We start from the raw sequence: 57,671 nt of genomic DNA, 5'->3' as shown, positions 1-57,671 counted from the left end.
AACGTTTTCTTTACAAAGCAAGCAGTCCGGGTAAAAACTTTGCTGCATTTTTCTGGCTGAGGCAATTTCTTTTGGATCTTTTTCTGGCTTTGATAGATTGATTGTAATTTCAAGATCACCATAATCAGTCGATGTATCCCATTGTTCATTTTTGGCAATTCGATCCGTGCGAATATAATGAACGGCCTTTGAAAACTGGTAAAAGTCCTTTGTGGCTTTTTCAGCACCATCTGATGAATATATCTCATTGAATCCCCGGATAACTTCAGATGGTCTTGCAGTGAGACATCCCATTATTTTCGTATCCAATAGGTCACGGTATGTAACATTGTTTTCTATCAGTCTATTATTTGCTGCAGACCAGTCGAGAATTTGCTGCAAAATATCTACCGGAAAATCAAGGTTTTCCCTATCAGCATCCGTGGGTCTTGCTTCTGGCAGTTCAAGAACTTCAAGTATCCGGTTTCGGGTATAGTCCATATCCCAGACCGTAATTAAGCCTTTCTCCAGGCCATATCGCAACAGCCGTTCAATTTGATAATAAATGTCGATTTCCATTTCTTTCCCCTCCTTTTTCTATAAAGTATATTAAACGTTCGATGTGGAAATTTCCCGAGCTCCATCGCCGACTTTTACCACATAAAAATCAGCGTTTAAACCTGTTACTTTATAATACTTTTCACCTACATTTGCTATCATAGAATCAATCTGTTCATTTTTCACAATGCTGATCGTGCAACCGCCAAATCCGGCACCGGTCATACGTGAACCGATCACACCATCTTCTTCCCATGCTGCTTCAACAAGGGCATCGAGTTCTTTTCCTGTTACTTCATAATCATCTCTTAGTGAGCGGTGCGATTCATTCATTAGTATCCCGAAGCCATCCAGGTCGCCTGCTTTTAGGTTTTTGGCCGCTTCTATCGTTCGGATATTTTCATAAACGGCATGCCTTGCGCGCTTACGGTCTGTTGGATTTGTTATATAGTTCTTATACTGTTCAAACGTTTCGGCTGATAATTCACCCAATGATTGTATGCTGAGATGCTTTTGCAGTTGGTTCAATGCCCGCTCGCATTCCGTTCGGCGCTCATTGTATTTTGAATCTGCGAGTCCTCTGCGTTTGTTTGTGTTTGCGATGACAAGGGATGATTGATCAAGCTCAAGCGGGCTGTAGCTATAGTTAAGAGTATTGCAGTCTAGCAACACGGCTGCATTCTCTTTCCCCATACCGATTGCAAACTGATCCATGATGCCGCAGTTTACCCCGATAAACTGATTCTCTGCCTTTTGGCTCAACTTCACCATATCTATCATATCTATATGGAGCTTAAACATTTCATTTAAGAAAACTGCTGTTGCCATTTCAATGGAAGCCGAAGAGGAAAGGCCAGATCCGTTTGGAATATTTCCATAGAATAACACTTCAAAGCCTTGATTTATGGTATGACCGGCATTATTAAATGCCCATAGAACCCCTTTAGGATAATTAGCCCAGTCATGTGATTCATCATAATTAATATCTTTCAAGTCAAACTGAATTACACCATGAGACTCGAAGTTTTTTGAAAAAGCACGAATCGTTGTGTCATTCCTTTTACGAACAATTGCATACGTTCCAATATCTAACGAACATGGGAATACGTGTCCGCCGTTATAATCGGTATGCTCCCCAATTAAATTGACCCGTCCCGGTGCAAAAAAGCTTCTTGTTTCCTCCTGCCCTCCAAAAACTCTGGCAAAATCAGCCTTCAATTGCTTAATCACATTAGTCTCCCCTTTTGATAAAAATTATTTGATATGACTTCAATCACCATAAAGTCTATCTTTGAAGTATATCCGGCCGTTTCATTACTTTTCCGTCCACTTCTACTTCCTGGTAAACCCACTCATTTGTGTGGGTCATAAAGTCGATCCCCTCATCTGTTACCAGGATCGTATCCTCAGACTTCACACCTGGTAGAGAAGGGTTCCATGCATACGCCTGGTTCTCCTTAATCACATAGGGTGTTTCTGCGTTTGCAAGAAACTCTCTGGAGGCAAAGCCGGTCAATCCCCCCTGATGAAGAAGTTTCCAATCATCAGGAAAACCTGCTGTTTCGTATTGTTTAATCCCAGCTTTTATAACTTCTCCAGCAGTCTTTCCTGGTTTGGTACTACAATTCATCACCGCATCAATTTTAGCTGCCTTTTTCTTGTTTCCGATAAGTTCCGGGGACATTTCACCAAAATGGACGAGCCTTGTTACATTAGCCACCAGGCCCCCTTTTTCTGCACATAATACGATCATTGCCTGTTTATCAAGCTTCTTAGAAGTGGAAATAGGATGCCGGTATTTGTAAATTCGTTCATCCGTTGCAACAAGGAGAACTTGAATATTTAAGCCCTGTGAAAGTACCTTAGAAGCTAGCAAAGCCTCTATTTCATGCTCTGTCTGCCCCACTGTTATTTCACGGCATGTCTGTTCTACAGCTTTTGCAGCACTTTGACATAACTCTCGATACTTTTTAATTTCTCTTTCATTCAAAACAGATCGTATTAAACCGAGATCCTGATCTACATTTTCCCAATCCCGGTAAGGCGAGTCTGTCGCCATTTTCTTCCCATTTGCCACATCATCTATAAGCGTCTCTGTTCCCACAAACCAGTCATTGGACACTACTTCCACTTCAAATGGAAGATCCTTGAGTTCTTCTTCCACGATTCTTCTTTCTTCCATTTTAGAAGTGATCAAATAAGCTGTATCCTTGAATATCATAAAATCAGCTACGCCTTCTTCTACAGTCTGAACAATATGATTATCGCTTCCATCTGTTAGCCATGAAAAATTATTTCTCTTGCGCAGCAGGATACCATCAAAGTTACTATTGACTAAAAAATCCCTTACTTTCTCTATCCCCATGTTACTCACCTACCCTTTTGTCTTCATAACCGACCGGATGAGTACTATGCCATTCCCAGGCATGACTAACGATATTTTCTAAATCAAGATACATCGGTTCCCAATCTAACTCTTCTTTTGCTTTCTTAGATGACGCTATCAAAATTGCTGGATCTCCCTCACGGCGCGGTCCAACTTTAGAAGAAAGTTCTTTCCCAGTTACTTTCCTGCATGTTTCAATCACCTCTTTAACGGAAAAACCTTTGCCGTTCCCCAAATTATAGATGCCGCTTTCTTTTTTACTTTTTAACCTTTTTAGTGCAAGGTAGTGTGCCTGGGCCAGATCTAAGACATGGATATAGTCTCTTATACAGGTACCATCATCTGTTGGATAATCATTTCCAAAGATAGAAACTGTTTGTCTATGTCCAAGCGCCACCTGAAGAACAATTGGAATCAGATGGGTCTCGGGTTCATGGTCTTCCCCAATCCGTCCACTGGGATCTGCACCGGCTGCATTGAAGTATCGAAGACAGATTGATTTCAATCCGTAAGCATCATCACACCATCTAAGCATTTTTTCAATTGCAAGTTTTGTTTCCCCATATGGATTTGTTGGGTTTGTGGGATTGCTCTCTAAAATCGGTAACTGTTCTGGATTTCCATAAGTAGCTGCTGTGGAAGAAAAAACGATATTTTTTATTCCATATTCCACCATTTTGCTAATGAGATGATATGTACCTACTACATTATTTCGATAATAAAGAAGTGGGTTTTCCACACTTTCGCCTACTAATGAACTGGCAGCAAAGTGTATAACAGAATCGATTTCATTTTCTTGAAAAATCCGATCCAATAATGTGTTGTCATGAAGCGATCCCTTATAGAATGTAACATTTTGGATAGCATCCTGGTGTCCGGTTTTCAAGTTGTCGAGCACGACAACGTTCTCGCCTTTTTCCTGCAGGTACAAAACGGTATGACTTCCAATATAACCCGCTCCACCTGTAACTAAAATAGCCATCGTCATTATTCCCACTTTCCATTTAGAATTTGATAAAAAGGTTAAAGATTAAGTCGAACAATCTCTTATTTCCCGGAAAATAATAAAATTTCGTCAAAATCTTCCTCTTTTAGTAGCATTAACAAGTTTGTTAATTAATTTAATTAACTCATTATTTTTTATGGTATTATAGTAATATTAATTATTCAATCCCTTTTTCCCTTCTATTACAAAATTTCAAAAGATATATATACTAAAAAAATAAAAAGTGTGGAGGTATGTACTTTGGTAGTTAGAGGAAGTTTCCAGTTGATGAAGTCGCTCAACAGATCAATCATATTAAATAAAATTCGTACAGACGGACCGATTTCCAGGGCTGATATCGCAAAGGCAACCACGTTAACTCCCCCAACGGTAAGCAGTATCGTCAAAGAACTTATCGATAGTGGGCTTATAGCAGAAAGCTCCCAGGGAGAATCCAGTGGCGGACGAAAGCCTACTAACCTTATCATTAATGGAAGAAATTCATATGTAATCGGGTTAGATGTTGGTCCTAAACACGTTAACGCGATTTTAACCGATTTAAACGGAGAAATTCTGGAAGAAAATCAGATTTTAATCAATCCTGCTACTTCTAACGATGAATTATTAAATCTTTTACAGCAAACAATCAAAAGGCTTATAAAGCCATATAAAGGACAGGAAGATAAAATTATTGGTATCGGTGTTGGTATGCATGGAGTTGTTGACGTAAAGAAAGGGTTGTCTTTATTTGCCCCAATCTTACAATTAAGAAATATTCCGATCAAAGAATACCTGGAAAAGGAGTTCGGTATTTTAGTAAAGGTAGAAAATGATGCAAGGGCCCTTGCACTAGGTGAGTCATGGTTTGGAAACGGGGATGGTGTTGAGAATTCGGTTACGATAAATGTTGGCAGTGGTATAGGCGCAGGCATAGTAATTAACGGTAAACTTTTTCATGGGGAAAACGATATCGGTGGAGAAATTGGCCACATGTCCATCGACATTAACGGACCAGAATGCAGCTGTGGAAATAACGGGTGCCTTCAAACCCTGGCAGCAGGACCAGCCCTGGCAGAAAAGGCAAGAAGAGAAATTTCAAAAGGAAAGAAAAGTATTCTTAAAGAGATGGTTAAAGATAACTTAGAAGAAATTGATGGAAAACTAATATATGAAGCTGCGTTAAAAGGAGACCAGCTAAGTATCGATATCTTCAAGGAAGCAGGCGAGTACTTGGGTATCGGACTGACAAACCTTATTCATACGATTAATCCTCAGAAAATCATTATCGGAGGAGGAGTCTCAAAAGCCGGAGATTTGTTATTAGATAGCGTCAAAGAGACTGTCAAAAAACGCGGGATCACGGAGTCAGCTAAACAAACAGAAATCGTTTTATCACACCTTGGTGATAACGGGACAGCGATAGGAGCAGTCACTCTAATTTTAGTTGAGTTATTTTCGCACAACTCTTTAGGTTAGTAGCAAAAAGAGAACACCTGACTTAAACAAACGTTTGATTGATTTTTTTCTGATTTACATGGAAAGGGGCTGACTCAAAAGAAAAGTGTCCGCCCCTTTAATATCCGTTTTTTTATTTTTAAGTATGCGAAACAACAAGGTGCGCTTTTCCTTCTAATGAAAATCCACTAATAGTAGAAGGAAGAATGAAAAGATCTCCTTTTTTTATGTTATAGGACTGATCACCAGTGATAAGCTCTGCTTCCCCTTCAAGAACACTCGCTAACAGATACTTTTCCTCCGATTCCATTGAAACCTTCCCGTCCAATTCCCATTTATAAACGGTAAAGTATTCTTGAGTGATCAGTTTTTCACTTGTTAACCCTTGCTTTTCTTCCCGTGTAGGATCAAAATGAGGATCAACATGCGGTATGATAGATACTTCGATAGAGGCTTCAATATGGAGCTCTCTCGTATTCCCTTCAGCATCCCTTCGATTATAATCATAAACACGATAGGTTATATCGGAGCTTTGCTGGGTTTCCAGTATCATGGTTCCAGCACCGATAGCATGAATCGTCCCGCTTGGAACATAGTAAAACTCACCAGGAGAGATCGGAATGCGGCGCAGCAATTTGTCCCATTCCCCTTCCTCAACCATCTTCTCAAATTCATCTCTGGTCTGTGCATGGTGTCCGAAAATCAGCTCTGCGCCTTCTTCACAGTCGATGATGTACCAGCATTCCGTCTTACCGTATGGCTCTCCTTCAACTTCCCTTGCATACTTATCATCAGGATGCACCTGCACAGATAGGTCTTTTTTTGCATCAAGAATTTTTATAAGGAGAGGAAATTCATCGCCAGGCTCATTTGCAAACAGCTCTCTATGATTTCCCCATGCAAATTCTAGTGTTTTCCCCTCTAAAGGTCCGTTCTTTATTTTCGATGGCCCGTTCGGATGAGCTGATATTCCCCAGCATTCTCCCGTAGTGTCACTCGGAATATCATAACCAAACTCTTCACGCAGCTTCGTTCCTCCCCATATTCGTTCCTTGAAAACAGGCTCCAGGAAAATTGGTTCCTTCTCATACATAGTCTCTCACACTCCATTATTATGTAATTCCAATAGTTGTCTCTAAACTTATAAGTTATCCACAGTTTTAGAGGGGTCAGACCCCAGCAATGAAGCCCCTATTAAACCTGCTTTTGTTCCTAATTTTGCCGGTTGTAGGTTAATAGTTTCTTGAAGTCCGGGATACAGAAAGTCTTTTACCTTTGTCCTAAGAGGATTCAGGATTTGACCTTTTGCTTGCATGACTCCCCCGCCCAGTACAAAAATAGACGGATTGACGATGTGGGCAATGTTGGCTATCCCCATTGCTAGATAAGTTACCGTTTCGTCTATGATTATTTGAGCAACAGGATTTCCTCCGGCTGCCATTTCAAAAACTTCCTCTGCACCACCTTGAATGCCAAGACGCTCTTTTCCTTCACGGCCTATAGCTGTACCCGATGCCAACGCTTCGAAAGAGCCAGCGTTTAGATTAGACCAGCTCGGACCTCCCGGCTGCAAAATCATATTACCGATTTCACCGGCATAACCCTGTGCTCCCTGGACAATCTTGTTATCTAAAACATAACCACCGCCTATTCCAGTACTCACTGTTATAAAGAAAACAGATGAAAACTTGTTCCCCGAACCAAAACTTGCCTCTGCCAGTGCAGCGGCATTGGCATCATTATCTAAATATACAGGTATATCAAAAGCCTGTTTAAGCTTTTCAGTTAGCGGCACACTTACCCATCCTGGTAGATTAGGCGGGCTTAGCACTAGCCCTTTATATGGATCAAGAGGGCCTGGAGAACCGATACCGATCGATGTAACCTCATGATTTTCTTTTACCTTCTTAATCAAAGCAATCATATTCCTAATGACATGATCCGGTCCTTTTTCGGCTTCCGTAGAAATACTTTCCTCACAAATAATCGTTCCTGTTTCATCCACGATGCCTGCACGCAAATTTGTTCCACCTAAATCAACACCTATTCTTTTCGTTTTCATCATTATCCTTTACATCCCTTTCAGCTATCACAAACCTGTTCTACATTCTTATAGTACCATTATTATAGAAACTATTGGAAATCTCCTCCCAGAATAAACTTATTCATCTAGGTAGAAACCATTGCTTTCATAAAACGCCGCATATGTTTGCAGGAAAAAAAGAGAAGGAATAAAATAAACTCATCAACCAAATATATTGGGGGGAAGATCGTGGACAAGCTCAAAATACATCATATCGCCATCATATGTTCAAGTTATGAAAGATCTAAACACTTCTATACTACTATTCTAGGGTTTCAGATGATCAATGAAACTTACCGTGAAGAAAGACGTTCTTATAAACTAGATTTATCTATGGGCAATCACACCCGAATTGAACTCTTCTCTTTTCCAGAACCTCCTAGGAGACAGAGCTATCCTGAAGCAACTGGTTTACGCCACCTTGCTTTTCAAGTAAACAACATCGAGGAATGGGTTACATATCTAGAATCTAAAAACATTAAAGTTGAGGAAATCAGGATAGATCCTCTTACGGAAAAAAGATTCACCTTTTTTTCAGATCCCGATGATTTACCAATCGAGCTTTACGAAGCATAATAACAGTTATCTTTTTGAAGCTATCATCTCTGCTGTTAAATTTGCTAAACAAACGTTTGATCGATTTTACATCCGCTTTTTTAACATCTACAACAAAAAGAAACGCCCTTACCATAAAGGTCGTTTCCATTTGCTTATATTAAGTATTTAACACAATTAAAATTGCCAGCCTTTGTGTAGGCCAGCAATTTTCCATTCACCAGTTATTCAGTTAAAGATGAATGTCATAATGGAATATCCCTGTTTCGAATCGTTACCTTAACCTCTTCCTCGCAATATTGAAGTAGTTCCACTAAGTTTCCCACTAACTCTTTATGATACACTTCCCCATTTTCTTTGGTGGAGACTGTCGGGTCCCCAACTACTCTATTTCAGGATAAACCCGGATATAATTATTCGTTTCCATCTGATCAATGTACACCGCTTCTTCTCTATCCTTTACAGCCAACTGTACAGTCATCCCAGTGTGTCTCCTTAGTTCTGACATTTCTTGTCGAGCAAGCTCTCTAAGATCAATCTGACCAATGACCATGCTTGCTTTTTCAAGAAATCTAAAGCCCAATGAGAAAAATACTTCCCGGTTTACTATTTCTCTTATAATATATCCGAATCTCTCCAAAGAACATAACATCCTGTAAACCGTTGATCGTGGGAATCCAGAGACTCTCGTCAGTTCCTCTAAGGTATATCTCGAATGTTCGTTTGTAAAACAATCAATAATCGAAAGGGCTTTTTCTACACTCCCGCTTTTGCTCAGCTTCGTCACATCCCTTCTCTTATAACTCCTTTTAGTATAGTCAAAACGCGTAAGGAGTGAAAAGGATTTTTTGGCAAATCAGTAGGTGAAAATTTGAAATATTCTTACAGTAGTTGTAGAATACAACATATTAACAATTTTATGAAAATTTAGATAAGGAGTGGTCTCAATTAAACTTTTAGACAAACTGCAGGAGCTCTATCCTCAACTGGTAGAGCTTAGAAGGGACTTTCACATGTATCCAGAAGTCTCAAACAACGAAGTGGAAACACCGAAGAAGATTTCAAAATATCTAACAGATCTTGGGTTGGAGGTGAAAACCGGGGTTGGCGGTAACGGCGTTGTTGGTTACTTACGAGGAAAAAGGCCTGGCAAAACGATTGCTTTGCGCGCCGACTTTGATGCATTGCCTCTTCAAGATGAGAAAGATGTACCTTACAAATCTAAAGTGCCCGGTGCAATGCATGCCTGTGGACATGACCTGCATACTGCAGCCCTCCTCGGAGTAGCCAATGTACTGAGCCAGTTAAAGGATGAAATCGAAGGAACCGTAGTATTTATTCATCAATTTGCAGAAGAAGTTGCCCCCGGTGGAGCGGAAGCGATGATTAAAGATGGATGCCTTGAGGGCGTGGATGAAGTATACGGTGCTCATGTGTGGGCGAATGATCCCATTGGCCAGGTTTCCTTCAATGAAGGATATACAATGGCAGCCGCTGACACTTTTGAGATAACCATAACCGGAAACGGTGGGCACGGAGCTATGCCGCATGAGACTGTTGACCCGGTAGTAATTGCGAGTCAACTCGTGCTCAACCTCCAGCAAATCGCCAGCCGAAAGACAGACCCACTAAAATCTGTTGTCGTTACAATCGGGGCCCTAAAGAGCGGAGAAGCACTTAACGTCATTCCAGATACAGCTTACATCGGCGGAACGGTACGATCGTTTGATGAGGATGTTCGGAATGAAACGGAGAATCTCATACGGCACATCTCCGCTTCGACCTGTCATGTCTTTGGAGCAAAGGCAGAAATCAACTATAAGCGAGGACATGCCGCCCTATATAACCATCCCGCTGAAACAAAAAAACTTAAGGCATTAGCCACAAATGTCCTGGGTGAAGACAAGGTTTTTGATAAAGAACCGATAATGGGCGCTGAAGATTTTTCTTATTATCTAAGAGAAGTGCCTGGCACCTTTTTCTTTGCAGGGGGAAGAAACCCTGAAATCAATGCAATTTATCCGCATCACCACCCCCGTTTTGATGTGGATGAGCGATCCATCCTTACGATTGGGCAAGTTTTCTTATCATTAATTTCTGAAGAATTGATAGACAAACAAAACTCAGTTGCAATGCAGCCTATGAGTCTACAAAACTTCGGAGGTGCTCCTGTTGAATAAAAAACTTCTGTCACTTTTCTTATCATCAATTCTACTGTTTGGTCTCGTTGCTTGCTCATCTAACAGCAGTACAGACGGTGCAACATCTGAGACACAGGATACATTAGTATACGGACGAGGTGGAGATTCCATTTCACTCGATCCCGCAACCGTCACGGACGGAGAATCATATAAAGTCGCCGACAACATTTATGACACACTTGTTAAATTTGGTGATATGGACACAAAAATCCACCCATCCCTTGCATCTGATTGGAAAGTATCCGATGATGGCCTAACCTATACATTTACACTCCGCGAAGGTATCAAATTCCATGACGGGACGGCGTTCAACGCTGATGCTGTTGTTTATAACTTTAAGAGGTGGATGGAGCCTGAAGAAGGCCAGGAAGGTAAGTTTGCAATGTATCGGTCTATGTTTGGCGGTTTTAAAGGAGATGAAGGCCACGTTATCAAAGAAGTAAAAGCACTGGACGAAAGCACTGTTCAATTTACGTTAAACCGCCCACAGGCACCATTTTTGAAGAACTTAACAATGACTCCCTTTGCAATTGCAAGCCCTGAAGCTATTGAAAAATACGGCGATAAATATAATGAAAATCCTGTCGGAACAGGACCATTCGTTTTTAGTGAATGGCAGAGGAACGACAAAATTGTTTTAAAGAAAAACGAAGATTATTGGATGGATGGTTACCCAAAATTAGAAACGGTTATCTTCAGATCTATTCCTGAAAACTCTGCCCGTTTAAATGCATTAAAGACCGGTGAGATCGACATGATGGACGGCGTATCGCCAAGCGATGTGGCGGGAATAGAAGAAACACCGGATTTAAAAACATTTACAAGACCGTCCATGAATATCGGATATCTTGGTCTAAACGTCACAAGGGGCCCATTGAAAAATAAGGATGTTAGAAAAGCTTTAAATCATGCGGTCGATAAGCAAGCGATCATCGATGCCTTTTATGAGGGGCAAGCTGAACCTGCTAAAAACCCAATTCCTCCTTCCATTCAGGGATATAATGATGAAATCGAAGCATATCCATTCGATTTAGAAAAAGCAAAAAGTTTACTGGAAAAATCTGGATATCCTGATGGTTTTGATATGGAGCTATGGGCGATGCCTGTTTCCCGACCGTATATGCCTAATGGACAGAAAGTAGCTGAAGCCATCCAATCTACTTTTAAGGAGATCGGTGTTAACGCAACGATTAAATCATACGAATGGGCGACGTACGTCGAAAAAGTCATCGGCGGAGAAGCAGATTCGTTCTTGTTAGGCTGGACAGTACAAAATGGTGACGCTGACAATCTGCTGTACACACTATTAGACAAAACAAACATCGGAAGCAGCAACTCTGCCCGCTATGAGAGTGAAGAATTCCACAAACTACTTGTTGAGGCGAAATCCACTGTAGACCCTGAGAAAAGAAATGAGCTTTATAACCAGGCACTAAAAGTATTCCATGAAGATGTACCATGGATTCCTCTTGTTCATGCAACACCAGTAGTAGCAGGGAAAAAGAACATCGAAGGATTCAACCCACACCCAAACTCAAGTGTTCTATTGGCGAAGGTGGAGTTTAAATAAAAGACGTGCCATAGAAGACGTGCCAGGCACCGCTTGTGGACAAATGTCCACGAATGGTGCCTGGCACTATTTTAAAGAAGGAAATTGGTAAAATTGGAAGAAGTAATGAGAAAAAACCACAATGAAAGGGACTATCAAATGCTTCTCCTGTTAATTGCTTTTTATATCTTGCCAATCATTCTTTATGTTCTACAAAGAAGAAGCCGGGTTAAGTATCTCGCCATTATCGTAATCGTTTTAAACTACTTTTCTTTTATTGTATTGATTGATGTTTTGTGGGCTGGAGATATTCACCCTTTAAGTACTTTATCTACTGTACTGATTATCTTTTCGATGTTTTTTCTTATCCATTCACTTGTCACATTTTTTCGTTATAGAAGTCTCCATCATTAGTAAAGACCTTCCAAAAGACGTGCCAGGCACCGCTCGTGGACAAATGTCCACGAATGGTGCCTGGCACTATTTTAATAGCACTATTTTAGCTATCCTATATTCCTCAAAAAGGAATGCAGCCTATCGTTATCATGCTGGTCTGAAAATACTTTTTCAGGTGAATCGTCCATGACGATATAGCCGTTGTCCATAAAGCATACCCGGTCGGCCACTTCTCTCGCAAAGCCCATTTCATGCGTTACGACCACCATTGTCATTCCGTCCTTCGCCAGTTTTTTCATAACTTGCAGGACTTCACCGATAAGTTCTGGATCTAGTGCAGATGTTGGTTCATCAAATAACATCACTTTCGGGTTCATTGCAAGGGCCCTGGCAATCGCCACCCTTTGTTGCTGCCCTCCTGACAGCATCAAAGGATATTGATCTTTCTTTTCACTCATTCCTACCATTTCTAGCAGCTCTAGTGCTTTTTGTTTCACTTCGTCTTTTGGCCTTCCTGCAACAGAAACGGGAGAAACCATAATGTTTTCCAACACTGTCATATGGGGAAATAAGTTGAACTGTTGGAATACCATTCCAAGTTCTTGCCTTACTTTGTTAATGTTTGTCTCCTCAGTGTTCACCTGTTTATCTTCGAGGAAGATTTTTCCCCCGGTCGGCGTTTCAAGCTGGTTTAAGCAACGGAGCAAGGTACTTTTTCCTGAACCACTTGAACCGATGATAACGACCACTTCTCCAGGATAAATATCCAGATTAATCTCTTTGAGAACCTCCAGATCACCAAACTTCTTATTCAGGTTTTCCACTTTAATTATCGGCTGTTTTACTGTTTCGACCATTATAGACTCCTTCTCTCGCCAACTGAAAGTTTTCTTTCCATTAGATTAACGAGCTTAGAAATTGTAAATGTCATAACGAAGTAGATGACTGATGCAACCAATAAGAACTCAAGAAATGCGAAGTTGACACTCGCGAACCTGGACGTACTATGCATTAATTCATTTGCCGTAATAACGGAACAAAGAGATGAATTTTTCAAAGTAATAATAAATTGGTTTCCGAGTGGAGGAAGGCTATGCCTTAATGCTTGAGGCAGAATCACTTTTTCCATCGCTTTAAAATAACTCATCCCAAGGGAACGGGCTGCTTCCATCTGGCCAAACGGAATTGCCTGGATGCTTCCCCTGAAAATTTCTGCTACATAAGACGCTGCATAAAAACCAAGCCCTAATACAGAGGCTGTGAATGCGTCAAACTCGATTCCAATCTGCGGGAGCCCGAAATAAATAACATAAAGCTGCACAAGCAAGGGGACTCCCCGAATCATTTCAATATAAAAATCTGATATCTTCTGGAGAATACGAAATTTTGATATTTTAAAAAATGCGATAATAAGTCCGACTATTATTGAAACCAATATAGCTAAAATGGAGATCTCTATTGTTAACAATGCTGCTTCCAGCAAAAATGGTATGTATTCGAATACGATTGTTATATCAAACTGCATGATTTTCCCTCCTTATAAAACAAAAGCAGTGCGAAGCCTATCGCACTGCATAGATAAACCAACGCTGAATTTTCATTATCTGATATCTTCTCCGAATGTTTTCTCGCTGATTTTGGCATAGGTTCCATCTTCCATCATGTTATCCATGATTTTTTGGATTTCTTCTTTAAGTTCTTTGTCATCTTTTCGAACTGCAATTCCCATTTTCTCTTCGTATAGCAATTTGTCCAGAGTATGGAAAGGATATCCTTTTTCTTGAATAGCAAAGGTTGAAAGAAGCTTGTCCGAAATTACTGCATCTACTCTACCGTTCATCATATCTGTAAATGCATCGGTACTTGAACTGTATGTTTTCACATCTGCTCCAAGCTCTCTCGCCTTCTCTTCATAGGTTGTCCCTAAGCCTACTCCAACGGTCCTTCCCTTTAATTCATCAGCGCTTTTTATGTCCGATCCTTCTGGTAAAATGACGGCTGCGCCTGAAGTATAATAGTGAACAAAATCAACTTTTTTCTGGCGCTCATCTGTAATTGCCATACTGCCCAGGATGATGTCAAACTTTCCACCGTTTAAACCTGCAATGATCGAATCCCATTCAGTAGATACGATTTTCTCTTCCACGCCAAGGCGTTTCGCAAGTTCTTTTGTAATATCAACATCAAACCCATCGAGTTCATTCTCTTTGTTCATATAGTTAAACGGCGGGTATCTTCCACCCATTGCAACAACGATTTCATCTTCTGCTTTAATCTTTTCAAGCGTCGACTTAGCCTCAGAACCTGATTCTTTTGATGAACAAGCTCCCAGCATTACACTTACCAAAACCGTTAGCAAAACAAGAAGTGTTTTCTTCAATGTACTATTCCCCCTTAAAGTTTTCCCTTTGTTAATGTTCTATGTAAATTATAAAAAATTCTGAAATTTAAACATATAAACAATTTCTAAAAAATACAGGGGTTTTTTTATACAATTGGATAATGATTAGAATAAAGAATGAGTATTATTCCATTCTGCCTGTTTGTAAATAGTGTTTAATCTCTTCCCTCGAAAGGTTTTCAATTCCCATCTCTTCCAACTTGCGCCCGGCCACTAAATAATTTTCTTGTTTTAAAGCCGAGCTCAAATGAACTAGCGATTCCATCAAGTCTACCTTAATATTTGCTTTTCGTGCTAATGCAATCCATGGAACCAATCCGAATGGAACATCTTCGGTAAGATATCGGTGATCAAGGTCGTTTGGTCCCTTCGCAGATAAATGTGGACTTGTAGAGATCATGTCATACCATGTATCGTTCGTTTTCACATAGCCCGTTTCTATAACTCTCTCAAGATAAGGAATCACATCAATGCCATAATGGCGGCCCACCTTCATTCTTTCCTCATCTATTTGCTCCAACACCCTTGCGACAGATGGAGTGACGCCCTCTTGAAAGTGATAATATTCTCCGTGTGCGTGTTCGATTCTCCCTGCATTAAACACAACAGGTGCTACGTTTAATACGGGATTTCCATTGTTAAATCCAGTCGCAAGAACGTCTTCTGTTAAGACAGCATTCGGATAAATTTGTTTAAAAGCACTATAAAATTCTTCATTTTTACTGGCAGGGAATGCGGAAACAAGAAATTTCTCCACATAAAGCTTCATCAAGACAGCAGATTCACCGGCTATTTTTCGGCATGCATAAGGCAATGTGTTCGTCTCCGCAAGTATGTAAGAAGCCCGGACTCCTTGCTGTTTAAAAACCTTTTCAAAAACAAGAGCCCCACCAGTGTATCCAGGAACCAGAACCACCGATTGCCCATCCTTTATATGCGGAGCAATCAAACTTGCTATTTGTATATGGGAAGATGCATGTGTCATTACTAACACCGAGTCAGCTTCTTCCATCGCATCCTCAATCGTATTCTTAATATCGGGAATAGGACTAATAAAGTTCCTCTCTCCTATTACTTTTATTTTTCCAGCTTTAATCATAGTAAACAGGTTCTGCTGAAATTCTGGCAATTCATAGACGGAAACGTCAAAGCCCTGTGACAGCAAATCAGCTGCAGCTGTAACTCCGCCTGCACCTGCTCCAATAATCAGTATTTTCATCATTATTCACCTCTAACAAAGATCTATTTACACTCTAAAATCTTTTATCCATTTGGATAATCCAGTAATTACATGGTATCATAATTATAGAATTTTCTGAAAAGGATTTGGTACATATGGCCATTACCATTAAAGAAATGTTGTCTCTTCCAACATTTAATAAAGCAAAATTAGTTGCAGGGGACAAAGGACAAAGCAGGTCGATTAGATGGGTTACAATCTTCGAAGTTCTTGAAGATTTAGATCAATTAGAAAGCGGCGAATTGTTAATGACAACTGCATTTGACCTGGTTTCTAATGAATTTCTAAAAGACACGCTCATTCCTAATTTAGTACGGCAAGGATTATCAGGCATCGTCATACAGACCGGTTATTATTTAGAAGAAATTCCAGAAGCTTTAATCCAATATGGAAACGACTACAACTTTCCAGTTATCGAAATATCCAAGGAAGTCACTTTTTCTGAAATAACAAAAGTTATACATAAATACATCATGAACAAGCAATTTGAGAAAATCCATTTCTCTGAGCGGCTATACAAACAGCTCACGGATATAGCCCTAAAAGGCCAGGGGATACAATTGATCACAAGCACGATAAGCGAATTGATCGGCCAGCAGCTAAAAGTGTATGACCATAACACGAACGAGCTCTTCACATCTGCGCAGGGCCCATTTTCAATTGACTCAGAAATAATTTTCAATCTAATATACAGCTTTAAAGAAGAGTTTGATAGAGGAATCTCCACTTATAAATCTATAAAACTGGACGAGGGATATTTGTTTATTGCACCCATTCGTTCCAAACAGCAGGTGTATGGATACTTTGTCGCCTTAAAATCCCAGCCTTTTAATGAATTTGAAGAAATTGCAATCCAGCACGCCTCGACCATTTGTGCGCTCGAATTCATTAAGATATCCAGTTTAAAAGAAAAAGAAGACAAGCTGCAGGCAGATTTTGTTGAGCAGCTATTAACCGGTGATGAAAAAGATGCTCTCGAAATCTACTCAAAAGGCGAAGCACTCGGTTATAAAATTGGAACGTATGAAACGTGCGTGTCGATCGTTTCCATTAATGACTATATTGATGTAAAGAAAAAAGAACCGGAGACCGACGTTAAAGTTCTTCAGCTTATGTTAAAACGTTTAAAAGAAAATGGATTAAACGTGCTCTTCAAGCTATTCAGCGATAAGTATGTTCTACTTATTTCCAATCCGCACCCCCACCGTGTGAGTCTTGCGAAAGTATTTAAAGCTATTTCTCAGGCGGCGAAAAGCAACTATCAGGTAACACTATCTACTGCTATTGGAAACTATTATAAAGAATTTATCGATTACAAGCGTTCCTACAGGGAAGCTCAAGAAACCCTTTCCATCATTGACTCAGTGTGGAAAAAAGAAAAGTGCCTTCATTACAATGATCTGGGACTTTATAAACTTTTACTCCCACTTCTCGACCAGAGCCCTGAAATTTTATGCGACTTTTATAAGCGAACATTGGGAGAACTTTTAAAACATCCAGATTTACTGGAAACGCTGATTGTATATATGAAAAAAATGAAATCCAATGATGCTGCGGACGCCCTTTTTATTCATCGGCACACCTTAAAGTACCGGATCAATAAAATAGAATCTATGATTAATCGCGATTTGCTCGATTTTAATGATCGCCTGGAGGTAGAGCTTGCACTGCTTATACATCATATGTTTGAAGAACAATCAAACGCAAGCCTTCCGTTACCGAAATAAATAAGAGCTGACTCTGCTAAATGGTTCTGTCCTCCAACGCCTTGTTAAAGGAGAAAGCCAGGCCATTTTGAGTCAGCTTATTACTTTTTATATAGCAGTTAGTTGCTTTTCAAAATAAGGAATCGTTGAACGATAAAGCGCTCTTTCATACAAGTCCTTCGAGTGTGCATCTAAACTGGTTCCGTTCCTTAGCAAGACATCAATAAACGGACGTATCTTCTTGCCGTACACTTCCATACATTTGTCAGGGGTCACACTAGGCCAGGCATTGCAGCTTATCGCAAGTCGTCTGTTGTCTGAATCTACATATCCAGGAAGCTCATTCCATTTCCCATGGGAAACCGGAAATACATATTCATCAATATTTCCATGGGGGAGTCCTTCTATCGCTTTTCCCTGTTGGACCCCATTCTTTTCTTCATACGGATCTGCCGTTAAATCAAGAACAACAGCATGCTCAGGCAAATAGTTTAATAGGCTGTTTGGAATAATGACCTTCTCAGGGTCGGGTCTTTTGGTCGCATCTACTAGAATATCAGTCTCTTCAAAGATCGCTTTCAACTCCTCTTTAAAAGGAGTTATTTCTCTTTCCAGATATTCCACTCTAACACCATGAATATTTTTTTCTTTTAGATTAAATTCGTTGTAGAGTCTGGAAAAGCACCTTCCCGCTTCTACTCCAAGATTGCCCAGCCCCATAATTGTTACTTTTAACGGCCGGTTATCAACCTTACTCTTATCGATATGTTCTAATGCATGATAGACACCGCCATAAGCCGTCATTTCATAGGTTACCATCATCCTTTTAAAATCATCGTCGACGATCGAATCAAGGGAAAAAGCGTTAATCTTTTTCTCTTTTAAAAGCTTTAACAGCGCCGGACGAGTCTCGTAATGCAGCATCGACAGCAGTGAAGAATTAGGTTTCATTTGTTTGATCCATTCATACTCTGGCGAACGAATAACAACAATCAAGTCTTTATTAAATACTTCCTCTCTTTTCACAAAACTTATATTCGGATTCACTTGTAAATAATCTTCTTCTATGTAACCCAGTTTCTCCCCATATCCTTTTTCCAAATAAACGGAAGTGTCATAGTTAATAAAATCTGCAAAGAAGTCAGGCAGAAAATCCCTCTTCTCTCCCTGCTCTTTGTCCATTATAGGAAATCCTATCGTTCTTATTTTAGAATCATTGATATTGATATCGGTAGCCTCCCTATTCTCAACCTTTATGCCATTATAAAAGAAATACTATTCAGTTTAATATTTACAAAAAAAAGAAAAGGAAAGTGCTTTTTTATACAAAAGGATAAGAAATCTGACTTAAAAGCAAAGTGTCTGACACCTCTAACACATCTTATAGAAGAACTTATGTCAAACGGAGAGAGTCAGACAATTATGAAACAGCTCCTTCTGTATTTTAAATGTCTTATATATAATTATTTTGATCAACCGTCTCTCCTCGCGAAAAATCCAACTAAAAATAAACCAATTTCATCCACCACAAAAAATACCATTACAATCGGAAATGCGTAATGTCCGATCAGACCATAAAACCCTATAACCACCCATGGTAGCGCACCAAAGATATGAATAAAAAAAGAATTCACCGTTCTGGTTTTCGGATGCTTTGTCGCAACATCTACGATAACAGATAGCGAGATTCCATAAACGATCACTAGCATTATAAACATTGGTTCGAATGACTAAAGACACCCTTCTGCAGAGTGTCCTTAGTCTGTTCTTTAACAAAACTCTTTTATTGAAAAAGAAAGATAAACATATCATTTCAAGAAACTGGCCAGCGGATAAACAAATTCATTGGTGTTAAAAAAATCCTCCTTTTTTTTCTATTTCACTAACTTGGACTCGCCGCCCTTGTTTATTCGAAAGGGATGCGGCCTGGTTAATCAAGGTAAGATTTTGAACATCTTCCTTTTTTATAGAGGTTGGTTCGTTATTTATAATCGAATTCACCCATTGTGTGAAGGGCATAGGTAAAGGGGCTGGCAGTTGATCTGGAATTTGCCACTGTGCATTATCCCGCTTGTTCTTATAACGGATTTTCTCGTTTTCTATCATAAGGGCCCCATCTGTACCATAAAGCTCCAACTGGAACGGACTAAAGCTGGTCACAAACCCTGTTTCGATTGAACCGATGATGCCTGATTCGTACTCAACAGTTACCGTTGCACTGTCTTCTACTTCATGTCCAAAAACATGTTGAAAAACAGCTGTCACTGCTTTCGCTTTTCCAGCAAGCCTATTCACCAGGTAAATTGGATGTGCCCCAAGATCAATCAGTGCACCTCCTCCTGTTTCATTTAAGCTAAAGAAATGAGAGGGAAGCCATCCATAAGGATTCCCTTCAAACGGTATACCTCCATTATGTGCAACTCTACATCGGACGGAGGTTAATCGACCGAGTATGCCATCTTCTACTACTCTCTGGGCAAAGAGAAAATAATTATCTGTTAACTTAGGGAGAGAAACCATTAGTTGAATATTATTTCTGTTTACGGCATCATAGATTTCATCACAATCTTTCACCGTAAAAGCTAAAACTTTTTCAGTGAAAATATGCTTCTTATGGTCGGCAGCTGCCAATATAATGCTTTTGTGCAAACTGGTTGGCGAGGTTATGATAACTGCATCAATCTCTGGATTTCTTAAAACTTTTTCCAAATCGGGTTCAAGAGGAACTCCTAACTCCTCCGCCCATTCGTTTCCCCGTTTACTATCTTCATCCCAAACTAATTTAACTGAAACACTCTTGTTTTTCACAGCCTGGCTGGCATAATCATCAGCATGAACATGCCATTTACTTAACAAAGCAACATTAAGCAAAAAAACCCTCCTCTCTTCTCTCAAATAAAAGTAAATCCCTTAAAGAAAGATCAAACCATGCATTTTAAGGTCACTATTTCCCACGGTGAAAAATCTAGAACTAATTGTGTACAAGAATCCTTTACGGTAAAATTCACATCTGCAAGGAGATTACCCTCAAAATCCACTTCTTGAAATTTTGTAAAATGATTAGGTAAGGAGATTGTCTTCCTTTGTAATGTTTCATTTGAATAGTTAACTATCCTAAGAAAGTAACACTCGGATTGCTTTGAGAAAGAAGACATGATCAAACGATCGTCTTCAATAGCTAAAAACTCATTTGTTTTAGGTTTTTCTGTTTGTTTCACAACAACTAACGCACGGTCGGCTTTTGAAAGCCTGGCACTTTCATGGGGCTCATGTTTGCCAAAATGGAGGGAAAAAGTCCATTCATACTCTCCGAATATCTTATCCCGGGCTAATAAATGTTTGACAGCTCCCTTATCATGGTCCCTTTGTAACTCTATTCTTTGCACTCCTGGATGAACTAATGTAAACCCTTTCTGTTCATTTTGCACTCTTACGTATGAATTAGCGTACCCTTCATTCTTTTCGGTCCTTTCCTCACCAAATGGAAAGTCACGATAGTATTCCGCCTCATTCAGTGAATGGTTAAATACTGCATGTGCCTGTACGGAGAGGTATACACCCGTATACAAATAAGACTGGCACTTCACTTCATTCGTAATGTGATTTATCGTTACTCTAGATTCAGCAAAAGCCACCGGTGTTTCTGTTGTATGGAGTGTCAGTAAGTCACAATGCAGCTTCAGAGTACTTTCTAAAGAATTCGATGATTCTATTTCTGCTTGTATGCGAGAAAGAGAGAGCTGATCAGGACAATGCGTAGTACCATCAAAAGCAAAAGTAAACACTTCATGCGCCGGGCTTAACGCTGGAAATGGTCCCCCATGTTCATTTTGTTTGCCTATTGGCCCTGTAAAACCGGTGAAGTCTACCCTTTGATCATTATTTTTGTTATAGATTTCAATATTCCATGATCCTTTTCTCCATTTTATCATGAAATTTTCATCTTCAATCCAATCTTCCCCTGTCTGAACGCTAGAGAAATTTTCTCCTTTCCCATTCTTTATTGTTACTGTGGAATATCCCAGAGCCGGCATTTTCGGAACCATTATTCCGCTTATTTTCCCACCATTATTATCCGTAATATAAAACGGAATATCTTCTCCATCCTGCTCCAGGGAGATGTTGCTTTCTGCTGATTCAATTTCAAAAGGAACTGCCTTTTGTTTCATGACGCCATTATAATTAGAAACCACTAAATGGTTTCCTATCTTTTCAGGAAAAAATTTATCTATACCATACAAACATGTTGAGGTTAACTCTTTGTATTTCGCTATACCGTACGATCCTGCTTCTGTTGTGAGTCCTTCTTCTGTAATAGCACGATAACTACGCGCGACAGAAAAATCATGGTTTTGCAAAATCAGCAAATGCTTCCATAGACGTTCTATTTCTGCACTATTATCTACCTGGGTATCTATATGTTGAACTGCTGAAAACGATTCATAAGCAAGTAGTGCCTGTTCAGCTTTTTGGTCCCACATAATGACTTGATCACCATCATATCCCCAGCCACCGCCTTGATACCAATTGTTTGTATAGTTGGATTGATCTAGAGGGATGTAAATTTCCTCCAGATTTCTCCCTTCTATCTCAAGGTCAAAATATTCCTGTAATGTGACAGGTTTTCCACCCCATTCTTCAACCTGGTTTATCGCTTTCTCAAATGGTTCTACACTTGCTCCCCAGTCCATTCCCGGCGGCCATATTTCAACCCACTGAAACAATAGCGGCCGCTCATAATCTTGCAGTCTTTCTTTATACCCATCGTATCCAGTATATTGCCTGACACAGGAAACCATTAGATCATTCGCAGGAATGGAAGGGATCTTAATCCCATCAATTCCTTTCCAAAGTATCATGGATTTATTCAAAGGCTTCACCTGTCCAGAATTCTGGTTTTGTAATGATGCATATTCAAAACCGCTCTTTTTTAGTATTTGTGGCATTTGAGGGTGAAACCATTGTTCTTCAACTAAAAAAGCTCGAACATCATAGTCCAATACCTCTTTAACTGTTTTTCTTCCATATGTTAATTGTCTTATATTTGGTTCCCAGCCATAGTCCTGTCCAAAAGGCTGTCCATATGTACCTCCATCAACCGCGGCTTTCTCTTCTTTAATATACTTCTTTAATCGCTTTATACAGCCCGGGTCTTCTTTTTCAACTTCTTCATACGCATAAGCATCCAATTCCATCGATACTTTTAATCCAGGATACTTATCTGCGGCATCTAACATCTTATGAATGGTATACACAGTAGAAAAAGTTCGGTTATATTTCTTTCCGTTATACCAGCCTGTAGGGAACGCAAATCCAATTCCTCCCTGTGTCCAATGATTACAAAAGAAATAATAAAAAGGTGCTTTTTTCACTTATAGTCCTCCTTTAGTTACATCGTCCATTATTGGCGGCCTTTCACATGTACTATTAATAGAAACAAACTTCTTTTCTTCGGCAGACTTGATTAATCCATGCATAATTTCAAGAACATGCATGCCAACACTTGCATTGGCTCGATGCTTTACTTTCCTTTTAATACTCCGAATCAGATCTAGAACTCCGATTCCCCTGTCGTTTTCTGTGTATGGAAACTCAATCGGTACACTCTTCCAATCAGAATCTCCTTCCTTCTTAATTTTTATTTCACCGCCATAGCTATTGGGATCCGGAATAAGCATTGTTCCTTTCGTTCCATAAACTTCTATATACGGGAGGGTTGTGTGCCATACATCAAAACTTGTCGTCAACGAGGCAGTCATGCCATTTGAAAAATTCAGAATCCCGTTTATGTGGGTCGGCGTTTCTACTTTTATTTTTTCTCCAAATCTTGGTTTGCTCTTAATCTTCCGATAATCATACGTTTTTTTTGCCATTCCTACAACTCCTTGCACACTTCCGAATAATGCGATTAGATTGGTTAGATAATAAGGTCCCATATCAAACAAAGGCCCGGCTCCTCTAGCATAATAAAAGCCAGGGTCAGGATGCCATGATTCATGTCCCGGACATAACATAAATGCATGCGCACCAATCGGCATGCCAATCTCATCGTTATCTATTATTTTTCTACAGGTCTGCGCTGCCCCTCCCAAAAAAGTATCAGGGGCACATCCTATCCGTATTTGTTTTCTTCTTGCAAGATCTATTACTTTTTGTGCATCCTCGAGTTCAACAGCTAGCGGCTTTTCAACATATACATGCTTTCCATGAAGGAGAACATTCTCTATGACTTCTGCATGTACTTCAGGAGTGGTCAAATTCACAATGATGTCGATATCACTTCGAGAAATAAGATCCTGTGGAGCCTCAAAATTTTTTATATTAAATTCTTTTGCTCTTCGTTCAGCTTTTTTCATATCTAAATCTGCAACACTTACAAGCTCTACCTCTTCCATTTGAATGAAATTTGTAATATATACAGAACTTATGTTTCCACAGCCGATAATTCCAACGCCTGTTTTTTCTAGCATTGTATCCTCCTTTTATTTATTACTTGCCCATAAAAAGCCATTCTTGATTAACTGGTACAGATTCCTTTCTGTTAAATCGGAGGGAGTATGCCCTACCGAACAATAAAATATCTTTCCTTCTCCATACTTTTTTACCCACGCTACAGGCATTTCACCATTTTTTTGCTTCGTGGAAGCGATAACGTGATTACCCGGATCAACATGCATATAATACATTTCTGAATTAACAGTAAAAGTCCCTGCCACTCCCTTTGTTATTTCATGCTCATGATCTTTGATCGTCACTTCATAAACAACATTTTGACCTCCAGGATGTGCTACGAACTGGCCGCCTACCATATACTGGTATTCCGTTTGTTCTCGAAAAGCATCACCCATCCCCCCGTGTATTCCCGCGAGACCCGCTCCCTCTTGAACCGCTTCTAGCAATAGAGTAAGAGAATCGAAAGAAATTCTCCCCGTCGTCCAGTTAGGGATTATTAAATCCACACATTTCAACTGTTTTTCATAATCTTTCAAATCGAGGCTATTTATTGTACTAACCTGGAAATCTTGTTCTTCTAATATATTTTTAAAACATTCTGTAAATTCTTCCGGTGAATGGCCTTCCCACCCGCCAGAAATTATGAGGGCATCCTTTTTCATAATTAAAGATCCTCCTTAAAAAATGACACCTGAATGAAGGATAATATTCGCATATGGTGTTGCTTCCCCGGTTCTAATGACAGCTTTTGCATTCTTTGTTAACTCCTTGAATTGTTCATGGGCCACAAACTGGATCTCTTCATCCGAAAACGAATCAGAAATTTCATTAAGAATAGTAGTATTGAACGCTTTAATTTCTTTGGCCAGAATTACTTTTTCCACCTGGAAATCATCTAAAATTGTTTTAAAAACTTCAAGAAATGAAGGGCTGCCAACCTTTACAGATAAATCGATTTTCTTTGGCCCTTCCGGAATTGGTAAACCGCAATCACAAATTACAATCGAATCAGTGTGACCGCTCCCTGCTAAAACAGCCGCTATCTCACTATTAAGCACACCATTTTTTTTCAAGTATTCCACCCTTTCTAAAATAATATCTTTCATCTCTTTTTGTTTTACTACTATTTTCATTAAGAAAGGAGGCAGAGCTATCGTCTCCTGCCTCCTCTATAATCCGTGCTCTAGCGAAGGGTATCTAGCAGGCAAAGTAATTCAACCGCAAATTCTTCGTCAATATGTTTGCCCTTTTGTGCTCTTATATGGTTCTCCAGTGCTTTTAACGTTTTTTTATCTGGTTTCTTTTCAAGCTTATTAAGCCTGGACTCAATACTTCTTGTTAACCCTTTTGAATCTATCAGATTTGTATCATAAGCAAGGTTAACTTTATCTTTGATCTCATTTAATCCGCTAATCTTAAGTTCAATCACTTCCCATTCATTAATGTGAATATTTTCTGTCGCAGAAGATACTAGAACACGCATTTTTGATGTTTTAACCGGCTTAAAGAACACGGTGTTTAGTCCTGCTTTGATAGGTGTTTTATAAAATCTATCAATGTCCCGCCAACCATTGTCTTTCCAGTATTGAAGTTGGTAAGCTTCCGGGAGCGAAGAGTTTCCTTTTACTTTATCAAGGAAGAGATTTGATTTATAAACTATTTTCTCCTTATTAAATTCTACCTCTACCCAATCTTGGCCAGAATCTGAACGTTTTGATTCCCATCCATTACTTTCCTGGATAGAGCCATCAATTACTTCCCAAACAGCATCAGTTGGTATGGTAAATGTTTGCCATCTTTTTTCCTCGTCCACGTGGCCAACGCCATATCCTCCTGATCCAGGGTTTTCAAAGGAATAATCAATCAGCCCCTGAGAAGTATATAGTTTCAACCAGCCCATTCCAAGGAACGATTCGTCCACCCAGTTATCTCGAACAAATTTTCCAAAGTGTTCCGTTGAATCTGCACTTCTTGTAGGCCAGCGATAGTGATCCTCAAGTCCGTTTGCAGCAATAATATCCTGCGTAATAGCAATTGCGTACTGTTTACCAGGCTCCAATCCTTCAAAGTTGAATTCCGCTTTTGTTTCCTCGCCCGCATTTAGATTATCCCTGGTGACAGTAACAATTTCTAATGGATCTCCGACAGGTGTATTTTCCTCAGTGTTATAAAGCTCCAGTTTAATATCACTTAAGTTTGTTCCTTTTTCGTTTAATAAGAAACCTACTTCGTTTAATGTAATATTCTCTGAAACTGAAGATCTTGCCTTCACGACAGGAACACGTTCACCATAACGATTTGCTGCTGCATTTGTTGTATTGTATGCCTCAAAGGAATAGATTCCCGTCTGCTTCCCTTCCTCCTGATCTACTTTCACACGTATTTTTGACGTTTTCACTTTTAAAAATTCTATTCTGTTCAGGTTAGGCTGTGGTTTATTGTGCTTCCATTTTGGTTGAAACACTTTCCTCCATCCGTCTCCAGCCCAGTATTCTACTTGATAATCCTTTGGTTTCCACAGGTTATCATCTATTATAGAACCACTTGGATTATGATAAAAATAAACATCGATGCGGTTTAATTCTCTTAAACTTCCAAATTCAACTCCGTACCAATCTTCTTCATGATCGTTCTCTCCTGATAAACTATTCCACATCTCTGTATTGCTTCCGTCAAAATCATGATCTCCATTTAATGGCGCAAACATATCAGAGTTTTCGCCGTTCTCTATTGAAGATATAGGTTTAGGGAACCCTTCCTGTGAAGTATTTTTAGCAATATCTACAAACCGGTCCAGATGTGTCTGTTGCTTTTGCAATTGGATACCATCGATCCAGAATTCGGAGATACCACTTGTACTTGGTCCCTCCCCAAATTCAAGGTAATCTATAGAATCCAGGGAAGGCTCTCCAACTGTTTCTACAGTCCATTCTCCGTTACTTTCATGAAGAGGGACAATCAAGCGCTTCCATCCATATCGCTGTTCACTGATCGGGGCGTAAAGTTGATCCAAATAGGCCTGATTTGGTGTATATTCGATATAGTTATTTTCATCCTGCATTAATCGAACAACCGGTTTTCTATTGCTTTGATCCCCACCATATTCCGAATGGTATTTTATCCAGAATGATAGTTGGTCTTCCTTACTAGCATCGATCGCCAAATTCTTTGATGCAGGATATGTTAGTTGATGTGTTGTTCCTTCCCTGGCTTTTACCGTTATCGAATGATCACCCTGTATAGATTGGCTTTCATCGAGAGAAAGCTCTCCTTTGTCAGAATCCAGCTCCCATTTCGAAGCAGTTTGGTCAGAACCGATTTCCTCACCTTTTTCAACTACATAAACATTGAAGAACGCCAGGTCGGCTAGCTTACCGTTATTAACTGTTAATCCAACACGATAAAACCCGGGCCGACTGTAAGTGTGATCGACAATGGCTGACCGTTCAATCGTATCGTCACCTAAATCCCATCTGTACCCCAGTTCTGCACCTTTTGGGTCTGTACTTGAGGTTGCATCAAATGTAATAGTTTCACCAACGGTAACGGTTGTAGAAGAAAGAGTTGCTTCGGCAACCGGCGCCGTATCATCAATGGATGCTTCTCGCTGAAAAACATCCGATACATTCGAGTCAATGTGAATAGGTTCTCCTTCATTTCCGCTAATGTTATTCCCTGCTATATCCAGCCACTTCGCATTCTTGATATAAATACCATGTCCCTTGTATCCCCTTGGATCATTCTTATTATTTTCAATGGTATTTTGCTGTATCACCCAGTGATACGCCGGGTAATCCTCGTTATAACGGATCGCTACTCCCGGGCCATTGTTATCATGGATATGGTTGCCTACCAGCTTAAAGTGGCTGCTTGCACCATTAACAACAGCTATGCCCGCATTCCCAAAAGCTTCTGGAGCGTTATTAAAGTCAATCCCGTTAAATGCTGCTTCATTTTCAATTAACACGGTATCGTCAGACCCGCCCAGCCAAAAACCATAACTGGAATGGTTCGCTTTGTTCCTTACATACGTATTACCTGGAGACCAGCTTTCTACAGCATTATTGTTAGCATAAGAAGCATCGTTTTCCTCAAAATAATTACCTGTACTTACCCACCCATTCAATACACGGATGAAAATCCCGTCTCCCCCATGCGTAAAGTCATTTCGAATGAGTTTATTTTCATTTGATCCTGATTCCATTAAGAGACTGGTAGAGTCCCTTGCATGCACTTCACCAGGAGCAATTCTGATTCCATAGCTAAAGTTATTATCGACTATTTCATTATTTGAAGCGTTCCACATCTTTAAACTAACATTCGTCGTGTGAGAAAAATCATTATTCGTTACTTTATTTCCATCACTGTACTTTAAGTTCAATCCGTTCCATACGTTGTTACCTTTGTTTTGAGAGATAACACTATTTGTAATGCGCTCAAGAAATACAGCTCCGTACTCCTCACCATCACCCCATCCGTATTCAGGATCCGTAAAATTGTTGCTAAAGTTGTTATTTTCAATCCGCCAATTCGAACCATCGATTGCGTGGAGGCCGACCTTAAACCCATTGACTGTAAGGTTCTTGATATTAATACCGGAATGCCCTTCGCTTAAAAGCCCTATCCCGCTAAAACTATCCGGTCCGTTGCTTTCTTTTCCCGGTCCTAACAATATCGCTCCGTTCCCATCAATTGTGATGTTATCCTTACCGATAGTGAGACCATCACCGGAGGTAAAATCATAGAAACCTGGTTTGAAAGTGGTGTCCTCCGTTAACTCCATTCCAGGAACAGGAATAACGCCTTCAGCATCCGAAACCATTACAGATGCAGTGGCTTCTACACCATTACTTGTAGCTGTAATTTCAGCTGTTCCTTCCGCTAAAGCTGTAATCTCTCCATCACTGACAACAGCAATTTGCTCGTCGCTACTGTTCCAGTTAAATTCTGCTCCCTCTACTTCCTCACCAAACTGGTCAATCGCTGTTGCAGTTAATGTAGTCGTTTCATCGGTCTTTAAGTTCACGTATTTTTCAGACAAGTCTAGTTCACTTATTACCACTTCTCCATGATTTAAATCTGCATATACTTTAAGCCAACCGTCGCCTATACCTGACTCATCAACCCACTTACCTCCTGCAAATTTCCCAAAGTGCTCCTGTGAATTAATACTCTTTGCAGGCCATGAATAGTTGTGCATCCCTCCGTCTGCAGAAAGTGTTGCCTGCGTAAGAGCAACTGCGTATTGCTGTCCACTCTCAAGCCCCTCATATAAAAATGGAAACTTCCATTCCTGATCGAATGTTACTTCCTGCGGGGCAATGGACTCTGCTTTGAGCGGTTCCCCAACCGGCAGGTGATTGCTTGTCTTATAAAGCTCAACGACTAAATTAGACAACTGTCCTTCACCAGCTTTTTCCCTTAACAAAAGACCAAGATTCGTAATCGTTCCATTCCCGGTTGCAGTAAACGTTTGCCACCGTTTCACTTCATCTTTCGTTCCAAACGTATATCCCCAGGATGCTGGACTATCATGAGAGAGGTCAATGACCGTTTCCTCAGGTGAATCTGCAACCGCTCCAGTGAAAGGTGGACATACCAACAAGAACATAAGAAGTAACAGGATCGTTTTCTTAAGTTGTTTCAATTGCTTTCCTCCTATAAATACTAGTTTAATCAAAGTTAATTGCCGTTTAAGATAGAAAAAGCGACAAAGGTTGTTTTCATCGCTTTTTCTTAGTTGTAGGTTATTTTATATTTTCATCATAAAAATCTTGATATGCCTGGATTACTTCTTTTCCTCCTGCGTCTTCCCATGCATTAATATATTGATCCCAGAGTGAATTCACCTGCTTTTCGCTATCTGCAGTGATCATTTTCAAGAAATAGACTGCTTTAACGTTATTCTGAATCGTATTGCGTTTGTCCTGGGCAGAATCGATATATACGGCATGAAATGGGTTCGGCTCATTATAGTAACTTCCATATTCAACAGCAGTCTTCCAGTTGAATTCTTTCTTTGAATCTTCCTCACTTACAAACATATGGACATTCTTTAAGGCATCTTCAAATGTATCATGTTCTTCAACAGGAATATATCCATGTACAGTAGTTAGGAAGCCCCACCATAGTGGATATTCGTAACCGTTTGCTTTTACATCATAATCCTTTTCCCAGTTTTCTTTATTTCGGTCATAAATGCCTTGTTCTGTCAGGTTTGAGTAATGCTCTCCTTTTATACCCGCGACAAGCAGCTCACGTCCTTCTTTACTGTTTACAAATTCAATGAACTTCAAAGCTTCGTCCGGGTGTTTTGACGACTTTGGTATCCCGATCATCATCCACCATGCAGACCCCTGAAGCGGAATAAACTCATGGCCGTCCGCAACAATTGGAGGAACAAATTCTAATTTAGCATTTGGATCTACCTTCTGGATATTTGTTTCAAATTCTGAAGCCCTGGAAGTCCAAATTGCTCCTGCTTTATTTGCATATAAGTATTTTGCGTTCCCCTGGTCAACGTTTTTAAGGTTTGGAAAGTCCCTGTTCATAAGACCCTCACGATAAAGTTTATTCATAAAATCAAAGGCGTCCTTCGTATCATCCGTTGTTTCGAGTGGAACGACCTTATCATTTCGAACAACATAATCCTCAAAGAACCCACCGAAACTTCCTCCAAACCCGTGCATAACAGGATCTAATTCAGCAAAATTATCAGGTGCTGGCATTGTTACTTGTAAACCGATCGTATCATCTTTTCCATTTCCATCAGGATCTTTCTCTTTAAACGCTTTTAAAACGTTATAGAAATCATCCATTGTTTTGGGCATTTCTAAATTCAGTTTTTCGAGCCAATCCTTTCTGATAAACAGAGCTGTATCCTGTCCGTGATGAGATCCAGGAATGAAGAATCGTTCATTCTCCACTTGTAAACCTTTAAAGCTCTCAGCCTTAGTGATGGACTCCACATATGGAAAATCCTTTTCCTTCCCTTTAAGTAATTCATCGATACTGTACATCAGCCCATCCTCAGCCCACTGTTTCCATGGACTTGCCTGAAATTCAGCTTGAATAATATCGATTTCTTCCTGAGATTGCATCATCAGGTTAACCTTGTTATTGGATTGATCCCAAGGAGCAGTAACAATTTCAACGTTAACACCGAGTCTGTTTCCAATTTCCTGAAGTATCGGATCCGTTTTAGGATCCACCACATTCGCCGGTCTGTAAACTTTGAGCGTTACCTTTTCATCACTTTTCCCACTATCGGAAACTTCCTTATCAACCTTTTGCTCACCCCCTCCACCAAAGAAACAGCCTGTTAATAGCGTAAGCATAAGCACTACGGACAACATTAACCTTAACCCTTTCAAGTGCATATTCTTTCCTCCCCCATTTTTTTAGAAATGCTTTACTCTTTAACAGAGCCAAGCATAATTCCCTGAACAAAGTACTTCTGTACAAAAGGATAGAACAACATAACGGGTACTACACTGATCACAATAACCGCTGATTTAAGCATTTCCGGCACTTGTATCGCCAATCCGGTTGACATAAAGTTTTGAGAACTTATAATCATATTCCTTAAAAATAAAGAGAGTGGATAATAATCCTGATTTGAAATAAACAACATAGCCAGAAACCAATCGTTCCAATAGAACACTGCGTAAAAAAGTACAATCGTCATAACAATCGGCTTCGAAGATGGAAGGACGATCTTAAATAGGATCTGGAAGTCATTGCAGCCATCTATTTTTGCAGCTTCTTCAAGGCTTTCTGGCAATGAAGAAAAATAGTTCATCATAAGGATTAAGTTAAACGTATTTATTGCCATCGGTAAAATGAGCGCCCATACTGTATCTCTCATTTCCAGAGAGTTTACAAGTATATAGAGAGGAACGATCCCCCCATTAAAAAACATCGTGAAAATCATAAAAATAAAAAATGCTTTTCTTCCTTTTAGCTTTTGCTTGGACAAAACATAGGCTCCCATAGCCGTCAGTACAAGACTAATTAAAACGCCACCAATCGTCACAGTAAGGCTGATACCTATAGACCGGAACACCTGGTCGTTTGTAAAAGCATATTTGTAAGTTTCCAGTGAAAAGCTATTAGGCAAAAGGTGGTAAGCACTTTGATAATATCCCTCCTGGGTAGAGAACGAGATTACAAGCACATACCAAAAAGGGTAGATAGTCGCAAGTGTTAAAATTGTCAATATTGTATAGTTGATATAATCAAACACATGCATCTTTTGTTTCGGCTTCTTTCGATTCCTTTTTGGCCTTTTGTTCCTTTTCCCGGGCTTATCCGTTTCCATTTCCGGTTGTGTCTCTAATTGTTGAGGCAGACTCATTTACTCACCCCCATTAATAAATTCCCTGATTTCCCATTCGCTTCGCAGTATAATTAGCAATCACTAATAATCCAAAGCAAATAAATGATTTTATCAGTCCTGCCGCTGCAGGAATACTCAGGTTAGAAGAGTTAGTCAAGTTTCGGACGATATAAGTATCTATAATATCCGATGACTCAAAAACCGCCGGGTTGTATAAGTTATAAATTTGGTCAAAACCCATCTGAAGAATATTTCCGATCTGGAGAATGAGCATGATCGCAATAACGTTACGAATGCACGGTACTGTCACATGCAAAATCCTTTGAAACCTATTCGCCCCATCTACAATCGCTGCTTCATAAAGCGCCGGGTTGATCCCCGCTATTGCAGCAAGGTAAATGATAGTGTTCCACCCAATCTCCTTCCAAATTTCAGTGATTATAACCATTGGCCGAAAAACATCATTTTCGAGAAAAAAGTTAATCTGGGATAAACCCAATTTTTCCAGCAAAAGATTAACAATTCCTGAATCGACCGCCAACAGGGAGTTTAATATTCCTGCCAGAACGATCCAGGAAATAAAGTGCGGAAGGTATGTGACCGTCTGAATAATTTTTTTAATCTTCATATGATAGACTTCATTTAATAGCAGTGCAAAAATTACTGGAAGAGGAAATCCGAATACAATTCTGTAGAAATTAATAACGAGTGTGTTTACAAAAGCATTTCTAAAACTAGGATCATTTAGTAATATTTTCAAATTCTCCATACCAACAAACTCACTGCCAAAATATCCAGCGCTGAAGTTATAATCTTGAAAAGCTAATATTAAACCATACATTGGCACGTACATAAAAATGAGATACCAGAGAAGGACCGGAATTAACATAAAATACAAATATCTGTTTTTTTTCAGATAACTTAATTGCATCAGAACTGCCTCCTTTCTTATGGTAGCGGTTACATTAAAATGTAACCGGTTTCATAAACCTTCGACTAAATATCCGGATGCAACTGTTTTGGTAATAACATTAGTTTGGCGAGTTTATTTCTATTGCTCTTTGTTTCTCTTGAAACATCCGGATTTGAACATCTGTTGGCATAGAATTCTGCGCACCCTGTTTCGTACAGGTGATGGCTGCTGCGATCGAAGCGTATTCAAGTGACTCCTTGAGATTCTCGCCCTTTTGCTGTTGGGAAGCAAATGCACCTATAAACGTATCTCCCGCACCCGTCGTATCTACAACTTTCACTTTCACTCCTGGAATCACCAGATTTTCGCCAATATAAGAAGAGTAAATACACCCATGTTCTCCAAGTGTTAAGATGACCTCTTTTACTCCAAGGTCCAACAGCCGCTTCATGGCATAAGTGATGTCTTCCCGATTCTTAATCTGCACTCCGGTATAAAAAACTGCCTCTGTTTCATTCACGATCAATACGTCTACATCGTTAAAAGCTTTTGTAGGAATAGAGAATGCCGGCGCAGGATTATAGTAGGTTTTAATGCCATGATAGCGGGCAAAGCCTAAGATGTGTTCATTAACTTCCCATGGTATTTCATTTTGCAGCAATACTGCTGAAGGCATATTTTCCTCATTGGATAATAATAAATCAACTTCTTCTTTGTTGAGCTTCCCATTCGCCCCCTCGTAAATAATGATTGTGTTTTCCCCGCTGTTGCCTACTGTGATAAATGCAATTCCGGAGCTTTCCATTTCCTTTTTTACAACAAAATCTGTCGGAATGTTATACTTCAACAAGTTAGACGTTAAGTTTTCTTGAAAATGATCATTCCCGACTGCACCCATTAACATTACCTTTGAGCCAGTCTGTGCGGCAGATACAGCCTGGTTAGCACCCTTACCTCCTGGTGTATATGTAACCTGTTCTCCTTTAATCGTCTCCCCGAGAAATGGATGTCTGCTAACGAATGTCATGATATCCATGTTAATACTGCCTACTACTAATAAATAATCATCATTCATACCCTTCCTCCTTTTAAAAACACTTCAATCTAAAGTCTTTGTATTTTGTACGGCTTGCTCCGTCATTTCCAAACCCTATCATTCCTGAAAGGTATGGTCTTTCTTCATCTTGAATTTCAACTATTTTTTTCCCTTCCAGAAAAACGCTTATTTGATGCTTAGATACGATAACCTTCAGATTCACGTATTCTTCAGGTTGCCATTGATACGGAATACTTTTCAATGTATATAGTGCATGATTTTGTTTTTTATAAATAACAAGATGATCCCTTGAAAAACCTGCCTTATAAGACTTCATCGCACCTTGAACTCTAAACAAAATATGATGGTCATACCCATTAACGGGCATAAAATTAACTTCGAACTCGTAATCCTTCCAGTAGACATCTCCTGTATATATCTCGGCAGATTCATTATAAAATGATCCGGCAAGATGGCCATCCTCCAGTTCCCAACTCCCCCTTAAATACGTAAACTGACTGATCTCCTTTTGGGTAGCACTCCAATTCTCCACCACAGCTTTATCGAACGATAAATAGTAATCGGGTTTTCCCTCGATCGTAACTGTATCAACATAAAAATAAAAATTTGAAATTGGCGATTGTGCTAAATTGCATTGAACCCCTATTTCCTCAATACATACAGAGTCTAAAAATGGTATGGTATAAATTATTTCAACCCATTCTCCTTCTTTTATGCTATAAGCATTACTATGATAGTTAGATTGACTATAATAATCTTTAATATATATGGAAACTGTTCCTTCAATGCCTTGAAAGTCAGGAAAAAAAACATGGAACTTTAACGTTTGCCCACCCACTATTAAAGGAGAAAAGCCAGGTTCATACCGGTTATCATCAAATTCTTCAGGACTATAATACGTCTTATAAAAGCATTGGTATTCAGTGGATCTACCGGTATCTGTATAAATTACTTTCAAGGCCCTTTTTCCACTCAAAACAATCTCATCCGTGTTTACCAATTTCACTTTTCCGTTGTTGTTATCTCTCCCGCGGAACCCATGAAGAGAACCAGGCAATTCAAAATCAAACACTCTTTTAGAAAAATCAAGCTTTTGTGGACATCTTGTACTTTCTCCTCTCATCAACCGGTTTCCCAGATATGCTGTTGTATTTGTTAATGAAGGAACATCCACTATATTTTCAGAGCCAACAACACTTGAGCATACAACAATATCCCTGATCGGTGTTTTCCACTTCTCATCAATCATTTCCGGGCCAGTGAAAACGCCAAGAATCATTCCGATGTTCCCTGCGTTACAGTCTGTGTCCCAACCACACATATTTCCGATGTTAATACCTTTTGAAAATTCTCCATTGCTGTATAACAAAGAAAGAACTACGATGGCGGCATTCGGTATAACATGGCAGTTCCCTGGATAATGGTCATAGCCAAAATTTCGCTGTACTAACTGAAAGCAGGAGCGCCAGTCGTCTTTATTTAATGAATGAAATTCCATCAGTTCCCTGATCATAGTCGCATACTGGCTTTTAGATGGAATCACAGATAGCGCTTCTCCGATTATCTCTTGTACACTCTCTGCTTCAAAAGCTGCTGCTACACATGCAGCTATAAATTTCCCTCCATAGACTGCCTCCCCGTCATGGGTAACAGATGACATCATTCCTGCCAATTGAGCAGCTTTGGAAGGATGGCCTGGACATACAAGCCCCCAGACATCGCTGAAGATCTGTCCGCCGATCTGCTGTGAAACTACCTTGCCATTAAGATTGGATGAACCTGATAAAGGTGCATCTATTCGTGATTTTAAATTAAGGTATGCTGTATGTTCAGAGGATACTCCGTAGCCTCCCCACCAAAAGAAACCATGGCCATCTGGCACATAATTTAATAAATGATACCCCATCTCTCGTGGTGTCAATGAACCGGAAGGGTAATCGATCAATGATTTCAGAAAGAAAATTGGGCCGTTCAAGTCATCATCTGCAGCAAAATTTTCTACACATTTTAAGTAAGTTTTAATATCACCGAACTCATCCTGTATTTGTTCATATGACCATCCTTCAATCGGAGCACCATGCCGGACTCCGATTATCTTTCCAAGCCACCCTCCATACACTTTATGAAGATATCTTTCTGCAATCACCTATCCATCAGTCCTATGGATGTGGTTAGTTCACTTACTTTTTCAGGTTTGCCGGTTTTAATAGATTCCCGTATAGCTTCCAGTGTGGCGATTGTCTTGAAGCCATCTTCCGCATCCGGCATTGTCTTTTCTCCTTTAGTGATACATCGGGAAAAATACTCCATATAGTTTACAAACTCACCCGCATGATGATTAATGCCCTCAAACTGAAAATAGTGGTAAGAATCCTCAAAATAAGATTCGATCCTTTCATTCTCCCCTTTCAGCTTGACGATCGATTCAAGCTGTGGATACTTAGATATAAATGTACCATCTGTACCATAAACCCCTACCTCAATCCATGGCCTTGTCTGATGGGGATGTTCGAGCCCATACATACCAAGAACTCTGCCTATTTTTCCATTCTTAAACTTCAAGCTGATAACGAAAGTATCCTCTCCCTGAAAATTTGCTTCCTCCCCGATCAATGATCTATTGGCATAAGCGAATACCTCTTCCACATCTCCCATATACCATCTAACAAGATCAACTGGATGAGAGCATCCTCCAAACAATAAATCAAAGCCGCCTTCACGTGCCCAGGGCCTATTGCCATAAAACCATCTCATGTCATGGACATAGTGGGCTTCTACGTAACTTAATTCTCCTAGCTTTCCTTCCTCAAAAGCCTTTCTTTGATATTGCATTGATCCAAAAAATCGTGAACTTTGACCGACCATCAACTGAAGATCTGGAAACATTCTTGTCAGATCTACCACTTCTTTTGCTTCTCTCAATGAGTTTACTAATGGCTTTGTGCAAAGTACGTGCTTACCGCCTTCAAGAGATTTCCTAATATGTTCTATATGCAACTGGTCTGGTGTATAAATCGCTATTATATCTACTTTAGACTCTGCGAGCAGTGTATCAAGGTTCGTGAACACCTCCGGAATATGGAATTGCTTTTGTACTCTTTCTACTGAATTTTTATCAATATCACAGATGGCTTGAACAGTCAGCTCCGGATGCCCGTCCAAACCCTTTATCAATCCCTTCCCTTCCCCAAGGCCAACAACAGCTATTCGATAAGAACTACCTATTGGGGTATGACGCCCATGCCCTTCCATTTAGTAACCCTCCTGTTCAATCAAATCAAGCACTGTTCTTTTTTTATACTTTCTTGGAAGCCTTTCTCTAACAGGGGGCATCTCAGGAAAAGGTTTATGCGGCTCCAGCTGATACCAGTAAGCAGTGCTTGAATAATCCCCCGTTAACTTATTTGCATGTCCATGCTCTATTGTGACTTTAATGGATTTTCCAAAATGAATTGGATCCTCGATGTGAAAGCGGTACATAGAGTTTTTGCCTCTCCATGGGTTTTCTTCATCACCAGAATTCAAGTGAATCCCATAGTAAGGTGTGCAAAATTCATCTCTGGGGCAAAAGGCGGTGTTAAAATAATCTTCTGTACCAGTTCCATGAATAGAAGGGGTTTCCTCGCCGTCAATGAAAATCATATCGTCCCCTTCTCCATACCAATTGTTTTTTTCCTGGGTATAACAATCGATATTCAAATTACATCCGATGTAATGGCCTCTTCCTTCCGCTTCTAAAATCAGATAGTTACCGTCACCACTTTTATTAGGCTTTTTCCACAAGACTTCCATTAAGTGCTTTTGCCCTCCACTAGTTGCTCCAAGCGGTTCTTTCAAAGGCATGTCGGCCCCCCAGGAATCTGTGGGGTTTTCCCTTCGCCATTGGGCATGAAAACGGCCGATATCTTTTTCAAGGGAATTGTACTCTTCAAAATCTATATAATAGTAGAAATTTAACTGGGATTCACACTCATTCACAACTTCTATCCTTGCCCCATCCTGATAGGGCATGGAAAAGAAGCAGTTAAACCCCCTCCCCCCATCAGGGGACATTGACAACGGAAGGGACCAAAAATCTTTTGAAATTCCATGTCCCATTCCGAAAAAATCCCCGATCGGAACCTCAACACTCGGATTGCTCTCATTATCCCAATACATTCTGATTAGTACCTTCCGCAAATAAAGATCTTCCCCAGATGGCGGAAACATCGTACACCAGATATGACGGATACTTCCTGCTCCTTTCATTTCTGCGATAACTTTTGTCTCATTGGCTGCAAATTCTATCCAGTCATAATTTCCGCCAGTACGGTCGTAACTTGAAAACCTTTTTCTTTTGCAATTTCTTATTCTTGCCAGGTCTGCAAGACTACTATATCCCATCACCATTGATTTCCCTCCTCCCTATTTATGCAAATTTTTTAGTATTAACGACTCAAGCCAGTAACTTCCGGCTGGATTGAGATCTATACCGTCCGGCTCAGCACCCAGTCCTCCTTCAAACCTCAGGGTCGTTGCGATCAGTAATCCTTTTCCGATTTCTTTCTGAGCCATGTAATGACTTAATTCAAACGTTCTTGCATCCAATCTGCCCATAATCGGTTTGAATCCTTCCATTCCATGAAAATCGAAGGCAGTGTCAGTAGCTATGCCATAAAACGCCAGGCCAGTATGCTGCTCATGTGGAAACAAATTCATCAAAGGATGTGAATAAAACAGCTGGATAGACTCTCTCCAGAACGGCACTTTGTTAATTGGAAATTCTCCTTCGCCCCGCTGTATATAAACTACTTTTCCTCCCTCTTCCATAAATCGATAATGGTCAGGCCGCAGCATAGTAGTCACAATAACGCTTTTATGATCTGAAATCTCCTTAACATGGTGTTCATAAGAAAGAGACGGATGACGTTTTAATAGTCCATTTAATAGATGAAGCGGATCATCAATCAACGTTCTGTCAAAGTCTTTTGGTTGTAAAATATTCGGGAACACCCAGAATGACCATCTGTTTTTTATTGTTTTTCCTTCCCATTCCAATTCAGCTTGAAAAATCAGTTTCATCGGCTTTGTAACTTCTGGAGCAAAAAACTCAGCCACGCCGAGCTCTTTCGCTTCCCCGTCTCCGAAGCTTCGAATCTCTACACTGCCATTTGCGATCTGTAAGCCGTTTTCCTGAACACAATTCCATTGAAGACAGGTATTAATAATTGGTTCATCACCATAGTGAGACAGAAAGATATGTGGACGTATTTCTTCGCCAGAAAAATAGTTAAAATGATCCCAGTTTATCAGGCGGTCACCTCCGTTAACCCAGTTCCGGCGATTATCCCAGGTTAATGTTAAAATCGTTTCTTCATTAAAACTCTGGAAACAATCGGGTTCGTGATTCGGCATACCAAAATCATCAAATATAGAACTTGTTGCGATTGGGTTTCCTTTTATCGAAGTAAGAACATAACCTGTGATTTGTTGGTAGCTGCGAACCAGCTCCAACACTGCTTTCCGATAAGCAAAGGCACTTCTGATCGAGTTTTCAGCCAGATCTTTGTTCGTAAACGGAAGGTTGAGATTTGACATCTTTTCTTCCTGGCGATACCAGTGCCATCTAGTCTCCTTTGAGCCCGGATTTTCCTGTAAATCATCTTTGAGCCACCAGGGCAATTCTCCATTAAAATGTTCTCTGATTCCGTCTAAGTTTCGATATGTATCATAGTCACAAAATTCTCCGAACAACCATGGCTTTTTTTCACGCCAGCTTCCCGCAAACTGGTTTATTAAATCTCGATAAAAATGTATATCATTATAAAAATGGTAATCGTAAAAATCTGCATGTTCTTTTAATAAACCGCCGTAACATTCCCCTGAACCGCTGTTATCCCTAATAACAGCATTATCAGTCAACTTTTTGGCCTTATTAAATATCGTTTCCAGGAATGATGCATTCACCTGATGATTTAGTTCACATCCAAGGGTCCACATGATGATAGAAGGGTGGTTGCGGATTTCTGAGATGATTCTCTCGTATTGGTAAAATACTCGCTTCTCAAACTCATCATTTACTTCAGGAAGCCACATCGGCAATTCTTGCCAGATCAGGATTCCCATTTCGTCAGCAATTTGAAGGTATTCTTTCGTTGGAATATAGAGGCAATGTTTCACTAAGTTGAAACCACTTTCTTTTACATGCTGCAGTTCATTTCTAATCTCTTCTTCTGTAGGGGTAGGAGCAATATGGTCACCGTACCAGCCCCAATGCAACACTCCCCTTAAATAAATCGATTTGCCGTTCAAATAGATTTGATCTCCCAAAATAGTAACTTCTCGCATCCCAAAAGTTTCTTCTGTGATGTTTACCGTTTTGTCATCTACAAGAATTTCCACTTTTAATTTATATAATTCTGGTGATTCCATGTCCCACAAGGCCAGTGGACCATTCATTGGGACTGCTGTATTGTAAGTACATGTGGTACTGGAAAATGGCAACGTTTCCTCTTTATTTCCAGCGATATTTCCATTAGGATCGAATACTGTTAAACGAATAATTGAATCGTGTTCTTTTGCTGTAACAGTCTCCACTTTATATTCAGTTATAATTTGCTTTTCTTTGATTCTTGGCTTTATAAAAATATCGTTTATTTTTATTTCAGGGGTTTTTTTAAGGGCGACAGGTTTCCATATCCCTCCAAACACTACTCCTACATCCGGGAAAAAACCAGCAAGGCATTCACGCACAGGATATTTTTCACCCTGCTTGTAAACTTTCAACACTACTTCATTTTCGGATTCGGGGACTATGTAATCGGTTACATTTATTTCAAATCCATTCCATCCTCCTTCATGTGTTCCTGCTTCCTTTCCATTAACCCATATTTCACAGAAATAATTAACACCCTCAAAAGATAGCGAAGCAGGAGAATTGTTCCAGGAGTGAGGTACGAGAAAACGTTTTTTGTACCATACAGGACCTTCAGCCAATTTATTCGACTCTATTTGTTCCCAGCACCCCGGAACGTTTAATGGCTGCCATTTAGTCATTTGGTTCAGTTGGGAAATTTCTTTCACTTCATTATTGAAATCAATCAACACTTCCCACCTTCCAGTAAGATCGATGTAGTTTTCTCGCTTCACCGTTTGTGGTGTAATAGTGTTCATACCTTTCACCTCTCCATTTTATTATGTTGCAAGCGGTAACTTTTTTCCTTTCTCAGTGGACCCTCTTATTATCAATTTCACGTCCAGCTCTTGAATTTTCGTTTCTGTTATTTCCCCTTTCAGCTTTTTTATCAACGTCAATGCAGCTGCTGCACCCATTTCATAGATAGGCTGCTGAATTGTAGTTATCTCTGGCTGAGTTAATTCAGTCAAAGAAATACCATCGAATCCACATAAAGCAATATCATCCGGAACATTTTTCCCAAGTTTAATGAGTTGCTTTAGTGCCCCGAGAGCCATAAGATCGTTACCAGCAAATATTCCGTCTATGTCCGTGTTGTTGGCTACCAACTTTGTCACGGCTTGCTTTCCTCCTTCTATGTCAAAATTGGCATGTTCAATCAGGGAAGGAGTATACCATGAGTATTGAGAAACTATCCCTTCATAACCTAACCTGCGTTCCCTTGCTGTTACAAATTTTTCAGGGCCGGCAATGTGGGCAATTTTCTTACAACCTATCGCTAGAAGATGTTCAACTGCCATGATTGCCCCATTCCGGTTGTTGGAACGTACAACACTGTAATTTTGTTCATTAAATGGACGATCAAGCAATACTACTGGGATGTTTGCCATTCTTAACGGTTCTAATTCTTCCTCATTGACGTTATTTGAAATAATAATCAACCCATCGATGCTTTTCTTTCTCAAGATTTCTAAATAAGATTTTTCCTTATAGGCCAGATCGTCAGAATTACACAAAAACACGTTAAAATCATATTGTTGAGCAACATCTTCCACCCCTCTTGCCAATCCAGGAAAAAAAGGATTTGAAATATCCGGTATCATCAAAGCGATTGTATTCATTTTCTTTCCTGCGAGCCCTCTTGCTAATGAACTCGGCTCATAATGCAACTCTTGCATCGCAACAATTACTTTTTGCTCTGTTTCTTTATTTACATATTCATTTTTATTTATCACTCTGGAAACCGTTGCCACTGATACTCCTGCTGCCTTTGCTACATCTCTAATAGTTGCCACTTTGACTCAACCCCTCATGTGTAACCGGTTACAGAAAACGTCAAAAAATATAAAAATTCCGGCCATCATTTTTTTTATTATAAAAGCTATTCACAATATTTGCAATAATTTTCTGAAATTTTAAAAATTAATTCGGGCTTTCAGAAGGAAAATTTTTACTTCGAATAATCAAAATTAGTCCTAAAGACACTATTTTCTATAGAAATACGAACTATTTTTACAAAATTCTAAATTTTTGTTGAACTTTAGCGTTTTACCATCTATAATGTTGGCAAGTAACCGGTTACATTTTTTGTCTTTTGGTGTAACCGGTTACATAATGGAATCTAATTAAAATTTAGAGGTGATGAAATGGATACCACACAAAAACTGGCAGCCACTCCCTTTTCTTCTCTTCCTCTCGGCTCAGTTAAACCAACTGGATGGTTAAAAGATCAGCTTGTTATCCAGGCTGAGGGACTTACCGGGAATCTAGATGAAATTTGGGAAGACGTTGGGCCGAATAGCGGTTGGCTGGGTGGAGATGGGGAAAACTGGGAAAGAGGACCCTATTACCTGGATGGGTTATTACCACTTTCCTATTTATTAGAAGATGAAAAACTACAGAATAAAGCAAAGGATTGGATGGAGCAACTATTCAAAAGCCAAAAAGAAAATGGACAATTTGGTCCGGAGACAAATGATGATTGGTGGCCGCGGATGGTCATGCTCAAGGTGATCATCATGTATTACGAAGCATCTAATGACCAGCGTGTCATACCTTTCATGAAGAAATATTTTAAATATCAGCATACCAGGATCGACGAACAACCGTTAAAGGAATGGGCAGCTGCTCGTGGAGCTGAAAACCTTTTAGCTATTTATTGGCTATACGAACACCATTGTTCCGAAGAATGGTTGTTGGACCTTGCAAATAAAATCTACGAACAGACCATTAACTGGACAGAAATCTTCCAAGACTTCCCATACAAAAATAGAGTCACCTCTTTTGCCCATCGTACACATGTTGTTAATGTCGCCATGGGTCTAAAGCTACCGGCTGTCTTTTATCTTCAATCAAATAATAACTTACATAAAGAATCTTCCAAAACAGGAATCACCAGTTTAATGAAGTACCACGGACAGGCACAGGGCATGTTTTCAGGAGATGAGTGGCTGGCAGAAACCTCCCCTACTCAAGGAACAGAACTTTGCGCTGTAGTGGAATATATGTACTCTCTCCAACAACTAATTCGTATAACAGGAGATAGTGAATGGGGAGACAGACTTGAAAAAATTGCTTACAACGCTTTGCCGGCTACATTAAAATCCGACCATTGCGGTCATCAATACGATCAGCAGGTTAACCAGGTTCTTGTTTCAAAAGCGAAGAGAAACTGGACAATAAATGGAGATGATTCAAACCTTTACGGATTTGGACCAAACTTTGAATGCTGTCTTGCCAACCTTCATCAGGGGTGGCCTAAGTTTACAGCTAACCTGTGGATGGGTACCAGCGACGGTGGCGTTGCTGCAGTATACTATGGCCCCAGCAAACTTAAGACAGTACTTCCTAACGGTATTCCCTTAGTCATTGACGAAACAACAAATTATCCATTTTCTGATCTGATATCCTTTACCATCCAGCCCGAAAAGAACATAGAATTCCCATTAAAGCTGAGGATTCCTTCATGGTGTGAAAAACCAGTACTTACAGTTAACGGCGAACTTATTCCCATCGAAGAAAAAGAAGGATATGCAGTAATCAGTCGTCTATGGTCAAACGGTGATGTGGTTGAATGGCGGCTTCCAGGTGGATTAGAAGTACACGAAAGACCAAGTAAGGGTGTTTCCATTCAAAAAGGGCCGTTATTATTCGCTCTCAAAATGGAAGAAGAATGGAAAAAATTAAACGGCAAAGATCGATATGCTAACTGGGAAGTTTATCCTAAATCCAATTGGAACTACGGCATTTTACTGAATGAGCAAAACATGATCTCCGATTACTCAATTCAACATTTCGATTTGAATAAACAGCCATTTGAACCTGGTAACGCTCCTTTACAAATTACGATTAAAGGCGTCAGGTTGCCTGATTGGAAAATGGAGAACAATTCTGCCGGACCATTACCTGAGAAAGCGGAATCATCAGAACCAGAAGAGGAGATCCAATTGATCCCTTATGGATGTACCAACCTTAGGATCGGTGAGTTTCCTGTTGTTTGGAAAAGTGGCAGAAGAAATTCTTCAAAAAAGAATCTCGTTATCCCCACTGAAGGAATGGTTATTACAGAAGACACTACTTTTTTTCCAGGAGAATACCATTTTAAAAGCGGAAAAGGAATTGTTATCGCAGACGACAATATTAAGATCGATGGAAACGGTGCAACGATTAAGGGTCTCGGGATAGAAGGAAAAAAATATAGCTATCAGGGAATCGGAATATTTTCCAACGGATATTCAAATGTCACTCTTACTAATGTAAATATCAAGGGATTTCAGCTAGGCAGCAAATTTATGTTCGGAGAATCGATCAAGATTACGGACAATGACTTTTCCGGTAACTTTACTGATCCTGAACATGGCTGGGGAGATGGAGAGCCAAACGGCGCATTAATGCTTGAACACATCAACAAAAGTACAATTGCACGAAACAAAGGTAACGACGTTTGGAATGGTTTAAATCTCCATTATTCCAATGAAAATATTATCGAAAACAATGAGTTTGCACACTGTACGAATGTTTGTTTGAAGTTGTGGGGTTCCTGCAAAAATACCATCACAAACAATATCATGAATTATGGTATCCGGATTGCTCCAGGCGAAGTTCACGCTCGTGATTCAACTTCTGTGCTTATCGAAACAGGTTCAAATGAAAACCGATTTTATCGAAATGATTTCACGCATGGCGGGGATGGTGTTTTTATCCGCTCTTTAAACGGCTTTATATCAAGTGGAAACTATTTTGAGGAGAATGACGCCTCCTACTCTCATAATAACGCATGGGAAGTTTGGGATGCCGGCAATATTTTTATCCGGAATAAAGGCAACCATTCTAGCTATGGCTTTTGGCTTGGCGGCTCCGATCAAACCGTCTTTATCGGAAATGAAGCAGCTTATAACGGAAAAGAGAAATGCAACGCTCCGGAAGCATTTGGAAACGCTGGAATCGCTGTAGTTAACGGAAGCAGCAGCCATTTTGTCATGAAGGATAATAACATCCACCATAATAAAAGCTGTGGTGTCGCTATCCGCTTTAAGGAAGGTTATGAATCCTATCACTGGATCATCCAGGGAAACCGAATTAAAAATAATGAGACGTATGGAATATATTTGAAGCATGCAAAGTGGATCGATATGAGCGGCAATGACCTTACCGGGAACAAGTTGGGAGAAATGCAAATCAATGAGAATGTAACAAATTTATTCAGGAGAGAATCACCAATTAACGCTCCTGAGCCAGAGATAAACGCGGAGATGTCACCTGCTCTCATTAAATCTAACCAGCCTGTTACTTTTGAATGCTTTCCAGATGGATCTGAACTTTCCTATCACTGGGACTTTGGTGATGGTACTACTTCCCGTTCACAGAAAGTAAGACATTATTTTAAAAATCCCGGATTTTATCGTGCAGGAGTTACCGTAAATAACGGACAAAAAGCTGACTTAGACTGGATCGATGTCCATGTACTGGATGAAGGAGAGGAATTAGCTACAAATCAACTGGATCACTGGACAGTATATAGTGCAGAATCTAATAGATTTGCCAGAATTTCTGGAGATAATATTCATAAAGTAACCAAAGATTTTGCCATCAAGTTTCAATCTGATTCGAAACTAGCACGTTATGTTTACCAACCACCAAGTCAACATTTCAACACTCTTTCTGGATACTCTACCCTCTCATTTTGGATAAAGTTCCAGCATGAGGTTCGTGATGGTTTTTCATCTCATCAGAATCCTATCATCAGGCTAAGACAAGATGGAAACAAATTTTTTGAATACCGTCCATTAGCATTTGAGTTAAACTGGACAACGTTATATTCCGAATCACGAAACGGTTGGACATTTATTGAAATTCCTTTATCGGGTAGCAATGAATGGCTTCTTCATAAAAAAGGCTTAGCAGAACTCAACAGCCTCCAGTCAATAGAAATTATCATCACATCCATTGGTGGAGACTATTGCTTCTGGGTTGACCACTTAATTCTTAAGTAATCTTTTAATAATAGCGTTGCTTGAGAAAGGAGGTAGTTCTCCTCTTATAAACTTGCTTTACTGGGAGGTTTTAATCTATGAAAAACACGACAGTCCTGAAAAATCAATCTGAAAAGGCTATTTTGGTAACAAAAGGAAAGCCATCCTTCCTAAAGCGATTTCTTAGAGAATTTAATCGAGGGAAATATGTTTACCTGATGCTGGTGCCAGTAGTCTTATATTATTTGATCTTTCACTACTGGCCAATGATCGGGATCGTCATTGCCTTTCAGGATTATATTCCTGGTGTCGGATTCTTTGAGAGCTCCTGGGTAGGATTGAAACATTTTACAGAGTTTTTTAACAGTTATTATTTTTGGCGTTTAATTAAGAATACTTTTCTGATAAATTTCTGGCTTCTTATCTTTGGTTTTCCTGCACCAATCATCCTTGCATTACTGTTGAACGAGGTTCGCAACCGCATATTTAAGAGAAGTGTCCAAACCATCACTTATATCCCACACTTTATTTCTTTAGTAGTAGTCGTCGGGATCATAAAGGACTTTACTGCAACGGACGGTATGATAAACCAATTACGTGATTTAATGGGTGCAGGATCCATTCCTTTTTTGCAGTTTCCAGAATATTTTAGAACTATTTATGTATCGAGTGAAGTGTGGCAGACAATCGGCTGGAGTTCTATCATTTATTTTGCTGCCCTCTCGAATGTAAACCCTAATCTTTATGAAGCAGCCGAAATAGATGGCGCAGGAAGGTTCCGAAAAATGTGGCATATTACACTCCCTGCTATCAGGCCGACCATTGTGATCATCTTAATTTTAACTCTTGGTAATTTACTGAGTACCGGGTTTGAAAAGATCCTCTTACTCTATCAGCCTCTGACATATGAAACAGCAGATGTAATCTCGACCTATGTTTATCGAAAAGGGATTGAACATTCCGCATTTAGCTTCGCAACAGCAGTTGGATTATTTAATACGATGGTTAATTTTACACTGCTCATTATTGCAAACGCTATAAGCCGACGAATTTCAGACAACAGTTTGTGGTAAGAAGGAGGTGTTGTTATGCAACATAGCAAAACAACTGGAGATAAAATTTTTGATTCATCTGTGTATATATTGCTCACCATTCTGATGGTATTAAGCATTTACCCGATTTACTATATTTTAGTCGCTTCCCTTAGCTCTGTTTCAGAAATAGCAAAGCATGGTTCCCTTATGCTAATACCACAGGGATTTACAATCGATTCCTATATCGCGGTCTTTCAAAACGAGCTAATTTTAAAAGGATTTCGAAATTCCGTATTTTACGTAGTCCTCGGCACCACCATTAACATCGTACTGACTACTCTTGCCGCCTATGCGCTTTCGCGTAAATGGCTGATGGGAAGAAAAATATTAATGTTCAGCATTGTTTTCACGATGTTTTTTACAGGTGGCCTGATCCCAAACTATATGATTGTTCAACAGTTAGGAATGTATAACACTATATGGGCTTTGCTATTACCAGGGGCAATGTCTGCCTGGAATCTAATATTAATGCGTACTTATTTCATGGGCCTGCCGAATAGCCTTGAGGAATCGGCGAGAATCGACGGAGCCAACGATTTCCAGATTTTATTGAGGATTATTCTTCCTTTATCAAAACCGATCATTGCGGTTATGGTTTTATTTTATGCGGTTGGACACTGGAACTCCTGGTTTGCAGCTTCCATTTACCTGCAAAACCGTGAGTTATACCCACTTCAACTAATATTGCGCGAAATTTTAATCCAGGGAAGGGTATCTGACTTTGGAGGCGATACCGCCAACGTCACTCATCAAGTAGCTAAAAACTTAAAATACGCCACAATTATTGTTAGTACAATTCCTATCTTAGTGGTTTATCCATTTATACAAAAATACTTTGTAAAGGGGGTTATGCTAGGCTCTTTAAAAGAATAAATGGTTTAGCTTTCTATTCAACTAAATTTTAAGGGGGAAAAGGAATGAACTCATTTAAAAAGTTGGTCGCAATTCTCATGGTGTTTGCTCTTACCTTTGCTGTAACAGCTTGTAGTGAAGAAACTAGTGAACAGGGTGATGCAAAATCAAAGGATAACTCCGACTTTAGTATCTGGACATGGCTTGGGGCAGTGGAAGTCTGGGGTGGAAAAAGCTATAACGAAGTAATGGTTTATGATAAGCTGGAAGATCGAACAGGGGTGAAAATTAAATATGTTCATCCAACAGGAGACGCAACTGAATCCTTCAATCTCATGATGACTTCGGGAAATATGGAAGATGCGATCTGGTATCGCTGGAGTCCAGAAAGGGCTATCCAATATTACGAAGCGGGTAGAATATTAGATATCTATCCGCTTGTAAAAGAAAATGCTCCAAATCTGATGAAACTCCTTGATGAAAATCCCGATCTAAAAAAGCAGCTCGTTGATCCTGAAGGCAGAATGTTCTATATGCCATGGATTACAATGGATAAGTTCCTGAATTTAAGCGAAGGTATGGTGTTACGTGAAGATTGGCTGCAGAAAGCGGGTAAAGGTGTACCTAAAACAAACGAGGAACTTTATGAAGTTCTAAAGGCAATGAAAGAGAAAAATGTCTCAGGAGACAAGAAGTTCGTCGGTCTTACCGGATATGCACCGCAAATATATAAATTGTTCTATGGATTCGGTGTTGCGGATGACTGGTACCTGGAAGGAAACAAAGTAACGTATGGCCCTGCCACTGATAAATACAAGAAAGCCTTAAAATGGTTCAATAAATTATACGAAGAAGGACTGCTTGACAAAGATTACTTAACGAATGACGGAGATATTTATGATAAAAAATTAGTAGATGGACAGAGCGCAGGCTTTATTGATAACAGTGATTCCATGGCACGTATCATGAAGATGGCCGAAGAAGCAGGGAACCCATTTAAGTTCACTCCCATCCCATATTTAGAATATAATGGGAAGCCTACTTCATTGAACTCAACTGCCAAACGGATCGCCCAGCCTTATGGTCTTGGAATTTCTGCTAAAACGGAAAACCCAGAAAAATTAATCGAATACCTTGACTATGGATTTTCTAAAGAAGGACAGGAGTTCTTTAACTGGGGAATCGAGGGAGAAACTTTTAAAGAAAAAGAAGGAGAAAAAGTTTTCACGGATAAAATAATGAATGACAAAGAAAATGTCCCTGGACTTGCCATGACGAAGTATGTAAACCCATGGTGGATTACGGTATCAAGTGTAGAAGCATCAAAAGCGGTTTTAAACGATCTCGGAAAAGAAGCCAGGGAAACATGGGCTGATGTTGATGTTTCTATGGCATTTGAACCAATCCTATGGATGACAAATGAAGAAAATGAAACCGTACAGAGTACTTCTACCGATGTCCAGACATTTAAAGACGAAATGAGAGACGCATTTATTACAGGTCAAAAAGACATCGATGCAGAATGGGATCAGTACGTAGAAACGTTAGAATCAATGGGAATTAATGATGTTAAAAAAGCAAAGCAATCTGCATATGACCGTTATCAAAATCAATAACAAACAAAAGGAGCTGACGAAAAGGGTCAGCTCCTTTGTTTGTTACCTACTAACAGAAGTGGATCTCGCTTTCGCAGCTTTCTCAAATGTTCGGTCACAAATTTTATAGATAAGATACATCGTATAACTTCCTATAAAAATGATGGCCAATGGAAAATAATAATAAATGGTTCCAGAACTTATAATTACTAAAATCACTAACAGAAGATTCAAAGGACTGAGCAGGGCTAGAAAAAACGAATTTCTTACATGTCCTATTATACTGTGATTGTAATTAACCATTACCGGAAAAAGATAAACTGTAATAATGCCTACTATGCTAGCTAACAGAAGCATGAATAATTTAATTAAGATGGAACTGTCAAAAATAGAAAGATTCAGATACAGACCTATTATAAAAAAGCTCCAGAATAAGCCTATTATAAAACTCTGGCGAAAGTTTGCTTTAAATAGAGAAAAGTAAGTAACAAATAACGGGGGCTCTTCTCCTCTATTCCAGCGTCTCACTACCCCGCACATCGCTACGGTTGCCGGGAAAATAGTTACAATAGGTACACATAGAATAATCCATATCATATTGAGAATAACAAAGTCAGAAACCTTCATTGCAACGTTAAACAATTTACCATCATAGATGTTCACATTAACATCCCCTGTATTAAATAGTTTCTATGTATAAGTATTCGCTATGAAAATTGCTTTCCCTTCATTTTAAGGTTTTTCCCCCAACATCATTCAATAATAAAGGTTACAAGATTCATTTTAAACAAACGTTTGATCAATTGGAAAATTTACTCTGGTTAAAATAGAACAAAGGCATCAATCAAACATTTGATTGATGCCTTTGTTCGCTTCTGTTTCAATCCTTAAACCTAATCACTGTTCCTTCATTTATAGTCGGGAAGTTATCCGGGCTGGCGAAAACTGCGCCAGGTAATATATCTTCGTTGTTTTCTTGAAAATAAATTGAAATATGGCCTAATTCTTTAAAGTTGTCGTTTGCCTTGTTCCCAACGGCTGTGATCGTAAATACTTCATCACCAAACTCTATTTTACCGCCAACTTTTAATGGCTCATCCGTTAAATCCTCAAATTCATGAATAACAGACATTTCTCTCAATTCCTTTGGCGCCTGCGGACCAAAAAGAATAACAATTTTATCATTTTTAAAGGTAGGCACTAATGCCCCAATTTCTTTTACAATCGTTGTTGACATTTAAAGTCCTCCATCTTCTTCTATTATTAATACATCCCAAAGCTTGCAAAGTACGCGATGACTACTGCCGCAACCCCTGTGATCAGGCGGCTGTAGAGCACGGCAGGCACCCCGTACTGGATCGTTTCCGGCTTCGCTTCTCCCAGCGACAACCCGACCGGGATAAAGTCGCATCCCACCTGGCCGTTGATCGCAAACAGGGCAGGCAACGCGAACTGCGGCGGGATGTTCCCGAGCGCGATCTGGCTTCCGATCAGCACCCCGATGACCTGGGCGATGACGGCTCCAGGACCAAGGATCGGCGACAGGAACGGCAGTGTACAAATGACGACGATCACGATCAAGCCCCATAATGAGCTCGCGAGTGGTGACATCGTATTCGCGATGACATCGCCGATTCCCGTGTAGTTGATGATCCCGATCAGCATACTGACGAACGCCATGAACGGGATGATGTTCTTGATCAACATATCCACCGAGTCACGCCCCGCCTGGTAAAGCGTTCCGGTAACTTTTCCGATCCCTCGGGAGAACCGCATCAGCCAGTTATCACTGTTATCGAGCTGTTCGCTCTTCACCCGCTGGTATTCTTCCTGGAATTTATCTTTATCCGTCGTATCGAATGTCGGATCCAGTTCTTCCTGTGCCCCCGCACTTTCCTCTGCCCCTTCAGCGGCCGAAACTTCGTTTGGCGTAACACCGGATACGAAGATATCTTCTGTGATATGCTTGGCGAGCGGGCCGGATGGAGAAGAACCGAGAATATCGACGGTCGGAATCCGCTTCATCGGATATAGCCCGATTCTCGCCGTACCGCCGCAGTCGATGACCACACACATCGTTTCTTCTTCCGGTACCGAGTTCTTAAAGCCATCGACCGCTTCTGTTCCGGTCAGTTCCGCTATCTTTCGGGCAACAGGATGAATCCCGCCTCCTGTGATCGAGACGACCTTCGTCTTCTTCCCGCTCGGTTCGATATGAAGGCCTGTTCCCCAGCCTCCCGGTCCTTTTGAGACAAATACTGCACGATGTGCCATCTTAGTTTCCCCCTTCTAACACGCTTGCGTCGTTTCGCTTCGCCAGGTATTTCGTGATCAGCTCGGTTACGATTCCGCGAAGCAGGATGATGACGATTCCGACGAGGAAGTAACGGACCGCGAGCTCTGAGATCGAATACCCCGCTTCTTTGATCCCGTTTGCGATGCCAAGATACACGAACAACTCACCTGCGTTAGCGTAAGGAAACAGCGATGTGACCGGATGGACGAAGGATACCGCCGAATCGTAGAATGCCGGCTTCTGCTTTTCCGGCAAGAAGCGACCGAAGGTGTATGCCATCGGGTTCGTTAGAATCAATACGGCAAGGATCGGCATTACCGTGTAGCGAAGCAGCATGTACTTGGAAGCGAACTGAATCGCCCGGTTCACCCGTTCCTCCCCGATAAACTTCATGATTGCGTATGTGAATGTCAGCAACACGACAAGCGTCGGGACGATTCCCGTCACCAGACCCATGAACACTTCTCCGCCTGCGTTGAACATGCCGATAAAGTGTTCGCCAAACCATTGAATCCATTCCATAACTCTCTTACACCCCTTTTTCTAAGCAGTCGTCATATTCTTTTTTGAAACTGATAGCAGGGCATTTTCCGAAGCCATTGTGAGCGCCGCATTCATAGCAGGAACTTTTTTCTTTTTCCCCTTTTTTGAATCGTCGGTGACATGAACTCGATTTAAAAGTTCTCCTACATGGATACCCTGATATTCTTCTACTTGTTTAAATTTTGATAGGACAGATAATCCTCCAAGCGTATGGCATTCTCGTACGACATAGTTCTGATCCACAATGATGACAGCGATTGCACCTGGCCGAAACTTTCGTCTATCCATTCCAGAGAACATATAATAGCCTTCTTTATTCTTGTAATCGCTAACAATCTTATCCATGCTTTTACGATAGTATCGAATTTGCAAAAGGGACAACAAAAACTGCACGATAAGCACAGCACTCAATATAAATGCAAACTTCATCTAAAGACCCCCTTTAAAATTAAAGGACTAGTATTGTAAAAAGTTATAACAATATTTTAACCCTTTAGACGAGTGTTGGAAATAAGTTATCTTGAAGAGAACGTAATTTCCAAACAGTAGTAGAAGGATCAAGTTCTACATCATCTACCGACAAAAATTGGCCTAATTTAATGTCTTTCTTGGCTACAACATTCCCGCTGATCAGCCCGATCGGAATGTGGGCGTTTTGTTTCATTTCCTTGTGGGTTTCAAGCACACCACGGACAGCAAAACCACCAATTCCATCGAGTCTTTCTCCAGCTTTAACATCCCGTTTGGCAACAGCCACTGTCTCAGATACTGGTGCACCGATCGGATGAATAGAGGACTCCTGCTGAAGTACTGCTTTAGCAATCGTAATTGGTGTCTCAAGGCTTGCAAGGTGATATGGACGATAAAAAGTGTAGTGAGGACCTTTGCCGACTTTCAAGTAACGAAGCTCTTCATCTACTGGCTCAAGATCACTCTTCACAATGACAAATACGCCTGGTGCTAAACCGTGTACATATTCAACTACTCCGTATTTCCCTAAGACGCCGCCTTTATCCTTTGTATCTAGCTTATCGGCAACATTCTGAACATTTGCTTCAACACCGTGCATTCCCACTTTATCAGGTACCAATCCGGTTGCGTTGCTCAGTAAGTTCATTTCGGCCATTGTTTTCGTTCCATCTTGAAATGCTGCAAGCATATGGGCACTCATATGTTTTTGTTTTGCTTCCGCTGCGCAAGTATCAGGATTTGACTCTGGTATAAATGGGTTGTTCTTTCCTTTTCCTGCAACTAAAACTTCCATGCCCATTGTTTTAGCAAATTCGTACAGTTCTAAAGTTGCTGCAGGCTCATCTCCGGCAGATCCTGTATAAACTAACCCTGCGTTCGTAAACATTTGATGCATAACTGATCCGATCGTTATATCAACTTCTACGTTTAATAGGACGAGGTGTTTTTTGGAGCGTAACGCTTCTAAAGCAATGTTCGCACCTACTTCAGGTACACCGGTTGCATCTACGATTACTTCAACATCATTCGATTGGATTACTTTTCGCATGTCATCAGATATTACCATTGATTCTTTACGATCTACTTTTGATTGATAATAATCCCCAGCTCTGTTGGCAGCTTCCACATTCACATCGCAAATGCCTCTCACTGCCATACCTGGAATCCGTGAAATTTGGGCGATCATACCGAATCCCATTTGCCCTGCTCCGATGACTCCTACTTTTATTGGATTATTTTCTGTTTCACGTTGTTGCAATTGTTTGTAGATAGACATATATAATATTCCTCCCCACTATTTTAAACGCTTACATTTTCCGGCCATAAAAATTAGCCACTTCACTTTTCATATTGATTCTTGGAACATATGCCACAACTATTATCATTTGTTACTAACTAGTGTAAATTAAAATAAAAATTGTGTCAATGTTGAATTTTCTAAAAACGGGCGATAAAAAAGGAATTGACTCAAAAGCAAAGTGTCGGACACCTATGAGTCAATCCCTTTTAATCATTTTATTCAGTTAAGGCAATGCCTGTAGCTTCATCTGTGATAAGGACATCCACAAGCTCTCCTTTTAGAGCAGCTTTGATCGCTTGCACTTTCTCACTTCCTGATGCCACACCGATCACTAGAGGTATTTTTTTTAGTTTCACAAGATCAAGTGCCATTACCCGTTCATTCCAGGGAGAGTTTGTAGCATTTCCATCTTTATCAATAAAGTTATAACAAATGTCTCCTACAACTTCCTGGGCTTTAAATAAGTCTTCCTTTTCTGTTCCCAAATAAGACTTAACCATCGTGGAATGTTCCGGCGTGCCCCCAATTCCTACAATTGCAATATCCGAGTTTTCAGCCATTCTAAAAACCTTCTGGATAGACGGCTGTCGCATCATGACCTCTTTCGCCTCTTTACTATCGACGATAACTGGTACATGAAGCAACTCATAATTGGACTTTAGTTCCTCGCCAAACCTGGCTACAAGATAATTAGAATGAATATCTACCCGTTCATTTCCTACACCGCCAACTAACGGTACAAAGGTAACGGACGGAAACTCCTGGTTTGTTGAAACTGCTTTCGAAACCTCATTTAACGTTGTACCTGAAGAAATTCCAACAATCTGGTTTTCTTTAATCACTCTCAATAAATACTGGCTTGCAGCATTTCCGAGCCTTATTTTTGATGATTCGTATTCCACACTATCTATACAGATGACTTCTCTTAGTCCATATTGCTGTTCGATCTTGCTCTCCAACTTGCGGTACTTTTGGTCATCATCTTCATGGATGATGATTTCAACAATACCCTGGTCCCTTGCTTTTGCAAGATATTTTGAAATCAATGAACGGCTTACACCTATCTTTGCAGCGATCTGTGACTGTGTAGCTCTCTCTTCATAATACATATGTGCGATTTTCACCAATAACCTTCTATCTTCGAGAATAGCCATTGAAAATCTCCTTTTCCAGTTATGCTCTTGTTCTATTTTGTACAAAGTTTATTATAGGACATTCCTTAAGGAGCTTTACAATTTGCTAAACTTTGAAAATAGGTAGCATAATGATTTTTAAGAATATATTAGAAATTTAAGGGAAGTTAGTTAGACTATTTATATCATAACTTGAAAAAGAAATTCTGAAAAGAGAGCGTTTTCTTTTCATATTAGTACATGCCAAAGCTGGCAAAATAAGCGATAACAACTGCCGCAACCCCTGTGATCAGGCGGCTGTAGAGCACGGCAGGCACCCCGTACTGGATCGTTTCCGGCTTCGCTTCTCCCAGCGACAACCCGACCGGGATAAAGTCGCATCCCACCTGGCCGTTGATCGCAAACAGGGCAGGCAACGCGAACTGCGGCGGGATGTTCCCGAGCGCGATCTGGCTTCCGATCAGCACCCCGATGACCTGGGCGATGACGGCTCCAGGGCCAAGGATCGGCGACAGGAACGGCAGCGTACAAATAACGACGATCACGATCAAGCCCCATAAAGAGCTCGCGAGCGGTGACATCGTATTCGCGATGACATCGCCGATTCCCGTGTAGTTGATGATTCCGATCAGCATACTGACGAACGCCATGAACGGGATGATGTTCTTGATCAGCATGTCCACCGAGTCACGCCCCGCCTGGTAAAGCGTTCCGGTAACTTTTCCGATCCCTCGGGAGAACCGCATCAGCCAGTTATCACTGTTATCGAGCTGTTCGCTCTTCACCCGCTGGTATTCTTCCTGGAATTTATCTTTATCCGTCGTATCGAATGTCGGATCCAGTTCTTCCTGTGCCCCCGCACTTTCCTCTGCCCCTTCAGCGGCCGAAACTTCGTTTGGCGTAACACCGGATACGAAGATATCTTCTGTGATATGCTTGGCGAGCGGGCCGGATGGAGAAGAACCGAGAATATCGACGGTCGGAATCCGCTTCATCGGATATAGCCCGATTCTCGCCGTACCGCCGCAGTCGATGACCACACACATCGTTTCTTCTTCCGGTACCGAGTTCTTAAAGCCATCGACCGCTTCTGTTCCGGTCAGTTCCGCTATCTTTCGGGCAACAGGATGAATCCCGCCTCCTGTGATCGAGACGACCTTCGTCTTCTTCCCGCTCGGTTCGATATGAAGGCCTGTTCCCCAGCCTCCCGGTCCTTTTGAGACAAATACTGCACGATGTGCCATCTTAGTTTCCCCCTTCTAACACGCTTGCGTCGTTTCGCTTCGCCAGGTATTTCGTGATCAGCTCGGTCACGATTCCGCGAAGCAGGATGATGACGATTCCGACGAGGAAGTAACGGACCGCGAGCTCTGAGATCGAATACCCCGCTTCTTTGATCCCGTTTGCGATGCCAAGATACACGAACAACTCACCTGCGTTAGCGTAAGGAAACAGCGATGTGACCGGATGGACGAAGGATACCGCCGAATCGTAGAATGCCGGCTTCTGCTTTTCCGGCAAGAAGCGACCGAAGGTGTATGCCATCGGGTTCGTTAGAATCAATACGGCAAGGATCGGCATTACCGTGTAGCGAAGCAGCATGTACTTGGAAGCGAACTGAATCGCCCGGTTCACCCGTTCCTCCCCGATAAACTTCATGATTGCGTATGTGAATGTCAGCAACACGACAAGCGTCGGGACGATTCCCGTCACCAGACCCATGAACACTTCTCCGCCTGCGTTGAACATGCCGATAAAGTGTTCAC

At 40.3% G+C, this 57,671-nt stretch carries 47 protein-coding genes (1 of these 47 running past the window's edge); 10 read left to right on the top strand and 37 right to left on the bottom strand.

Annotated features, from left to right (window positions below; translation table 11 throughout):
• The 4 genes in view from galT to galE are tightly spaced (at most 55 nt apart) and all read right to left on the bottom strand, a layout consistent with a single transcriptional unit that may run on beyond the window.
• On the bottom strand, window positions 1–558 hold the 5' portion of the coding sequence (gene galT, locus FCL54_RS04530) for a UDP-glucose--hexose-1-phosphate uridylyltransferase (protein ID WP_138123665.1). 978 nt of this gene lie to the left of the window's left edge; 558 of the gene's 1,536 nt are visible here — the first part of the coding sequence; the start codon lies at window positions 556–558; its stop codon lies beyond the left edge, outside the window.
• 30 nt (window positions 559–588) lie between these two features.
• Window positions 589–1,767 carry a galactokinase gene (locus tag FCL54_RS04525; protein ID WP_138123663.1) on the bottom strand — a complete coding sequence of 393 codons (1,179 nt, stop codon included), beginning with the start codon at window positions 1,765–1,767 and terminating at the stop codon, window positions 589–591.
• A 55-nt stretch (window positions 1,768–1,822) separates the two neighbouring features.
• On the bottom strand, window positions 1,823–2,902 hold the full coding sequence (locus FCL54_RS04520) for a M24 family metallopeptidase (RefSeq protein ID WP_138123662.1): 1,080 nt from the start codon (window positions 2,900–2,902) through the stop codon (window positions 1,823–1,825).
• Window position 2,903: 1 nt separating this feature from the next.
• Window positions 2,904–3,905, bottom strand: a complete 1,002-nt coding sequence (galE, locus tag FCL54_RS04515) for a UDP-glucose 4-epimerase GalE (RefSeq protein ID WP_138123660.1) — start codon at window positions 3,903–3,905, stop codon at window positions 2,904–2,906.
• A gap of 291 nt (window positions 3,906–4,196) precedes the next feature.
• Between galE and FCL54_RS04510 the strand changes: the two genes are divergently transcribed.
• Complete coding sequence (locus FCL54_RS04510) at window positions 4,197–5,384, top strand: ROK family transcriptional regulator (RefSeq protein WP_138123987.1); 1,188 nt, start codon at window positions 4,197–4,199, stop codon at window positions 5,382–5,384.
• Between the two features lie 118 nt (window positions 5,385–5,502).
• Here FCL54_RS04510 and manA read toward each other — a convergent pair whose 3' ends face one another.
• Together manA and FCL54_RS04500 are read right to left on the bottom strand one after the other, a co-directional pair.
• Entirely contained in the window at window positions 5,503–6,456 is a 954-nt protein-coding gene (gene manA, locus FCL54_RS04505) for a mannose-6-phosphate isomerase, class I (RefSeq protein WP_138123658.1), read from the bottom strand.
• Window positions 6,457–6,504: 48 nt separating this feature from the next.
• Window positions 6,505–7,428: an ROK family protein gene (locus FCL54_RS04500; RefSeq protein ID WP_246055134.1), complete on the bottom strand. Its 924-nt coding sequence runs from the start codon at window positions 7,426–7,428 to the stop codon at window positions 6,505–6,507.
• Window positions 7,429–7,635: 207 nt separating this feature from the next.
• Here FCL54_RS04500 and gloA2 point away from each other — a divergent pair, with 207 nt between their 5' ends.
• The gene (gloA2, locus tag FCL54_RS04495; protein ID WP_138123656.1) at window positions 7,636–8,022 is read left to right on the top strand and encodes an SMU1112c/YaeR family gloxylase I-like metalloprotein; all 387 of its coding nucleotides are present in this window, start codon (window positions 7,636–7,638) and stop codon (window positions 8,020–8,022) included.
• 361 nt (window positions 8,023–8,383) lie between these two features.
• Here the strand turns inward: gloA2 and FCL54_RS24555 are convergent, their stop codons facing one another.
• Window positions 8,384–8,788: an IclR family transcriptional regulator gene (locus FCL54_RS24555; RefSeq protein WP_138123654.1), complete on the bottom strand. Its 405-nt coding sequence runs from the start codon at window positions 8,786–8,788 to the stop codon at window positions 8,384–8,386.
• Window positions 8,789–8,939: 151 nt separating this feature from the next.
• On the opposite strand from FCL54_RS24555, the gene FCL54_RS04485 reads away from it, so the two are divergent.
• From FCL54_RS04485 to FCL54_RS04475, 3 genes are all read left to right on the top strand, one after another.
• Window positions 8,940–10,181 (top strand): M20 metallopeptidase family protein, encoded by a 1,242-nt coding sequence (locus FCL54_RS04485; protein WP_138123652.1) that lies wholly within the window; start codon window positions 8,940–8,942, stop codon window positions 10,179–10,181.
• Window positions 10,174–11,772: an ABC transporter substrate-binding protein gene (locus tag FCL54_RS04480; protein ID WP_425467098.1), complete on the top strand. Its 1,599-nt coding sequence runs from the start codon at window positions 10,174–10,176 to the stop codon at window positions 11,770–11,772. Before FCL54_RS04485 ends, FCL54_RS04480 begins: the two co-directional genes overlap by 8 nt.
• A 105-nt stretch (window positions 11,773–11,877) precedes the next feature.
• On the top strand, window positions 11,878–12,165 hold the full coding sequence (locus FCL54_RS04475) for a hypothetical protein (protein WP_138123650.1): 288 nt from the start codon (window positions 11,878–11,880) through the stop codon (window positions 12,163–12,165).
• A gap of 89 nt (window positions 12,166–12,254) precedes the next feature.
• Here FCL54_RS04475 and FCL54_RS04470 read toward each other — a convergent pair whose 3' ends face one another.
• The 4 genes from FCL54_RS04470 to FCL54_RS04455 all read right to left on the bottom strand — a co-directional run bounded on the left by FCL54_RS04470 (window position 12,255) and on the right by FCL54_RS04455 (window position 15,767).
• A complete protein-coding gene (locus FCL54_RS04470; protein ID WP_138123981.1) occupies window positions 12,255–12,980 on the bottom strand; it encodes an amino acid ABC transporter ATP-binding protein in 726 nt (241 codons plus the stop codon).
• A 23-nt stretch (window positions 12,981–13,003) separates the two neighbouring features.
• The gene (locus FCL54_RS04465; RefSeq protein ID WP_138123648.1) at window positions 13,004–13,672 is read right to left on the bottom strand and encodes an amino acid ABC transporter permease; all 669 of its coding nucleotides are present in this window, start codon (window positions 13,670–13,672) and stop codon (window positions 13,004–13,006) included.
• Between the two features lie 75 nt (window positions 13,673–13,747).
• Window positions 13,748–14,527 (bottom strand): transporter substrate-binding domain-containing protein, encoded by a 780-nt coding sequence (locus FCL54_RS04460; protein ID WP_138123646.1) that lies wholly within the window; start codon window positions 14,525–14,527, stop codon window positions 13,748–13,750.
• 145 nt (window positions 14,528–14,672) lie between these two features.
• Entirely contained in the window at window positions 14,673–15,767 is a 1,095-nt protein-coding gene (locus FCL54_RS04455; RefSeq protein WP_171016679.1) for an NAD/NADP octopine/nopaline dehydrogenase family protein, read from the bottom strand.
• 116 nt (window positions 15,768–15,883) lie between these two features.
• On the opposite strand from FCL54_RS04455, the gene FCL54_RS04450 reads away from it, so the two are divergent.
• Complete coding sequence (locus tag FCL54_RS04450) at window positions 15,884–17,515, top strand: PucR family transcriptional regulator (protein ID WP_138123642.1); 1,632 nt, start codon at window positions 15,884–15,886, stop codon at window positions 17,513–17,515.
• An 87-nt stretch (window positions 17,516–17,602) separates the two neighbouring features.
• Here the strand turns inward: FCL54_RS04450 and FCL54_RS04445 are convergent, their stop codons facing one another.
• The 17 genes from FCL54_RS04445 to FCL54_RS04365 form a co-directional block, all read right to left on the bottom strand.
• Window positions 17,603–18,676 carry a Rossmann-fold NAD(P)-binding domain-containing protein gene (locus tag FCL54_RS04445; RefSeq protein ID WP_138123640.1) on the bottom strand — a complete coding sequence of 358 codons (1,074 nt, stop codon included), beginning with the start codon at window positions 18,674–18,676 and terminating at the stop codon, window positions 17,603–17,605.
• A 290-nt stretch (window positions 18,677–18,966) separates the two neighbouring features.
• On the bottom strand, window positions 18,967–19,212 hold the full coding sequence (locus FCL54_RS04440) for a hypothetical protein (protein ID WP_138123638.1): 246 nt from the start codon (window positions 19,210–19,212) through the stop codon (window positions 18,967–18,969).
• A gap of 133 nt (window positions 19,213–19,345) precedes the next feature.
• Window positions 19,346–20,365: a Gfo/Idh/MocA family protein gene (locus tag FCL54_RS04435; RefSeq protein WP_138123636.1), complete on the bottom strand. Its 1,020-nt coding sequence runs from the start codon at window positions 20,363–20,365 to the stop codon at window positions 19,346–19,348.
• 50 nt (window positions 20,366–20,415) lie between these two features.
• Window positions 20,416–22,866: a glycoside hydrolase family 38 N-terminal domain-containing protein gene (locus FCL54_RS04430; RefSeq protein ID WP_138123634.1), complete on the bottom strand. Its 2,451-nt coding sequence runs from the start codon at window positions 22,864–22,866 to the stop codon at window positions 20,416–20,418.
• A complete protein-coding gene (locus FCL54_RS04425; RefSeq protein WP_138123632.1) occupies window positions 22,867–23,964 on the bottom strand; it encodes a Gfo/Idh/MocA family protein in 1,098 nt (365 codons plus the stop codon).
• Window positions 23,965–23,976: 12 nt separating this feature from the next.
• Window positions 23,977–24,609: a ThuA domain-containing protein gene (locus tag FCL54_RS04420; protein WP_138123630.1), complete on the bottom strand. Its 633-nt coding sequence runs from the start codon at window positions 24,607–24,609 to the stop codon at window positions 23,977–23,979.
• Window positions 24,610–24,624: 15 nt separating this feature from the next.
• Window positions 24,625–25,020 carry a D-ribose pyranase gene (gene rbsD, locus FCL54_RS04415; protein WP_138123979.1) on the bottom strand — a complete coding sequence of 132 codons (396 nt, stop codon included), beginning with the start codon at window positions 25,018–25,020 and terminating at the stop codon, window positions 24,625–24,627.
• Window positions 25,021–25,130: 110 nt separating this feature from the next.
• Window positions 25,131–29,594, bottom strand: a complete 4,464-nt coding sequence (locus FCL54_RS04410; RefSeq protein WP_138123628.1) for a right-handed parallel beta-helix repeat-containing protein — start codon at window positions 29,592–29,594, stop codon at window positions 25,131–25,133.
• 100 nt (window positions 29,595–29,694) lie between these two features.
• The gene (locus tag FCL54_RS04405; RefSeq protein ID WP_138123626.1) at window positions 29,695–31,326 is read right to left on the bottom strand and encodes an extracellular solute-binding protein; all 1,632 of its coding nucleotides are present in this window, start codon (window positions 31,324–31,326) and stop codon (window positions 29,695–29,697) included.
• Between the two features lie 32 nt (window positions 31,327–31,358).
• Entirely contained in the window at window positions 31,359–32,303 is a 945-nt protein-coding gene (locus FCL54_RS04400) for a carbohydrate ABC transporter permease (protein ID WP_138123624.1), read from the bottom strand.
• A 13-nt stretch (window positions 32,304–32,316) separates the two neighbouring features.
• Window positions 32,317–33,216, bottom strand: a complete 900-nt coding sequence (locus FCL54_RS04395) for an ABC transporter permease (RefSeq protein ID WP_138123622.1) — start codon at window positions 33,214–33,216, stop codon at window positions 32,317–32,319.
• 100 nt (window positions 33,217–33,316) lie between these two features.
• Window positions 33,317–34,273, bottom strand: a complete 957-nt coding sequence (gene rbsK / locus FCL54_RS04390; RefSeq protein ID WP_138123620.1) for a ribokinase — start codon at window positions 34,271–34,273, stop codon at window positions 33,317–33,319.
• A gap of 13 nt (window positions 34,274–34,286) precedes the next feature.
• Window positions 34,287–36,401: an ADP-ribosylglycohydrolase family protein gene (locus FCL54_RS04385; protein WP_138123618.1), complete on the bottom strand. Its 2,115-nt coding sequence runs from the start codon at window positions 36,399–36,401 to the stop codon at window positions 34,287–34,289.
• A complete protein-coding gene (locus tag FCL54_RS04380; protein ID WP_138123616.1) occupies window positions 36,398–37,507 on the bottom strand; it encodes a Gfo/Idh/MocA family protein in 1,110 nt (369 codons plus the stop codon). Before FCL54_RS04380 ends, FCL54_RS04385 begins: the two co-directional genes overlap by 4 nt.
• Complete coding sequence (locus tag FCL54_RS04375) at window positions 37,508–38,644, bottom strand: glycoside hydrolase family 172 protein (protein ID WP_138123614.1); 1,137 nt, start codon at window positions 38,642–38,644, stop codon at window positions 37,508–37,510.
• Window positions 38,645–38,659: 15 nt separating this feature from the next.
• A complete protein-coding gene (locus FCL54_RS04370) occupies window positions 38,660–41,407 on the bottom strand; it encodes a glycoside hydrolase family 2 protein (RefSeq protein ID WP_138123612.1) in 2,748 nt (915 codons plus the stop codon).
• 21 nt (window positions 41,408–41,428) lie between these two features.
• Window positions 41,429–42,445, bottom strand: a complete 1,017-nt coding sequence (locus FCL54_RS04365) for a LacI family DNA-binding transcriptional regulator (RefSeq protein WP_138123610.1) — start codon at window positions 42,443–42,445, stop codon at window positions 41,429–41,431.
• A 351-nt stretch (window positions 42,446–42,796) separates the two neighbouring features.
• On the opposite strand from FCL54_RS04365, the gene FCL54_RS04360 reads away from it, so the two are divergent.
• The 4 genes from FCL54_RS04360 (at window position 42,797) to FCL54_RS04345 (ending at window position 50,183) form a co-directional block, all read left to right on the top strand.
• A complete protein-coding gene (locus tag FCL54_RS04360) occupies window positions 42,797–46,642 on the top strand; it encodes a right-handed parallel beta-helix repeat-containing protein (protein ID WP_138123608.1) in 3,846 nt (1,281 codons plus the stop codon).
• 77 nt (window positions 46,643–46,719) lie between these two features.
• The gene (locus FCL54_RS04355) at window positions 46,720–47,694 is read left to right on the top strand and encodes an ABC transporter permease (RefSeq protein WP_138123606.1); all 975 of its coding nucleotides are present in this window, start codon (window positions 46,720–46,722) and stop codon (window positions 47,692–47,694) included.
• Between the two features lie 15 nt (window positions 47,695–47,709).
• The gene (locus tag FCL54_RS04350) at window positions 47,710–48,588 is read left to right on the top strand and encodes a carbohydrate ABC transporter permease (protein ID WP_138123604.1); all 879 of its coding nucleotides are present in this window, start codon (window positions 47,710–47,712) and stop codon (window positions 48,586–48,588) included.
• A 44-nt stretch (window positions 48,589–48,632) separates the two neighbouring features.
• On the top strand, window positions 48,633–50,183 hold the full coding sequence (locus FCL54_RS04345) for a type 2 periplasmic-binding domain-containing protein (protein WP_138123602.1): 1,551 nt from the start codon (window positions 48,633–48,635) through the stop codon (window positions 50,181–50,183).
• Between the two features lie 42 nt (window positions 50,184–50,225).
• On the opposite strand, the gene FCL54_RS04340 is transcribed toward FCL54_RS04345, so the two are convergent.
• The 9 genes from FCL54_RS04340 to srlA (FCL54_RS04300) all read right to left on the bottom strand — a co-directional run.
• Window positions 50,226–50,825: a YesL family protein gene (locus FCL54_RS04340; protein WP_138123600.1), complete on the bottom strand. Its 600-nt coding sequence runs from the start codon at window positions 50,823–50,825 to the stop codon at window positions 50,226–50,228.
• A 217-nt stretch (window positions 50,826–51,042) separates the two neighbouring features.
• Window positions 51,043–51,399, bottom strand: a complete 357-nt coding sequence (locus FCL54_RS04335; RefSeq protein ID WP_138123598.1) for a PTS glucitol/sorbitol transporter subunit IIA — start codon at window positions 51,397–51,399, stop codon at window positions 51,043–51,045.
• A gap of 26 nt (window positions 51,400–51,425) precedes the next feature.
• The gene (gene srlE, locus FCL54_RS04330) at window positions 51,426–52,436 is read right to left on the bottom strand and encodes a PTS glucitol/sorbitol transporter subunit IIB (RefSeq protein WP_138123588.1); all 1,011 of its coding nucleotides are present in this window, start codon (window positions 52,434–52,436) and stop codon (window positions 51,426–51,428) included.
• A 1-nt stretch (window position 52,437) separates the two neighbouring features.
• Complete coding sequence (gene srlA / locus FCL54_RS04325; RefSeq protein WP_138123596.1) at window positions 52,438–52,980, bottom strand: PTS glucitol/sorbitol transporter subunit IIC; 543 nt, start codon at window positions 52,978–52,980, stop codon at window positions 52,438–52,440.
• Between the two features lie 21 nt (window positions 52,981–53,001).
• Window positions 53,002–53,430, bottom strand: a complete 429-nt coding sequence (locus tag FCL54_RS04320) for a transcriptional regulator GutM (protein WP_138123594.1) — start codon at window positions 53,428–53,430, stop codon at window positions 53,002–53,004.
• Window positions 53,431–53,494: 64 nt separating this feature from the next.
• Window positions 53,495–54,748, bottom strand: a complete 1,254-nt coding sequence (locus tag FCL54_RS04315) for an NAD(P)H-dependent oxidoreductase (RefSeq protein ID WP_138123592.1) — start codon at window positions 54,746–54,748, stop codon at window positions 53,495–53,497.
• A 239-nt stretch (window positions 54,749–54,987) separates the two neighbouring features.
• Window positions 54,988–55,926, bottom strand: a complete 939-nt coding sequence (locus FCL54_RS04310) for a sugar-binding transcriptional regulator (RefSeq protein WP_138123590.1) — start codon at window positions 55,924–55,926, stop codon at window positions 54,988–54,990.
• Window positions 55,927–56,138: 212 nt separating this feature from the next.
• A complete protein-coding gene (gene srlE / locus FCL54_RS04305; protein ID WP_138123588.1) occupies window positions 56,139–57,149 on the bottom strand; it encodes a PTS glucitol/sorbitol transporter subunit IIB in 1,011 nt (336 codons plus the stop codon).
• A gap of 1 nt (window position 57,150) precedes the next feature.
• Window positions 57,151–57,671 (bottom strand): PTS glucitol/sorbitol transporter subunit IIC (gene srlA, locus FCL54_RS04300; RefSeq protein ID WP_138123586.1); only part of this gene is annotated, 521 nt, incomplete at its 5' end.

It is taken from the genome of Exobacillus caeni (assembly GCF_005747095.1).
Classification (GTDB): domain Bacteria; phylum Bacillota; class Bacilli; order Bacillales; family Guptibacillaceae; genus Exobacillus; species Exobacillus caeni.
Note: the sequence above shows the minus strand (reverse complement) of the source record. Positions and strands in the feature narration are given on the sequence as shown.

Coding starts and splice junctions, on each gene's coding strand:
- FCL54_RS04520 (WP_138123662.1), bottom strand. CDS start 2,902: ATGGGGATAGAGAAAGTAAGGGATTTTTTAGTCAATAGTAACTTTGAT.
- galE (WP_138123660.1), bottom strand. CDS start 3,905: ATGGCTATTTTAGTTACAGGTGGAGCGGGTTATATTGGAAGTCATACC.
- FCL54_RS04510 (WP_138123987.1), top strand. CDS start 4,197: ATGAAGTCGCTCAACAGATCAATCATATTAAATAAAATTCGTACAGAC.
- manA (WP_138123658.1), bottom strand. CDS start 6,456: ATGTATGAGAAGGAACCAATTTTCCTGGAGCCTGTTTTCAAGGAACGA.
- FCL54_RS04500 (WP_246055134.1), bottom strand. CDS start 7,428: ATGATGAAAACGAAAAGAATAGGTGTTGATTTAGGTGGAACAAATTTG.
- FCL54_RS04475 (WP_138123650.1), top strand. CDS start 11,878: ATGAGAAAAAACCACAATGAAAGGGACTATCAAATGCTTCTCCTGTTA.
- FCL54_RS04465 (WP_138123648.1), bottom strand. CDS start 13,672: ATGCAGTTTGATATAACAATCGTATTCGAATACATACCATTTTTGCTG.
- FCL54_RS04455 (WP_171016679.1), bottom strand. CDS start 15,767: ATGAAAATACTGATTATTGGAGCAGGTGCAGGCGGAGTTACAGCTGCA.
- FCL54_RS04450 (WP_138123642.1), top strand. CDS start 15,884: ATGGCCATTACCATTAAAGAAATGTTGTCTCTTCCAACATTTAATAAA.
- FCL54_RS04445 (WP_138123640.1), bottom strand. CDS start 18,676: ATGGACAAAGAGCAGGGAGAGAAGAGGGATTTTCTGCCTGACTTCTTT.
- FCL54_RS04440 (WP_138123638.1), bottom strand. CDS start 19,212: ATGTTTATAATGCTAGTGATCGTTTATGGAATCTCGCTATCTGTTATC.
- FCL54_RS04425 (WP_138123632.1), bottom strand. CDS start 23,964: ATGCTAGAAAAAACAGGCGTTGGAATTATCGGCTGTGGAAACATAAGT.
- FCL54_RS04420 (WP_138123630.1), bottom strand. CDS start 24,609: ATGAAAAAGGATGCCCTCATAATTTCTGGCGGGTGGGAAGGCCATTCA.
- FCL54_RS04405 (WP_138123626.1), bottom strand. CDS start 31,326: ATGCACTTGAAAGGGTTAAGGTTAATGTTGTCCGTAGTGCTTATGCTT.
- FCL54_RS04400 (WP_138123624.1), bottom strand. CDS start 32,303: ATGAGTCTGCCTCAACAATTAGAGACACAACCGGAAATGGAAACGGAT.
- FCL54_RS04395 (WP_138123622.1), bottom strand. CDS start 33,216: ATGCAATTAAGTTATCTGAAAAAAAACAGATATTTGTATTTTATGTTA.
- rbsK (WP_138123620.1), bottom strand. CDS start 34,273: ATGAATGATGATTATTTATTAGTAGTAGGCAGTATTAACATGGATATC.
- FCL54_RS04380 (WP_138123616.1), bottom strand. CDS start 37,507: ATGGAAGGGCATGGGCGTCATACCCCAATAGGTAGTTCTTATCGAATA.
- FCL54_RS04375 (WP_138123614.1), bottom strand. CDS start 38,644: ATGGTGATGGGATATAGTAGTCTTGCAGACCTGGCAAGAATAAGAAAT.
- FCL54_RS04370 (WP_138123612.1), bottom strand. CDS start 41,407: ATGAACACTATTACACCACAAACGGTGAAGCGAGAAAACTACATCGAT.
- FCL54_RS04360 (WP_138123608.1), top strand. CDS start 42,797: ATGGATACCACACAAAAACTGGCAGCCACTCCCTTTTCTTCTCTTCCT.
- FCL54_RS04355 (WP_138123606.1), top strand. CDS start 46,720: ATGAAAAACACGACAGTCCTGAAAAATCAATCTGAAAAGGCTATTTTG.
- FCL54_RS04350 (WP_138123604.1), top strand. CDS start 47,710: ATGCAACATAGCAAAACAACTGGAGATAAAATTTTTGATTCATCTGTG.
- FCL54_RS04345 (WP_138123602.1), top strand. CDS start 48,633: ATGAACTCATTTAAAAAGTTGGTCGCAATTCTCATGGTGTTTGCTCTT.
- FCL54_RS04335 (WP_138123598.1), bottom strand. CDS start 51,399: ATGTCAACAACGATTGTAAAAGAAATTGGGGCATTAGTGCCTACCTTT.
- srlE (WP_138123588.1), bottom strand. CDS start 52,436: ATGGCACATCGTGCAGTATTTGTCTCAAAAGGACCGGGAGGCTGGGGA.
- srlA (WP_138123596.1), bottom strand. CDS start 52,980: ATGGAATGGATTCAATGGTTTGGCGAACACTTTATCGGCATGTTCAAC.
- FCL54_RS04320 (WP_138123594.1), bottom strand. CDS start 53,430: ATGAAGTTTGCATTTATATTGAGTGCTGTGCTTATCGTGCAGTTTTTG.
- FCL54_RS04315 (WP_138123592.1), bottom strand. CDS start 54,748: ATGTCTATCTACAAACAATTGCAACAACGTGAAACAGAAAATAATCCA.
- FCL54_RS04310 (WP_138123590.1), bottom strand. CDS start 55,926: ATGGCTATTCTCGAAGATAGAAGGTTATTGGTGAAAATCGCACATATG.
- srlE (WP_138123588.1), bottom strand. CDS start 57,149: ATGGCACATCGTGCAGTATTTGTCTCAAAAGGACCGGGAGGCTGGGGA.